Here is a 40,585-nt window from a genome sequence, read left to right as displayed (position 1 = left end):
TCAAGATTACTTAGCTTGGCTAATGTTATCTTAAACCGTTTTACTTGGTTTTTGTTCTGAATTTTCTCAAATCCTAAGGTCTAAACCAAACCTTTTGAATTGTTAGAATTTTCAGGGTTTGTGTATTATTCAGTCTTTAATTCTCAAGGTACTTACAACTTGCGTTGCCAACGCAGAAGGAGGGATTTGAACCCTCGCGCCGCTACTAACGACCTACTCCCTTTCCAGGGGAGCCCCTTCAACCACTTGGGTACTTCTGCTTGGTTGATCTTTTAATCTTTATTCTGTTCAAGACAAATCTCAATGTTTGTCCCAAGCGGAGAGAGTGGGATTCGAACCCACGCGCCCTTTCGGACAAACGGTTTTCAAGACCGCCTCGTTATGACCACTTCGATATCTCTCCAAACGTGCTTTTCTATTTTACAAGATGAAAAGCATTTTGTCAAGAGTTTTTTTTGATTTTTTCAAAAGTTTATTTTCTCTTGTGTGTTGCATCTGCCGTATCAGCGACAGCTCAGTTATAATACCACGCCATTCGACAGATGTCAACCCTTTTTTTACAATTATTTTTCATTTTTTATATTGAGTCAAAATAGCCTCTGCAACAGCCAGGTCTTCTGGGGTTGTAATCTTAATATTGGTATAGCCGCCTTCAGTCATATGCACCTTAACACCCATCTGGTTTTCCACTATCATACTGTCATCCGTAACACGTCTGCAGTCCTGGGACAGCTGCCGCTGAAATGCCTCCACAATAAGGGGAACCGAAAAAACCTGAGGTGTCTGCGCCTGCCAGATTCTGCTGCGATCCGGAGTATCCAGAATCACACCATTTTCATCCGTCTGCTTAATGGTATCCTTAACCGGCATTCCCACTACACAGGCATCCCATTTTTCTGTATCCTTATATACTCTCTCAATTATATCCTCCGTAATAAAAGGCCTGGCCCCGTCATGAATGAAAACATAACCGTCTCCGGCCGAAGCCCCAGCTTCATTCCGCGAATTTTTCCCGCAAAGAAGACAGAGAGCCTTCCATACACTTTCATAGCGTTCCTTTCCTCCCGGAGCAACTGCTGTTACCTTGGTAATCCCATATGGATGAACCAATTTTTCCCAGCAATATTCAATATGGTCTTTATCAGTAATAAGAATAATCTCATCTATAACAGGAGATGCCTGAAAGGCTTCTAACGAATAGACCACAACAGGCTTATCTCCCAATGTCAGATACTGCTTCGCCACTGCAGTTCCCATTCGGCTGCCTCTTCCTGCCGCCAGTACAACTGCTGTACAGAATTTTTTCATCTATCTCTCCCCCAGTTTCAAATTGGGTACGGCATTAAGATCCCAGCCAGATCTGTTTCCTCGAATATATTCATAATAAGCAGCCGCACCGATCATAGCCGCATTATCTGTACAAAAAACAGGAGATGGATGATAAAATGCAATTCCATTCTCTTCACAGGCCTTTTTCATTGCTGCGCGAAGTGCTGTATTTGATGCCACTCCTCCTGCAATAGCAAGCTTGCTATATCCGTATTCCTTTGCCGCATGAATAGCACGGCTTACCAGGGAATCCACTACCGAATTCTGGAAAGATGCCACAAGATCCGGTACACAAATCTCTTCACCCGTCATTTTTGCATGATTGATGTGATTCAAAACAGCCGACTTTAAACCACTGAAGCTAAAATCATAGGGTGAATCTGCCACTTTACCCCTTGGGAATTCAATAGCATGGGGATTTCCTTCTTTTGCTGCCTTATCAATCTTTGGACCACCAGGATACCCCAGTCCCACTGCACGGGCCACTTTATCAAAAGCTTCCCCAGCAGCATCATCTCTGGTATGGCCAATAATTTCAAATTCCCCATAATCCTTTACAACTACAAGATGGGTATGTCCTCCTGACACAATCAGACAGATAAATGGTGGTTCCAGATCTTTATTTTCAATAAAATTGGCCGATACATGGCCTTCAATATGGTGAACACCTATAAGTGGCTTTCGGGCTGCATAAGCAATAGCTTTCGCCTCTGCCACTCCTACCAAAAGAGCCCCCACCAGACCTGGACCATATGTCACTCCAATTGCTGTAATATCATCCAGTGTTGTTTCTGCCTCTGCCAATGCCCGCTCTATCACATAATTAATTGCCTTAATATGTTCTCTGGAGGCAATCTCCGGCACAACACCCCCATATACCGTATGGGTTGCTATCTGAGAGGAAATCACATTGGACAGCACTGTACGCCCGTTTTTTACCACGGAAGCTGCCGTTTCATCGCAGGAACTCTCAATTGCAAGTATCAGTACATCTTCTGTATGATTCACGTTCATTTTTCACTCCTCATCAAATTCCAGTTCCATGGTCCACCCGTCTCTTGCAGCCTTAGCCCGCGGAAAAATCTTGCGAACCTCGTCCATATAATCATCCGGACGGGTAAGAGACGGGCTGTAATGGGTCAGCCAGAGCTGTCCCGGTTTCGCCTCTTTCGCCAGAGCAGCTGCCTCATAAAAGGTCATGTGCTTATATTCTCTGGCTTTGGAAGCCTTTTCCTTTTCTCCGTACATGCCCTCACAGATAAAGAGATCTGAACCGGCGGCGTACTCTGCAATCACAGGAACAGGGCGCGTATCCGTACAGTACGTTACCTTGAGTCCCCTGCGGTCGGGCCCCAGAACCATATCCGGTGTAAGCAGGCGGCCTTCGCACTCAATCTCTTCGCCCTTCTGAAGACGGTTCCAGAATTTCTGTGGGATCTGCTGCTCCTTTGCACGTTCTACATCAAAACGGCCTTTTCTGTGAATGCGAATCGTATACCCATAGCAGAGAACATTGTGGTTAACCTTATATGCATCAATGATATAAGGGCCGGCTGTAAGCTGCTGCCTGTTTTCTGTCAGTTCAATCATCCGAAGCTCAAAGGGAAGCTCTGGAGCTATCATACGCAGTGCATTTACTACTCTTTCCAGTCCTCTGGGGCCAATCAGGGTCAGAGGCTCTGTACGCTCTGCGTTACCCATAGTTAAAAGCAGACCCGGAAGACCACTGATATGATCCGCATGGTAATGTGTAAAGCAGATAGTATCAATGGGTTTAGGGCTCCAGCCCTTTTCTTTTAACGCAACCTGTGTTCCCTCTCCGCAGTCAATAAGAAGATTACTGCCGCCGCATCTGGCCATCATGGATGTAAGCCATCGATAGGGCAGGGGCATCATCCCCCCCGTTCCCAGCAAACATATATCAAGCATATTATTTTCCTCATTTTCTATGTCAAGTCGCACCGTTTCGGAACATTTTCACCGTTCCGCAAAACCGGCTTTTTCAAATCATAACACAGATGCAGCCCAATAATCAAGAGCCCTGAGAAAAACGCCCGTCCGGCTTCCTTTTACAGATATTCTGTCTGTTCCTCTATGGAAACAGGAATCCGAAACCTATTTATCATCTGGTCATAACATTCCTCACACAGATCAAAATGATGAACCTGCCCGTCCTTTTCGGAAAAATAATCCCACACATGGTCTATGGATATGGCTCCCTCTCGTATAATCCCTTGGCTCACTGCCAGTTTCTTCCCGCAGCCGTTACAGATCAGTGTCTCTAACTGTCCATTCTTATTGTACTTTTTCATCAATATACCTCGCCTTTCTCTTTCATGATCCTCGCTTCCTTCTTCCGGCCATAATACGCAAAACGGAGAGGAATGTTCGATTCCTCTCCATTATATACACAGGATTCTGTAATTTTAAGTGGGAATTGCTGTATATTTTCCTCCGCAATTCCAAAAGACCAGTCACAAACTGCGGTTCCACATGATCACTGCATCTTCCTCCGGCTCCTGGTAATACTTTTTGCGGACTGCCTCCTGACAGAAACCGTATTCTTCGTAAAGACGCATGGCTCCTACATTACTTTCTCTGACCTCCAGGGAAACAGAGGATGCGCCCTCTTCCCTTGCGGCTGCTAACATGGCTTCCATCAGTTTCCTGCCGACTCCCTGCCTGCGGTATTCTGAAAACACCGCAATCCTCTGCAGTTCTCCCTCATCTGCCAGGACACGCAGAACGCAGTAGCCCGCGATTTCATTTTCACAGGTACATACAAAATATGTATCCAGAGGACTGTTTAAGCCCTCTGCAAGCAGCTTTTCAGACCAGGGCTGAGAAAAACTGCTCTGCTCCAGTGCCGCTGCCCGTAAAAGGTCTCCGGCTTCCATCCGGCGTACCCTCAGATTCTGATTCATAACGACTCCTTTGCTAGCAGAAATGATATTTTTAATAATCTCCCGGAAGCTTTCCGGCAGCGCCCTCTGGCGACAGTTCAGCCTCCCTCTGGCGTTCTGCCTGTGATTTTCTCAGATAATCGGGATTGAATTCTCCGGCAGACACTAAAAACGCACTATGGTATCCGCAGCCGTCGCCCTCTTCCTTCAGAGCAAGGCTTCCAAGCGCTGCCACACTGGCTGCCCTCTGGCGGTTCATCTGGGCCGGAGCAAATTCAAAGGGAACCTTTACCATTTCCTGTATCATTTCCCTATAGGCCGGAACTCCGTCTCCCAGAAAAATCACACGTTCTCCCCTGCGGTTTAATTCTTCCGCCAGATCTCCCATATCCATAGGCTGCTGTTCCATCTGAACATGAATCCCCTGTTCCATCTGATACAGACCCGTATAGACCTGACGGCGTCTGGCATCCATAATCGGGCAGATCAGGCCAGAGGCTCCCCACATATTATATGCCAGAGCATCGACGGTAGGAACATGGATCAGAGGCTTTTTTAATGCCAGTCCAAGGCCCTTGGCAGTGGCCGCACCAATTCTTAAGCCTGTAAATGAACCCGGTCCTCCTGCCACAGCAATGGCGTCAACGGTATTAAGATCCAGCTCCAGAAGCTTTGCCAGCTCATCCAGCATGGGAAGCAGAGTCTGAGAATGGGTCTTTTTAAAGTTGGCCGTATATTCTCCTGTAAGAATATCATCGGTCACAAGAGCCACGCTGGCTACCAGAGATGAACTTTCGATTCCTAACACTCTCATTCTTTCTCCTCCACACGGATTCGTCTGTAGTCGAATCCTTTTTCCATATCCTTTTCTATGGTCACTTCCGTCACATGTTCCGGCAGGATTTCCCGGATCAGCTCCGACCACTCGATCAGTGTCACTCCCTGACCGTAAAAGCAGTCTTCATAGCCGATCTCATCCATTTCGCTGATATCACCAATCCGATATACGTCAAAATGATACAGCGGCAGACGCCCGTCCTCATACTGCTGCACAATGGTAAATGTAGGGCTGTTTACAGGCCCTGCGATGCCAAGACCGGCTGCAAACCCCTGAGTAAACACAGTTTTTCCCACACCCAGGTCACCGTTTAAGCAGATTACCTGTCCGGCCCGGGCCTGCTCTCCCATTTTCACGCCAAGATCATAGGTTTCCTTTGGATCAAATGTTTCAATTACCATCCTTTACCCCTTTCATGGTGAGAGAAATCCGTTTTTTCTCCAGATCCACTGCCAGAATCTTTACATCAACCACATCTCCTACGCTCACTGCGTCCATAGGGTGACGGATGTAGCGGTCTGTCATCTGTGAAATGTGCACCAGCCCGTCCTGATGGACACCGATATCCACAAAGGCTCCAAAATCAATTACATTGCGTACTGTTCCCTTTAATACCATGCCGGCTTTTAAATCCTTCATTTCCAGAATATCGCTGCGCAGAACCGGCCTTGGCATCTCATCTCTGGGATCTCTGGCCGGTTTTTCCAGCTCGCCCGCAATGTCTCTGAGCGTGATTTCTCCAACTCCCACTTCCTCTGCCATTTTCTTATAGTCACGGATTTTTCGGCTAATACCGGGAATTCCTCCACGCGCCAGCTCCTCTTCCCTGTATCCAAGGCTCTGTAAAATGGCCTTAGCTGCGCCATAGCTTTCCGGATGGACACTGGTACCGTCTAAGGGTTCCGCTCCCCCTGTAATACGCATAAAGCCTGCGCACTGTTCAAAAGCCTTAGGCCCCAGCTTGGCTACCTTTAAAAGCTGCTTTCTGCTCTTAAATGCGCCGTTTTCCTCACGGTACGCCACAATGTTTTTTGCCAGCGTCTTATTGATGCCTGAAACGTATTCCAAAAGGGAGGCAGATGCGGTATTTATGTCCACACCTACCCTGTTTACACAGTCTTCTACCACACCCTCTAAGGCAGCTCCCAGCTTTTTCTGATTCATATCATGCTGATACTGGCCTACGCCAATGGATTTGGGGTCAATCTTTACCAGCTCCGCCAGAGGATCCTGCAGGCGGCGGGCAATGGACACTGCACTTCTCTGGCCCACATCAAATGCCGGAAATTCCTCTGTGGCAAGTTTGCTGGCAGAATATACGGAAGCTCCGGCCTCATTTACGATCACATACTTCACCGGCTCCTTGATTTCCTTTAACAGTTCCACTATTACCTGCTCCGATTCTCTGGAAGCCGTACCGTTTCCTACCGATATCAGGGAAATGTTGTATTTGTGGATCATTTCCTTTAAAATCTTCTTTGATTCCTCTACCTTATTCTGAGGCGCTGTGGGATAGATTACAATGGTATCCAACACCTTTCCCGTGCTGTCTACAACTGCCAGCTTGCAGCCTGTACGGAAGGCCGGATCCCAGCCTAAAACCACACAGCCTGTAATGGGAGGCTGCATCAGAAGCTGCTCTAAATTCTTTCCAAAAACACGGATTGCTCCGTCCTCTGCCTTTTCTGTGATCTCACTGCGGATTTCACGCTCTATGGAAGGTCCTGTCAGACGGTCATAGCTGTCCTTCACCACCGCCTTTAACACCGGAGTGGTATATGGATTATTCTTTACGATCACCTGCTTTTCCAGATATCCCATGATCTGATCCACAGGAGGAATCACCTTTACTGTAAGGATTTTTTCGCTTTCTCCCCGGTTTAACGCCAGAATTCTATGGCCCGCAGCCTTTTTTACAGGCTCCTCATAATTATAATAGGTCTCATAAACGGACTTTACCTTCTCATCCTTTGCACTGGACTGAAGAAGTCCCTTATTCATCGTTATATTACGGATCCAGGTGCGGTACCCTGGATGATCGGAAATCCGCTCCGCCAGAATATCCATGGCACCCTGAATGGCAGCTTCCGGCGATTCCACTCCCTTTTCCTCTGAAACATAGGAAGCCGCTGTCTCTTCAAGAGGTTCCTTCGCCTCCTGTAAAAAAATCAGGTCTGCCAACGGCTCCAGCCCCTTCTCACGGGCAATCATCGCTCTTGTGCGACGCTTTGGCTTATAGGGGCGGTATAAATCCTCCACTGCTACCAGGGTAGCTGCACTGCGGATCTGCTGCTCCAGTCCAGGCGTCATCTTTCCCTGATCTGTAATCGTGGCGATTACCTGGTTTTTGCGGTCTTCCAGTCCCCGCAGATATCTTAAACGTTCATCCAGAGCACGCAGGATCTCATCATTTAAGGAACCTGTGGCCTCCTTGCGGTATCTGGCAATAAACGGAATGGTATTTCCTTCATCGATCAGCTTTACGGCAGCCTCTGCCTGATGGCGGCCGATCTGTAATTCTTCGGCCAGTGTTTTTATAATATCCATTAATTTTCCTCGCTGTCTTTATTCTCTCAGTAACTGTTTTATTATAATTCATCCTGCCTTCTTATGCAAGACTCACCAGGATGTGACACTGGACAGGATGAATTTTTCATGTTAGAATAAGCCATGTTGACTATCACTATCTCAAAGAAAGGCTATTGCATTTAATATCATGAACAATATCTATAAAAAACAAAAGAATGCACCTGCTCCCTCGGAGAAATTTGCCGTATGCTCTCTGATCTGCGGTATCATCGGCGTTGTCTTAAGCCTGTTTTATCTGCCTGTTTCTCTTTTAATCGGCGGTAATTATCCTGCAGGCCTGATCTGCGGCGCAGGCGGCATTGTCCTGGCCCTTATGGCCCGGAATGCAGATCCCAGCCCCCGCAAAACCCTTCCGCCCAAGGCCATTGCCGGAATCCTTTTAAGCGGTTTTGCTATTATGCTGACCTTTTTCTTTTTCTCTCAGCTGATCCAGTTTTATGATCTGCTGCGCGATCCGGTGAAGGGTCCACAGATCAATCAGTTCCTCTACCAGTTCCAGCAGCGCCTTATGGAACAGCTCCAACAGGCACAGCCTCCGGTACACTGATTTTTAAAAATGTTTAAAAAAACTTCTGCCGTTTTCACATTGGCAGAAGTTTTTATTATCTGTATTCAACTCTACATCATAGCCCGGATGGTCTGTTTGATTCCAAAATCCGAGTGTGCCTCTGCAAGCGCATCATAGGCCGCTACAGCCTGTCGGAACGCGCCCTCCTCCATCTCCGGGGTGAGAACGGCAAATTCATCCATTCCGTAAAGCTCGATGACCTCCGTATGGCCGAAAATACGCCTGATATCCTGTTCCTTATTGCGGAAGGAACCTGCCAAACGGACAAAGTAACGAAAACGCATATTCTCCATTGGCTCTATGGTCTGCTTTTCATTTCCCCATCCCATAGGAACATTTTTCTTCAGGTTCTGAGCAGCCTCAATGATATCTGCAATCACTGCGCTGGCTGTAGGGAGCTTTCCCGCTCCGCTGCCGTAAAACATAGACACGCCAAGCATATTTCCGCGGACCATAATACCGTTAAATACGCCTCTTACTCCATATAGAGGATGACTGCTGTTTATCATTACCGGAGCCACATAGGCACTTACCTTTCCGTCTCTGATGCGGCTGGTGCCGAACAGCTTTATGGAAACGCCCATTTTCTCCGCATATTTAAAATCAACATCTGTGATCTTTGTAATTCCTTCTGTGTAGATATCCTGATAATCCACCTCTTTGCCTGCAGCCATGGCTGTAAGAATGGCAATCTTGCGGCAGGTGTCATAGCCTTCTACGTCCGCCTCCGGATTGCGCTCCGCATATCCCAGATTTTGAGCCTCTCTTAAAGCATTTTCAAAAGTATCTCCCTCTTTATCCATCTTTGTAAGAATATAGTTGGTCGTACCGTTTAAAATGCCCGTAATCTCCTCAATGCGTTCTCCCATCAGACAATGATACAGAGGACGGATAATAGGGATTCCGCCTCCCACGCTGGCCTCAAAAAAGAAATTTACCTTCTTTTTTCGCGCAATGGCAAGAAGTTCTGTGCCGTGAGCAGCTACCAGAGCCTTATTGGAAGTAACAACATGCTTTCCTGCCATCAGGCAGGCCTTTACAAACGGATATGCCGGATTTAGACCTCCCATGGTTTCCACCACGATCTGAATCTCCGGATCCTCTTCAATGAGCTTAAACTCATGGATCACCTTATCTGCGATGGGGCTGTCGGGAAACTCCCGCAGATCCAGCACATACTTCAGCTCTATCTCCTGCCCTGCCTGTGCAGCGATCACATCCCGATTCTCTGCCAGAATCTCCGTCACACCGGAGCCAATAGTTCCATATCCCATTACTGCTGTCTTAATCATAATCCTCTGCTCCCTGCCTTTTTATACTTCTCCCTGAAAATACAGGCCTATTCTCTTGCCAATATTTTTACATAATGGATTCCATTTAGATTTTCAAGCTCCTCGATCATACCGGAAACATTTCCCGTATTCTCGCGGATCTCTACACTAAGCGTCAGCGTAGCCACTCCATTTACAGGAATACTCTGATGGATTGTCAGAATATTGGCCCGGTAAACAGCAACCACATGAAGAAGGTCGCTTAAAAGCCCCTGTTCATCATCCATCTGTACCACCAGAGTGATGGTCTTTCCCTTCGTATTATCATAAAAAGGAAAAATATCATCCTTGTACTTGTAGAAGGAGCTGCGGCTGATCCCCACCTTGTCTGTGGCCTCCTGAACTGTAATCGCGCGTTCGCTTTCAAGGAGCTTCTTCGCCTCCACCACCTTTAAAAGTACCTCAGGAACAGCTTTCTGCTTCACCACAAAATACTTGCTTTTGTCTTCCATGTACTCTTGTCTTCCTTCCTTTTTTGTGTCCGCATCAGATGTACATATGTACCCACGTGGAAGATGGTATCATATTTTCCATAGAAATGCAACTGTTTTTCTCCGGAATTTAAATGAAGTCAGAAAAAAGCCGGACTATTGCCCGGCTTTTCCAGTATAATTCTCTGTTTTTAATCTTCTGTGCGTGAATTCCGATCTGGACATCCCAGACTCATCCAGCGCAGGTAAGCACTGATAAAGGGATCCAGTCCACCGTCCAGCACGGCGTCTACGTTGCCCGTTTCCTCTCCGGTGCGCAGATCCTTTACCATGGTATAAGGCTGGAGCACATAGGAACGGATCTGGCTTCCCCAACCGTTGTCCTTTACGTCTCCGCGGATACCTGCAGCCTTAGCTGCCTGCTCCTCCTGGCGCAGCATATACAGCTTTGCCTTTAACATCTGCATAGCCTTATCCTTATTCTGGAACTGGGAACGCTCATTCTGACAGGTTACCACAATTCCGGTGGGATAATGAGTAATACGGATAGCTGAAGATGTTTTATTGATATGCTGTCCGCCGGCACCGCTGGAACGGTAGGTATCGATACGGATATCATCGGGATTGATCTCAATATCAATATCTTCTTTGATATCCGGCATCACATCACAGGATACAAAGGATGTCTGGCGTTTTCCCGCCGCATTGAAGGGAGAAATGCGCACTAGGCGGTGGACTCCGTGCTCGGAACGCAGATAACCGTAGGCATTGTCTCCGCTGATCTGGATGGTAACAGACTTAATGCCCGCCTCATCGCCGTCCAGATAATCCAGAACTTCTAACTTAAATCCCTTTTTCTCTGCCCAGCGGCAGTACATACGGTACAGCATACTGCACCAGTCACAAGACTCTGTGCCTCCGGCTCCCGCATTCAGACGCAGGATCGCGTCATAGCTGTCATACTCGCCAGAAAGAAGGAGCTTCATCCGCATTTTTTCCAGAGTTTCTGTAAAATGATCCAGCATCTCCTGGATATCCGGGATCACAGAAGGGTCATTTTCCTCATACCCCATCTGGATCATAACCTGAATATCCTCATACTCCTGCTCCAGCTCGCGGAAGGTTCCCACCTCATCCTTTAAATTCTTTGCTTCTCTCACCAGTCTGGTGGAACGGTCGGGATCATCCCAGAACCCCGGCTCCTCCATCGACCGGTCTAATTCGTTGATTCGTCTGACCTTGTTATCCAGGTCAAAGTGAATCCCTCACTTCCACTAATGGTTTGTCATACGTTGATAACGTATATTTGAAATTATCTAACTCAACCACAGCTTCACCCGCTTTCTTTTTATATTTTAATGGCAACTATTCAGTTCTCCCATCGGAGGAATAGTTACTTTTGATCATTTATAAATGACTGCGCACTATTTAATGCGTCCGCAGCACTGCTTATACTTCTTGCCGGAGCCGCAGGGACAGGGATCATTCGGATAGATCTTCTGCTCAGCTCTCTTCTGGGGCGCTACAGGAACCGCATCCTTATTGGTACCTGTCACCTTGGCAGCAGGCTCGCGCTCTACCTTCTGCTCTACGCGGATATGGAACAGGATGCGAACGGTCTCCTCCTGAATGGAAGCCATCATAGCTTCATACATTTCATAGCCCTGCATCTTATATTCAACCACCGGATCTCTCTGACCGTATGCCTGAAGGCCGATGCCCTCGCGGAGAGCGTCCATGTCATCCAGATGAGCCATCCACTTATTGTCAATTACCTTTAAAAGGACTACGCGCTCGATCTCACGGATCTGCTCGGCATCCGGATACTCTGCCTCCTTTGTTTCATACAGCTTAATGGCAGCTTCCTTGATGCTGTGCTTTAATTCATTTTTCTTCATGGACTTCTTCTGCTCATCCGTAAGCACCACCGGCTTTAAGGGAATCACAGGGAGAAGAAGGCTGTTTAATTCCTTTAAATCCCACTTATCCGGAGTCTGATCATCTGCAATGGACATATCCACGGCATTTTCTACGATCTCTGTGATCATCTTAAGAATCAGATCGCGCATATTGTCGCCGTCCAGCACCTTACGGCGCTCCTGATAAATAACCTCTCGCTGCTCATTGTTCACCTCATCGAACTTTAAGAGCTGCTCACGGATACCGTAGTTATTGCCCTCGATCTTCATCTGTGCCTTCTCAATGGCATTTGACAGCATCTTGTGCTCAATCTGCTCGCCCTCCGGCACGCCCATGGCCTCAAACATATGCATCAGACGGTCTGAACCGAAGAGACGCAGCAGGTCATCCTCCAGAGACAGATAGAATCTGGACTCACCCGGATCGCCCTGACGGCCGGAACGGCCGCGGAGCTGATTATCAATACGGCGGGACTCATGGCGCTCGGTACCGATGATCTTTAAGCCGCCCAGAGCCTTTGACTCGTCATCCAGCTTAATATCCGTACCACGGCCAGCCATATTCGTAGCAATAGTAACGGAGCCGTGGATACCTGCATCTGCCACGATCTCGGCCTCAAGCTCATGGAATTTAGCGTTAAGGACTTTATGAGGAATGCCTCTCTTTGTGAGCATCTTGCTTAAAAGCTCAGAAGTTTCAATGGTAATGGTACCAACCAATACAGGCTGTCCCTTTTCATGGGCTTTTACCACCTCATCTACAACTGCTTTGTATTTTTCCTTCTTTGTCTTGTATACCGCATCATCCAGATCCTTACGCTGAACGGGACGGTTAGTTGGAATAGCAATGGCATCCATGCCATAGGTATTGCGGAATTCTTTCTCCTCCGTAAGAGCAGTACCGGTCATACCTGCCTTCTTATTGAACTTGTTGAAGAAATTCTGGAAGGTGATGGTAGCCAGTGTACGGCTTTCACGGCGCACATTTACATGCTCCTTTGCCTCGATTGCCTGATGAAGTCCGTCGGAATAGCGGCGGCCCGGCATGATACGTCCTGTAAACTCATCTACGATCAGTACCTCATCGTCCTTTACCACGTAATCCTTATCTCTGAACATCAGGTTATTGGCGCGCAGAGCCAGAATGATATTGTGCTGGATCTCCAGATTTTCCGGATCTGCAAGGTTATCAATGTGGAAATATTCCTCTACCTTTTTCACACCCTGCTCCGTAAGGTTTACTACCTTATCCTTCTCATCAACTACGAAATCGCCGGTCTCCTCAATCTCCTCACCCATAATGGCATCAATCTTGGAAAATTCCTTGGAAACCGTTCCGCGCTCCAGCTGACGGGCCAGTACATCGCAGACCTCATAAAGCTTTGTGGATTTTCCGCTCTGTCCGGAAATGATCAGAGGGGTTCTCGCCTCGTCGATCAGCACAGAGTCCACCTCATCGATAATACAGTAGTCCAGATCGCGGAGCACCAGCTGCTCCTTGTAAATGGCCATATTGTCACGAAGGTAGTCAAATCCCAGCTCGTTATTTGTCACATAGGTAATGTCGCAGGCGTATGCCTCCTTGCGCTGGGCGCTGTTCATGTCATTTAAAACCACGCCTACACTCAGTCCCAGGAAACGATGTACCTGGCCCATCCACTCTGCATCTCGCTTTGCCAGATAGTCATTAACGGTTACGATCTGTACACCTTTTCCGGCCAGCGCATTTAAATAAGCAGGACAGGTGGATACCAGCGTCTTTCCCTCTCCTGTACGCATCTCGGCAATACGGCCCTGATGAAGTACAATACCACCGATGAGCTGTACAGGGAAATGCTCCATATTCAGCGTTCTTCTTGCAGCCTCCCGCACAGTAGCAAATGCCTCCGGCAGAAGATCATCCAGTGTTTCGCCCTTTGCCAGTCTTTCTTTAAAAATCCGGGTCTGGTCGCGCAGCTCTTCGTCTGACTTTGCCATCATCTCAGAACGCAGTCCCTCAATCTTGGCAACGATCGGCCGGATCATCTTAAGTTCTCTTTCACTATGAGTCCCGAACAGTTTCTCAATTACGTTCATGGTCTACTCTCCTAACTTCTTCCTTATATAAAAGTCTATACTCTCCCAAACTGCGGCTGTCGTGCCGGGAAAGCTGCTGTCTGTTTATAATCTGTCTGAAAATACTCTCTATTCCCTGATAAATGCACGCAGTATGCTATGATATAATCCAATATATTGTATCACCAGACGCTGATTTATTCAACTCATTCATAAAAAATTTACATTTCCCGGCAATCAGCCTCCCCGGTACTGCGAAGCATCCTGTTTTTCCCTCCGTTCCTGTACATTCCTGCCCTTTTAACAATATGCACAAACCACACGTTCGTTCCTTCTTCTATCCACATTATCCACAGTTATCCACAAACATTTCCCCCAAAGTTATCCCCACCTCATTTTCCTTTTATTTTCGTTGTTTTTTACTTATGCACCGACTTATCCACATTATCCACAAGTTTATAAGTCCCCGCTTTTACCAATTTTCTTTCCATTTCAGATCCTGTTTTTTTGTACACATCTGATAAATTTACATGTTTTTTACATTTTTTCTGCTTTTCCTCTTGACATTTATAAGCCTGCCCTATTAGTAATTCAATATTCTGCTTATGAATCCCAAAAACAATTTTTATAAAAAATTTATAGTAATTATTAGTCAATTTATCGTATTATGATTGTAATTTCACAACAAATATGTTATAATATGCATATCTCAGAAAAAGGAGTTGATTTTATGCGTTATACCATTACAGGAAGAAACATCGAGGTAACTCCAGGCTTGAAAGCTGCCGTTGAAAAGAAGATCGGCAAGCTGGAACATTTCTTTACTCCCGACACAGAAGTGTTCGTTGCGCTCAGCGCCCAAAAGGATATCCAGAAAATTGAGGTCACTATCCCTGTAAAGGGAAATACCATCCGTGCGGAAGAATCCAGCACTGATATGTATGTATCCATCGATCTGGTAGAGGAGATCATTGAACGCCAGATCCGCAGATATAGGAAGAAACTCATTGACAAAAAGCAGGCGGCCCTGTCCTTCTCTCAGAATTTCATTGAAGAAGAAGAGGAAGTTCCATATGACGATGAGATCCAGATTGTTAAAACAAAGAAATTTGCCGTAAAACCTGTCAATCCCGAAGAAGCCTGCCTCCAGATGGAAATGCTGGGACATAACTTCTATGTTTTCTTAAATTCCGAAACCGATCAGGTAAACGTAGTGTACAAACGTAAAAATGGTACATATGGCCTGATTGAACCAGAGTTTTAAATGCAATAAAAGGCCGATCCTTCCAACGCGGAGGATCGGCCTTTTATTATGCTGCAAGATATTCCTGTCTAATTTTAAAATCTATGGATCAGTCAAAAAAGCTCACTGCCTTGCAGGGGGTTCTGTAGTTAGCAGACGCATAGCAGATACCTGTAGCGGGATTGCTGGAATGGATGATCTTTCCATCTCCCACATAAATCCCCACATGATTGATATAATCGCCGCTTGCATAGAACAAAAGATCTCCCGGCTGCACCTGATCGACCGGAATCGTCTTTCCCTTGCCAGCCTGTTCTCTGGAACTTCTGCCTGTATTGATACCGAAATGAGAAAATACACTCATGACAAAGCCAGAGCAGTCTGCACCGTTTGTAAGGCTTGTACCGCCATAAACATAGGGGTTTCCAAGAAACTGCTTGGCATAGGCAACTACTGCGTTGCGGGAGGCAGATACGACCTTGGAACTGTCCTTTTCTCCCGGACTGTCAGGTTCTTTATTGGAAGACTCCTCAGGTTTTGCAATCGTAGGCGCCGCCACATTCTGCTGAGTTCCCTTTTCCGGATTCGCCTCAATAATCGGGATCCCGGAACCATTTTTAGAAGCAGAAGCAAACTGTGCGGACTTCTGCTCTGTTTTCGCTTCCTCCAACGCCTGAATGGCAGCATCCGCTTCTTTCTGAGCCTGGGCCTTTTCCTCTGCCTGGGCCTTTTCTTCCTCCGAAGAAACAGCTTCCTTAAATTCCACCTCTGTCTCTATGTACTCGCTGGATACATAGCCTTCCAGATCCGTATCCACTGCCACCTTTACAAAGCTTCCCTCCTGTCCCACAACAGAGCATCTGGCGCCTTCTCCCAGAAGAGTTAAGGTCTTTCCATTTAAATCCGGTGTTGCCCGCAGACGGACGGTAGCAGCGCCTTTTATAATTCCATAGGTATGTCCCACTTCCCTTGCCCTGGCAGCTGCAGCCTCGCCGGTAACAAAATACTCTGCCTTGATATAACCGGTAACGGAGCCGGAACGGATCTTATACCATTTTCCGCCCTCACCGTCTACCGTTTCCAGAATCTCGGCGGCACAGTCATTTTGTATCTTTCCCGTGACAGCGCTGGTTGTATTGGCCTCTGTGCGGATATTTACCGATCCGCTTACCTTTGATACCGCAATATTATCATAATTGGGTGCGGCAAGGACGGTAAATGCCCCTGCCAGCGTACACAGGCTGCTGATGATCAGTACCTTCTTCCATTTTTTCATCTGAATACATCCTCCTAGTGCGCCGTAAGATAGCGCTCTGCACTGGTCACCGCGTTTGCTCCGTCTGCTGCAGCTGTGACGATCTGCCTTAACAGTTTGGTTCTCACATCTCCTGCTGCGAAAATGCCGGGAACAGACGTAACTCCGTCCTCTCCCGCCTTAATATAACCGTGATCCATGTCCACCAGACCTTCAAATGCACGGCTTTCCGGTGAAATACCCACAGCAATAAATACACCCTGAAGGGCAAGCTCGCTCTTCTCTCCGGTCTTTACATTGGTTATTTTCAGACATTCTACAGAGCCTTCTCCCTCAATGGAATCGGCTACTGTATCCCAGAGGATCTCTACATTTTCCTGCGCAAACAAACTTTCCTGAAGGCTCTTTGCTGCTCTGAGTTCATTTCTTCTGTGAATGAGATACACCTTGCTGCACATACGCGCCAGAAAAATAGCGTCCTCTACTGCCACATCGCCTCCGCCGATAACTGCTGTTACCTTATTGCGGAAAAAAGCCCCGTCACAGGTTGCGCAGTAAGATACGCCCGCTCCTCCAAGCTCCTCCTCTCCGGGAATCCCAAGTTTTCTGTGAATGGCTCCTGTAGCCAATATCACTGCCCTTGCCTCATAGATGCCGCCAGAGCAGACTACTCTTTTAACCGGGCCATCCTCTACGGAAATCACCTCATCCTCCTTAAACAGAACTCCCAGGCGGTCTGCATGCTCTCTGAACTTCAGTCCCAGATCGTAGCCGCCGATTCCGGGAAGGCCGGGATAATTATCTACTTCATAGGTAGTAAGCACCTGTCCACCGCTTACCATGGCTTTTTCCAAAATCAATGTGTTCAGCCGTGCTCTCTGCGCGTATACAGCTGCTGCCAGCCCTGCGGGGCCGGAGCCGATGATGATCAGATCGTATAATTGAGTCATATTTTCTATTCCTTATCTTATTAATTGGTCTACAGTTGGACATTTTTTTACATATTACCTATTATTATAACACAAATTACAAATCTGTTACAGAAAAAATTTCTTACAATTCCTGTACACGCATCTGATGATGTTAAAATGGCGTTATCCCATTGGAAACTAAAATGGGATACATGGTTTTCCCTGCCAAAATATGATATAATAGGGTAAGATTTGGAAAGGATGGTTTTGCGTATGGCAAGAAAAACAGTACTGGTCACCGGAGCATCCCGTGGCATCGGGAAAGCAATCGCAGTCAAATTTGCAAAAAAGGGATATAATGTAGCCATAAGCTGTGTGCACAGCAAAGAACGTCTTTTGCAGACGCAAAAGGAAATCCAGAGCTATCAGGTGCCCTGTCTGGCCTATATGGGAGATATGGGCGATATGGAATGCTGTGAAGAATGGTTTGAACAGGTAAAAAAACAGTTTGGAGGAGCAGACATTCTGATCAACAATGCCGGTATCGCCTATATCGGTCTCCTTCAGGATATGAGTACAGAGGACTGGGAAAAAATGCTCCATGTCAATCTGACCTCTGTCTTTAACTGCTGTAAACTGGCAATTCCTTATATGGTCCGTCAAAAACAGGGTAAAATAGTAAACATTTCTTCTGTATGGGGTCTTGCAGGGGCTTCCTGCGAAGCTGCGTACTCAGCTACAAAAGGTGGAGTCAACGCACTTACTAAGGCGCTCGCCAAGGAGCTAGCCCCCAGCGGTATCCAGGTCAATGCCGTAGCCTGCGGAGCCATTGACACAGAGATGAACCAGTGGCTGGAAGAAGAGGAGCTGATTTCCCTGGTAGAAGAAATCCCGGCCGGCCGCCTGGGACGGGCAGAAGAGGTAGCTGACCTGGTGTACCATCTCAGCTATAAAGACTCCTATCTTACCGGACAGGTAATCGGTTTGGACGGCGGCTGGATTTAGAAGCCTTACATTTTCTCCTATTTCATTTTCCTTACAAAAGCTTACAAAAGGCTTACATGCATTGACCTTGGAGTTACTCCAGGGTATAAACTCTTGGCATAAGGAATTAATCCTCAGTCCCGATGTGAAATCGGAGATTGTAATCATAAGAAACAGGAGGAATGAATTTTATGAAGAAGCGTTTCGCTATTGTAACTCTGTCTCTTGCCCTTGCAGCAGGCAGCGCCATGACATCTTTTGCAGCAGGTTTTGTAGGAACAAAAGATGGTGTAAAATACCAGTGGGGCGACGGAGCCTACTGCACTAATAACTGGGTACAGTACAAAAACCACTGGTTCTTTTTCGGCAACGATCAGTTGATGCGTACCGGATGGATCCAGAGAGACGGTACCTGGTATTATGCAGCCGATACCGGCGAGCTTCAGGGCGGCATCATGAAAATCAATGGAAATGTATATTACTTTGACAACAACAGCTGTAAAATGCAGACAGGTGTACGCAATTACAACGGCGTAAACCATGAGTTTACTGAAAACGGCACAACTGACGGCGGCCCATACGTTTATACCGAGTGGAACAGCAATGGTACCATCCGCAGAGGAACTAAGTTTGGAGTGCGCTGATCGGCTTAAAATGAATCATATGAATGCAGGAACCGCTGGAGATCGATTTTGATTTCTGGCGGTTTGTTTTATTATATAATCCTGTCTTTGACAGTTGTTAGAAGAAAAAAATCGCTGTATCCCTTGATTTTACGCTGATAAGGAAGTATTCACAACAACTTATCACTAACGCTGACAGACAGGTTTCTGGTACAGTTCCTCTCTCGTTCTTACATATAAGGAAACCCGCCGTCCCTCTTGATGCTTTCATTATTGTGGATTCATCAATCCCACGCATCTGCCCCTTACTTACCCGCCCAAGATAGCGGATCACGCATACCTTGTCGCAGGTGTCGAGCTGTTCTGCCAATACCATAGAAGATTTTGCCAGTCCCTTTGCTTTACAGAGGAAGAAATGCGTTGGCTGCTTTCGCTTCTTCTCAATTTTCGATGTCAGCGGAGCAATCGTGATCGTCGGCGCATAATAATTGCCGACATCATTCTGAAGAACCACAACAGGACGAACACCGCCCTGCTTTGATCCAACCGGAACACCGAGATTGGCAAGATATAAGTCACCTCGCCGATAAAACCAGTTTTCTTTTATTTGCTGTTTTCTCCAATCTCCATACACTGATATGGATAAAGCCTGCCAGGTATCACCCTGATACAGCACCCGGCAGTGCTTTCTGAAAATATGGTTTCTCTGTACTTTTTCTTATCCCCCCAGAGATGTAGGATTTCTCACAGGCGGCAGTGTGCTTCACTGCTCCATTGGAATTTAACCATCCCGCCTTCCTTATGGCCGGACCGCGAATTACGGAAGTATCATTGTCCCTGTCTGGTTTTAACACCACCGCCGGTTGCAATCCGGCATTTGCTTCTGCGAAACCGCTATCGCCCCGAAGGGCTTCATGGCGTGCAGTCGAAGGCTCGACCAAACAGGAATGTATCTGAAGAATGAGTATTCAGTTTTCAAGGGACATCCGGACTTTTGTCCTTACAAAGTAAGTTTAACAAGAATCCTCCGATTTCGTGTTGGCCTTGTAGGCGCACTTTGGTTGTCCTTGCAGGACTACCTGCGGTTCGTTTTGACTTTTCAGTGTTCTATACAGCCGGATTGAGGCAAAAAAATACCCCGTTGGTTTCCCAACGAGTCACATGATTGTTGCTGCTCTCTAACCTGTTTCCAAAGTCATCTAAAACAAAAACGGACAGCGTATCATGTGATTCATTCCACACAATACGCTGGCTATTCGTTTCTCTTACTACTTGTACCGCAGCATACCATTTTTTAGTTCAATAAATTTTCCGTCAAAGATTTCCTGCAACACCTGCCTGCATGGTATCCGTTGCAATCTTCTGACCTCAGACGCTTCCATTACGCGGAAAGTGGTTTGATGATGATCCTGATAAAATGCAATGAGTGATTCAATGTACGGCTCGGCATCGGCAAGTGTCCAGTTTGATTCTTCTTTTAAGCGTGAGAATACTGATACCAGACTGATGCACCTTCTGAACGACCCCCTCGCGTTTCGTTAGGGGGCCTCTGCAATGGCGTTTCACTGCGGCGTAGGGATTCACATACCCCAACGCTTTTGCCACGTCACTTGCACAGAAGAATGTCTTGCCCGCCTCCTGCAACACGCGGATCGAACCAAACCCCTGGTTCTCAAACACCTCCATCATCTGCCTCGACAGTCCGCCATGACTGCCCACATCGGTGTCATGGGTCTTCTGATTGAAATCCGTCATACCTGTTTACCTCCTACTCAAATTTGTCTCGCCGGCTTTCGGGCGAAAAAAATAGAGCCTCGACCCATTCTCGTTTTCAAAGAATGAGCCAAGGTTCTATGTAACAGGATACCTGATATTATTTTTTTGCAGAATTCGTCAAACGACCCTGACACTGTTTTTCATTCCATTTCAGCCGGATTTTTACCAAAAATCCGTCAAGGATATGGGGCTAATTTCCCCTCCAAAATGGCCTTCTGTAAACCCATCAAAATGGGCTAATTTGAAGTCAAATTTCCTCAAATTTCACCATCGGAATCAGGTGATTTCAGGCATAGAAAAAGCCCGGAAAATAGCGTATTTCCGGGCTTTTTTAGCATTTTTAAGTTGTAGATTATCGCTTGCTGAACTGAGGAGCGCGACGTGCAGCCTTTAAGCCGTATTTCTTTCTTTCCTTCATTCTTGGGTCTCTTGTTAAGTAGCCTGCTTTCTTCAGAACAGGTCTGTAATCAGCGTCAGCCTGAAGAAGAGCTCTGGAGATGCCGTGACGGATCGCACCAGCCTGTCCGGTTGTACCGCCGCCGCGAACGTTTACTAATACGTCAAACTTATCAGTAGTCTCTGTAGCTACTAATGGCTGACGAACGATCAGCTTTAAGGTCTCAAGACCAAGATACTCATCGATATCTCTCTTGTTGATAGTGATCTTACCAGTACCTGGTACTAAATATACTCTGGCGATGGATTTCTTTCTTCTGCCTGTTCCGTAAAATTTTGCGCTAGCCATGATACTTTCTTCCTCCAATCCTCATTAAAATGTTAAAACTTCTGGTTTCTGTGCTGCCTGCTCGTGGTTCGGGCCTGCATATACATGAAGCTTTGTGATCATGCTTCTTCCCAGAGGTCCCTTTGGAAGCATACCCTTAACTGCTAACTCTACAACCTTCTCAGGCTTCTTAGCCATCATCTCGCGAAGAGTAGTCTCTCTCATGCCGCCTACATAATCAGAGTGATTGTAGTAGATCTTCTGATCTAACTTCTTGCCTGTAACCTTTACCTTGTCAGCGTTTACAACAATTACGTAATCGCCGCAGTCCATGTGTGGAGTAAAGATCGGCTTGTTCTTTCCTCTTAAAACCTTAGCAATCTCAGATGATAAACGTCCTAATGTATATCCTGTAGCGTCAACTACATACCATTTTCTCTCAATTGTCGCTGGACTAGCCATAAAACTCTTCATTGGTCAACCTCCTGTTAATCTCAACCTGTTATATATGGGGTGCTTGTACCCCTGCTATATGTGATAAATATGGGAAGTATTTATCAATGAAATGCTCCGCTCCGGGGCTTTGGATGAGCATTTACCCTCAATGTCACAGTTTCTTATTATATAATATCTGAATCTTTGTGTCAACCGCTTTTTTGCAGGTTTTCCGCGGTTTTCAGGCTTTTCCTGCGTTTTCTTCATATTCCATCCCAATCAATGTAAGTCCTCTGGCCGGAGCAGTCGGACCTGCCGCAGCCCGGTCTCTGGCGTTTAGGATATCCTCGATCTGATCTGGCGGAATCTGTCCCATTCCCACACTGATAAGTGTTCCCGCAATAATGCGTACCATATTGTAAAGGAAACCGTTTCCACAGATGCGGATAGTGATCATTCCATCCTCTGTACGGCTTAGGCTGATCTCATAGATGGTCCGGACAGTGTCCTTTACCTGGGTTCTTACATTGCAGAAGCTTTTAAAATCATGTTCTCCCACTAACAGGACAGCTGCCTGCTGCATTTTTTCAAGATCCAGATCAAAATAACAGAAATGGGAATACAGGCGTTCTGTTGGAAGCTCTATTTTCCTGTTTAAGATCTTATATTCATATGTCTTTACACAGCTGCATCGTCTGGGATGCCAGTCTGGCGCTACCGTCTCAGAAGACTGAACACGTATATCCTCCGGCAGCCGCTGGTTTAAGGCAAAGCAGATCTTATCCGCAGGCATCCTGTGGCTTGTGTCAAAAACAGCCACATTTCCTCTGGCATGGACGCCAGAGTCGGTCCGGCTGGCTCCGATAACCTGAATGGGTTCGCCCAAAAGCTCTGTCAGTGTTTCATTTAATACCTGTTCAATGGTAACGGCTCCCGGCTGCAGCTGCCAGCCGTGATAAGCGGTTCCGTCATATGCCACCCGAAGGCGGACACGCTTTGTCATAGTATTTTCCTCCTACAGATAGACCCGTGATGCGATCATTACCACAAAATAAAGGGCAAAAATCATGTAAGCGTCATGATCTCTCTGGCTGTACTGCAAGGGCTTCATCTTGGTTCGTCCCTCACCGCCCTGATAGCATCTGGCTTCCATGGCCATGGCCAGATCAGTGGCCCTGCGGAAGGCAGATATAAACAGAGGCACTAACAGCGGCACCATAGCCTTTGCCTTCCGAATTATGTTACCGGTTTCAAAATCAGCGCCTCTGGCCATCTGGGCCTTCATGATCTTATCGGTTTCCTCCACCAAAATAGGGATAAAGCGAAGGGCAATGGACATCATCATGGCAATTTCATGCACTGGGATCTTAAGGGCCTTTAAACAGCCCAGTCCCTTTTCCAGACCATCTGTAAGCTGATTGGGAGTGGTCGTCAGGGTCATCAGAGACGAACCGATCACCAGATAGATCAGACGCACTGCCATAAAGGCTGCCAGCCGCACACCTTCCTTTGTAATCTTGAAAATCCAAAACCGGAAAATCTCTTCTCCCGGTGTCAGAAACAAATTAAAGCTGACGCTGATCAACAGCAGGATCACAATGGCCTTTAGGCCTTTAAGGATAAAGCGGACTGGTACCTGGGTAAGACGGATTATGGCAGCCAGCACAAAAGTGGCAATCAGATATCCCCAGATATTATCTGCAATAAAAAGGGAAGCGATAAACACCATAGTAGCAAACAGCTTTGTTCTTGGATCCAGCCTGTGGACAATGGAATCCGCAGGATAATACTGTCCCAGTGTAAGTTCTCTCAGCATTTTCCTGTCCCCTCTTTCGTTTGATTTCTCCACAGAGTCAAAATGGCTTCTCTGGCCTCCTCCACGGTAGTAATGCTCTCGTCAATGGCAATTCCCTGCGCTTTCAGATCGTGAACAAGATAAGTCACCTGAGGAGCCGCCAGTCCCATTGCTTCCAGCTCCTTATAATGGGAAAATACTTCTCTGGGCGTTCCGTCAAAGACCTTCTTGCCATGGTTCATAACAAGAAGACGATCCGCATACCGGGCTACATCCTCCATACTGTGAGACACCAGAATAATTGTCATATGGCGTTCTCTGTGAAGTCTGGAAATCTGATCCAGAATCTCATCCCTTCCTCTGGGATCCAGACCTGCTGTGGGCTCGTCCAGGATCAGCACCTCCGGCTCCATGGCAAGTACACCGGCAATAGCCACCCGGCGCTTCTGACCGCCGGAGAGTTCAAAGGGTGATCGCTTATAGTAGCTTTCATCCAGTCCTGCCAGGCGCAGAGCCTCCTTTGCCCGGATCAGAGCCTCCTCCTTCGTAAGTCCCTGATTCTGAGGGCCAAAACACACGTCGGTCAGCACGTCGATTTCAAAAAGTTGATGCTCCGGGTACTGAAACACCAGACCTACCCGAGTACGCAGCTTCTTCATATCATAGCCGTCCTCGTAAATATTTTCTCCATTGTAATAGAGAGCGCCTGAACTGGCACGAATCAACCCGTTTAAATGCTGGATCAACGTTGATTTGCCGGAGCCCGTGTGACCGATAATCCCCACAAATTCCCCATCTTTAATTTCAAAGTTTACATCAAAAAGTGCGTGCTGCTCAAAGGCAGTCCCGCCTCCGTATACATAATTTAAGTCAACTGCTTTTATTGACATGGTCTATTCTCCTAACCGTTATCTGACAGCGCTCAAACAGCTCGTAAAACCGTCCGGCGCACCTGTTCGTTATAAAAGGGGTAATAGCTCCTTAACCAGTTCCTCACGGCTCAGTATCCCATCTGATAACGGCATACCCGCTTCTTTTAATTCAAATGCCAGTTCTGTAGCCTGGGGAACATCCAGCCCATACGTCTTTAACTCTCTTACTCTGGAAAATATTTCCTTGGGCTTCCCATCCATCACGATTTTCCCATCGTCCATCACGATAATACGGTCTGCATCAATGGCTTCTTCCATATAATGGGTGATCAAAAGCACAGTGATTCCTTCAGCCTGATTTAACTGGCGGATGGTACGGATTACCTCTTTTCTGCCGTTTGGATCCAGCATGGCCGTAGGCTCATCCAGAATAATGCACCTGGGCCGCATAGCCATGACTCCGGCGATGGCTACCCGCTGCTTCTGGCCACCGGAAAGCTTATTTGGCGACTGCTTCCTGTATGCCGTCATCCCGACAGCCTTTAAGCTCTCATCCACCCGCTTCCAGATCTCATCTGTGGGAACACCGATATTTTCAGGACCAAAGCCCACGTCTTCCTCCACGATATTTCCAATGATCTGATTATCAGGATTTTGAAAGACCATTCCGGCTGTTTTGCGGACATCCCAGATACGATCCTCTTCCTTTGTATCTATCTCTCCTACCCATACAGTTCCCTCTGTAGGCAGCAAAAGACCGTTGATATGCTTTGCCAGAGTGGATTTTCCTGAGCCATTATGACCCAGAATGGCTGTAAATGAGCCTTCTTCGATTTCCAGGTCTACACCGTCAATGGCACGCTTTACTTCCGCAACTTTCTCCTCTTCATCATGTCTGATGTATTCATATATCAGATGGACTGTCTTTATGATTCCCATAGGCTTCCTCCTGCCCTCTAAGCTTGTTACATTTTAGTTTATATCATACCATAAGTCAATACCCGGAACATCAAAAGGAGCGGCCGTTCATTTGCCGCTCCCTTTGAAAAATCCTGTATATAAGCAATATCTTAATGCTGCCATACTCCGTTTGCATCCAATACAAAACCGCTGATGGAGGTACTGACTGCCTTAGAACCATCTCCGGGATAAAAGTAATAGTAGTTTCCCTCAATCTGATACCAGCCCTCTACCATTATGCCGGATGCATTCACAAAATAAGTCTTTCCGTTAATCGTAAGCCAGCTGTTGGTAACCATTGCTCCTTCCGGACCACCGTCATTGGGATTCAAATAGTACCATATATTTCCAGACTGGAGCCAGCCCTTTTTCATATCACCGTTTTCCCCTAAGTAATACCAGTAATTATTTTTCTTCTGCCAGCCGGTAAGCATCCTTCCTGAACTATCAAACAGATACCATTTGTCATTCCATTTCAGCCAGTTATCCTTAATATAATTTCCATCCGGATACTTAAAATACCAGGTATTTCCATCCTGCCGCCAGCCTACGTCTGTAGTGCCTCCGCTCGGTGTGGTACTGCCTCCCGGAACACCATTACTATTATCCTGTCCCGTTCCGTCAGATACCTCATCCTCATCTATATATTTGCTGTCTGATTCCGTCCAGTCGCTTTTCTTTCCATAGCGTTCCTCTGTGTCGGAATTGGGAACAGTGCGGACCTTAAAGGTATAATCACCTTCTTTCGTCATATAGGGATAGAAATTGTAGGAGGTTCCGCTGTATTTTTCCAGCTTCTTTACTACGGTAGAACCTCTGTACAGAATTACATCGTAATGTCCTGAGGTATCATCCGGCTCTTCCCAGGTTGCTTTGCCTTTTCCGCTGCCCCATTCAGCATTTTCAGGAGCTTCGTACGTACCCTTTACGCCCTTAACTCTCAGGACTACCTTTAAATCACTGCCGCTTTTCTTGGCAGAAACATACTCACCTCCGCTGATATTTACATTTCCAGAGCTGTAGCTGCTTCGGAAACGATAGTCATACTCGCCGTTTGAAGAGTAATTTGGCTCCAGCCATACGGTAATCTTGGGCGTATCTCCAATCCCCACATCCTTATCATTACTCCACTCAGCGGAAGCAACATCATATTTGTCCGATGTGGTATAAACTCTGGTGCCGGAATCATCTTTAGACGTACCCAGACTGTCTCCGCTGTTAATCTCATCTCCTGCATCCAGTTCAACTTCGACTTTAAGCGAAATACTGGTGATATATTTATAATCCGATGATGCCTGAGCCGGAAACGGCACCGCCACAGTCAGCGCCGCTGCCGTCAATGCCAGACATACAAAACCCTTAAACCCCTTCATCAACGCAACCTCCTTATAAAAACGCTTTTCTTTTCTTATTATCATTATAGTTCAATCGGCATACCAGCGTCAACTTACGATATTCTGACTATTCTGTCTGAATTCTAACACTCACTGTCACAAACCGTCTTTCCGCGCTCCGAAAAACAAAAAAGGCTGCAGATACCTTTGACCGTATCTGCAGCCGCCTGCATAACTATATTCTGATTAAACTAACTCAAGCAGAACTTCCATAGCAGCGTCGCCCTTACGCTGACCAATCTTTACGATTCTGGTGTAACCACCGTTACGGTCAACATACTTTGGAGCAACTTCATCAAATAACTTTGCAACCAGGTCAACAGACTTGGTGTTCTTCTTCTTTCCCGCAGCCTGAGCAGGAACCTCAGTTACTCCGTAAAGAACCTTTAACATCTGTCTTCTTGCATGAAGTCTGGAAGGCATATCCTTCTTGATCTCCTTCTCTACTTCATCATAAACAGTAACCTTCTTGCCGTCTACAACTTCCTTTACGCGCTTACCGTCTTTGTCCTTGCGGGCAACCTTAGCGGTAACCTTAACAGTTTCGAAGTTATCCTTCTCTCTTACTGCCATTGCGATCAGACCCTCAGCAACCTTGCGGATCTCCTTTGCACGAGTCTCAGTTGTCTTGATGTGACCATGATATAACAGAGCAGTAACCTGGCTTCTGATCATAGCCTTTCTCTGATCGGATGTTCTTCCTAATTTTCTGTATCCTGCCATTATTCATTTCCTCCATATCTGACGGAACACCTGCATCATGCTTCCTTGGACTTACTGATCCCGGCGTTTTCTCCCGTCTCTTTTATTTTATAGTGGCAACCCACGCCATGCTTCTTTGGACTTACTGGCTAAGGTCTATCAAGCTGTCTTATGCTTCGTCGCTGGGATTTAACTGTAAGCCCAGCTCCTTTAACTTGGCAAGCACTTCCTCTAAGGACTTACGGCCCAGGTTACGAACCTTCATCATATCCTCGGATGTGCGGTTGCACAGTTCCTCTACGGTATTGATTCCGGCTCTCTTCAGACAGTTGTAAGAACGAACGGAAAGCTCCAGTTCGTCAATATTCATCTCAAGCACTTTCTCTTTCTCGTTGTCTTCCTTCTCTACCATGATCTCAGCAGTCTTGGCATTTTCAGAAAGATCGATAAACAGATTCAGATGCTCGCTTAATACCTTTGCAGCAAGGCTGACAGCCTCATCGGGAGCCAGTGTGCCGTTGGTATAAATCTCCAGTGTCAGCTTGTCATAGTCAGTCTGCTGGCCCACACGGGTATTGGCAACTGCCATATTGACACGCTCAACAGGAGTATAAATAGAATCAACCGCGATCACGCCGATAGGCAGATCTGCGTTTTTATTCTTATCTGCGCTTACATAGCCACGGCCCTTTGTGATCGTAAGTTCCATATAGAACTTGCTGTCTGCGCCGCCGCTTAAGGTTGCGATTACCTGTTCAGGATTCATGATCTCGATATCAGCATCTGCCTGAATGTCAGCTGCTGTGATCACGCCCTCGCCTTCAAATTCAATGTATGCAACTTTGGGCTCATCGGTATCGCTGTTGTTCTTAATTGCTAAGCTTTTGATGTTCATAATGATCTCAGCTACATCTTCCTTAACTCCGGGGATGGAACTGAACTCATGTAAAACGCCATCGATTTTTACCTGACTCACTGCGGCTCCGGGTAAAGAAGAAAGCATGATCCTTCTTAAGGAATTGCCCAGTGTAGTACCGTAACCTCTCTCAAGTGGTTCAACTACAAACTTGCCGTATCTTTTGTCTTCTGAAATCTCTGCGATTTCAATATTTGGTTTTTCAAAATCGAACACTAATAGCCCCTCCTTTTTGGGTATATGTCAAATATCGAGGGTTTAACGCAGGGGAAAACACCTTAAGCGCACCCCCTGCATACCGGTGCATTCCAGCAAAGTACGCCTGTCCAAAATTTAGACAGGCATACCTTAAATACTTTATATACAAGCGGATTATTTGGAGTACAGCTCGACGATAAGCATCTCGTTAACGGGAACGTCGATCTCATCTCTGGTTGGCAGCTCCTTAACGGTGCCGCGCAGGTTCTCCTGATCAGCCTCGATCCATGCAGGAACCATACGGCCTGCAGTTACTTCCAGGATATCCTTATATCTCTGAGCAGACTTGAACTTCTCTTTGATCTCGATCACATCGCCAGCCTTAACCTGGTAGGATGGGATATTTACGAGCTTGCCGTTTACTAAAACGTGCTTGTGATCAACGATCTGTCTAGCCTCTTTACGGGTACGTCCAAGACCCATACGGAACAGTACGTTATCCAGTCTGCACTCCAGAAGGATCATCAGGTTGGTACCAACCATACCGTTCATCTTGGAAGCCTTTGCATAGTAGTTACGGAAAGGTTTCTCTAATACGCCGTAAATGAACTTTGCCTTCTGCTTTTCTCTTAACTGAAGACCATACTCGCTGATCTTCTTGTTTGCTCTCTTAGATTCTCTGTTAGACTTTTTATCAATTCCTAAATAGATTGGATCCAGTCCGAGGGATCTGCATCTTTTAAGAACAGGAACTCTATCTACTGCCACTTTAATTACCTCCTAGATTAAAATCATCAGACTCTTCTGCGCTTTGGCGGACGGCATCCATTGTGTGGAACCGGAGTTACGTCCTTAATGCTGGTTACTTCCAGACCGCATGCCTGAAGGGCACGGATCGCTGCCTCACGTCCTGAACCAGGACCTTTAACCATAACGTCTACTGACTTTAAGCCATGTACAAGGGCTGCCTTTGTAGCAGTTTCTGCTGCCATCTGAGCTGCATAAGGAGTAGATTTCCTTGAACCTCTAAATCCCAGACCACCGGCACTTGCCCATGATAAAGCGTTACCCTGCGCATCAGTTAATGTAACGATCGTGTTATTAAAAGATGACTGGATATGTGCCTGTCCGCGTTCAACGTTTTTCTTTACACGCTTTTTTGTCACTTTTTTTGCTGTAGTGGACACTTTTTTAGCCATTTTAAACTAACCTACTTTCTCATTGATTATGAATTCGTTCTTCCTGTTTTTAAAACATGTAAATCCGAATTCGGTTACGGTGTTACAAATTATTTCTTCTTGTTTGCTACTGTCTTTCTCGGACCCTTGCAGGTTCTTGCGTTGGTCTTTGTCTTCTGTCCGCGAACCGGCAGGCTCTTTCTGTGACGGATTCCTCTGTAGCATCCGATTTCCTGAAGTCTCTTGATGTTCATAGCGATCTCTCTGCGCAGATCACCTTCCACAGTCTGAGTTTCAGCAATGATGTTAGCCAGCTTCTTTACCTCATCATCGGTTAAATCCTTAACGCGAGTGTCTGGGTTTACGCCAGCGTCTGCTAAGATGCGGTTGGAGCTTGCTCTACCAATTCCGTAGATGTAAGTAAGACCGATCTCAACACGTTTTTCTCTTGGTAAGTCAACACCTGAAATACGAGCCATGTGTGTAGTACACCTCCTAAAAATAATTAACCTTGTCTCTGTTTATGCTTTGGATTTTCGCAAATTACTCTGATACTGCCTTTTCTCTTGATGATCTTGCACTTTTCGCAGATCGGCTTTACGGATGATCTAACCTTCACAGTAATTCTCCTTTCTATAGACCACAAAGTTGCTAAAGCATTATACCAAAGTTTTTTTGGAAATGCAAGCATTTTTAGGCCCAATTTTTGATTTTTCTCAGTGTTTATTTATCTCTCCAGATGATCCTGCCCTTTGACAGATCGTATGGGGACATCTCCAGGGTTACTTTATCGCCCGGAAGAATACGGATATAATTCATGCGGAGCTTTCCGCTGATGTGTGCCAGAACCTGATGGCCGTTTTCCAGCTCTACCTGGAACATGGCGTTTGGAAGCTTCTCAACTACGGTTCCTTCAATTTCGATTACGTCTGCTTTTGACATTTTCTTTCCCTCCTACTGCTTATGCGGCTGCGGATCCACCGGGCAATCTCTTCGTCCTCTACGCGGCTGCCCATGATCAGCTTTTCTCTCAGTCCCTTATCATATTCCTTAAGGGGCTGCAGATGTTTGATGTTCTTGCGCTTTGGCCGGTCCAGCGGGTGCTTTCTGCCGTCTGACAGATAAGCATATTCGCCCTGAACGCGGATTATGATATAAAACTCATTTTTATCATGGCCTGCCAGGCTTTTTACCAGACAGGCCGTTTTCATTTCCGCCATGCTGCACCTCTGTTACAGAGACAGGATCTCTGGTTCGCCGTCCGTAATCAGGATGGTGTTTTCATAATGAGAGGCCAGAGAACCGTCTTCTGTTACAACGGTCCAGCCGTCATCCATCCATGCTACATCATAACGTCCTGCGGTGATCATAGGCTCAATAGCAAGTGTCATACCGGCCGCCAGGCGGATGCCTTTGCGGCGCTGGGCAAAGTTTGGTATCTCAGGCTCCTCATGCATCTCTGTGCCGATTCCGTGGCCAACCAGATCTCTTACTACGCCGAAGCCGAAGCTTTCTGCATATGCCTGAATGGCCTTTGAAATATCATTGAGATGATTGCCGGCTTTTGCAAACTTTATTCCCTCAAAGAAGCTCTGCTGGGTTACTTCAACCAGCTTTCTTGCCTGGGGAGTTACCTCTCCGATCATATGAGTCCTTGCCGCATCCGACTGATACCCTTTCCAGATCACACCTGTATCCAGGCTGACTATGTCGCCCTCATTGAGATAACGGTGTTTGCTGGGAATTCCGTGAACCACCTCATCATTGATGGAAATGCACACGGAAGCAGGATATCCCTCGTAATTCAGGAAGGAAGGGATACATCCATGGCTGCGGATCATCTCTTCACAGATGCGGTCGATCTCCTTGGTGGAAATTCCCGGCTTTACGATCCTGCCAAGCTCCTCATGGACCTTCGCAAGAATCTTTCCTGCCTCCCGCATCAGTTCAATTTCACGCTGAGATTTAATCGTTACCATGATTATGCTCCTAAAATCTTTACGATTGCCTGGAATACGTCTTCCATATCCAGGGTTCCGTCAACTTCAGCCAGAACGCCTTCATTCTTATAATAATCAATCAGAGGCTGTGTCTGGTCATGATATACGCCGAGACGTTTTTTAACTGTTTCCGGCTTGTCGTCGTCTCTGAGTACCAGTTCCTGTCCGCAGGCGTCGCATACATCCTCCTTCTTTGGAGCATTGTATACGATATGGTAGGTAGCTCCGCAGTTTAAGCAGGCACGGCGTCCGGACATACGGTTGATGATGTTCTCATCAGGAACATCCACATTCACTGCAAAATCAATGGCCTCGCCATTCTTTTTCAGAGCCTCTGTCAGACTTTCTGCCTGAGGAATGGTTCTTGGGAATCCGTCCAGTACATAACCGTTTTCACAGTCAGCCTGATGGATACGGTCCAGAAGCATTCCGATGGTAATCTCATCAGGAACCAGACCGCCGGCATCCATATAGGACTTCGCCTTTAAGCCCAGCTCTGTTCCGTTCTTGATATTCGCACGGAAAATATCTCCGGTAGAGATATGGGGTATACCGTACTTTGCTGCAATTTTTTTCGCCTGAGTACCTTTTCCTGCGCCTGGAGCGCCTAACATGATGATCTTCATGAGATTTCTCTCCTCTTTCCTATAACGCAATCAATCCGCCCTTGTGGAATACCACAAAGGCAGATTGACTGATCAAACTGTTATGTTAATCGTTCAAAAATCCCTTATAATAACGCACAAGCATCTGAGATTCTATTGCTTTGATCGTCTCCAGCACAACACCTACAATAATGATCAGGGACGTTCCGGAGAATGAGATCTGACCTACATCAAGAAGGCCAGATGCCAGGATCGGAACTACCGCAACTACTGTAAGGCCTACGGCGCCGATGAAAACAATATAATTCAAAATATGATTCAGATAATCGCTGGTGGGCTTGCCAGGACGGATACCTGGGATAAAGCCGCCCTGCTTCTTCATATTGTTTGCCACCTCAAGAGGATTAAAGGTAATCGACGTATAGAAGTAAGCAAATACGAATAACAGTACGATATAGATCACAAGACCGATGGAATAAATCGGCTGTGATGGTCTGCACCAGGAACCGGAATTAAGCATGGTCAGGATCTTACCGCCAATGGTATTATAATCCACCGGGAAGAACTGTGAGATCACAACCGGGAAGGACATGATCGAGGATGCGAAGATAACGGGCATAACGCCGGCGGTGTTGATCTTCAACGGAATGTTAGAGGCCTGTCCGCCTACCATCTTGCGTCCTACCATTTTCTTTGAATACTGCACCGGGATCCTTCTCTCCGCGTTATTTAAAACAACAACAAAGACAACCATCATCACAATAACCAACGCAATCAGAATCGCTGCACCGGCCATTACTGGGATGGACTGACCGAATATAAAACGATAGTAAAGGCTTTTGATGTCATCGGGAATACTGGACAGGATGTTAAACAGAAGCACGATAGAAATACCGTTTCCTACACCCTTTGATGTAATCTGCTCGCCAATCCACATGAGCAGGGCGCTGCCCGTTGTCATGGTGATGACTGCAATGATCACATTCCATGCATTGAAATCATGAAGAAGGCCCTGGCGTCCAAAGCCTATTGCCATAGCACTGGATTCTAAAAGAGCCAGTGCAACGGTTGTATATCGGGTGTATTCCTGAATTTTCTTTCTTCCTTCTTCACCATCCTTCTGCATCTCTTCCAGCTTTGGAATCGCAATGGTGAGCAGCTGAATGATAATGGAAGAAGTGATGTATGGCGTAATGCTCAGAGCAAAAATGGACATATTCGAGAATGAATCACCCGTCATTGCATTGAAAAAGCCAAATACATCTGCTGTCTGCTTTGCAAACCAGTCCTTAAAGAACGTGGTCTCAATTCCCGGGATGGGAAGCTGGCAGCCAAAACGGATGACTACCAGCATCATAAGGGTATAAAGGATCTTCTCGCGAAGCTCTTTTACCTTGAAAGCGTTTCTAATCGTTTTAAACATTAGATCACCTCGCAGGTTCCACCTAAAGCCTCGATTTTAGATTTTGCACCTTCACTGAATGCATTCACCTTAACGGTCAGCTTTTTGGTTAATTCTCCATTTCCAAGGATCTTAACACCATCTCTCGGGTTCTTAACCACACCAGCCTCCAGCAGGGTCTCTACTGTAACTACGGTATCGTTATCGAATCTCTCAAGAGCGCTTACGTTAATGCCAACAATGTGCTTGGAATTCATATTTGTAAATCCGCGCTTTGGCAGACGTCTGTATAATGGCATCTGTCCACCTTCAAAGCCTGGTCTCGGTGCTCCGGAACGAGCTTTCTGACCCTTGTGGCCCTTACCAGCGGTCTTACCATTGCCTGAACCATGGCCGCGGCCTCTTCTAAAATTGTCGCTGTGCTTTGAACCTGCAGCAGGCTGTAAATTTGATAACTCCATGACTGCACCTCCTTACTTTATCTAGAATTTAGATCTCTTCTACTTTAACTAAGTGTCTTACACACTGGATCATGCCTCTGACAGAGCCGTTGTCCGGCATCTCAACTGTCTTGTGCATCTTGTTCAGTCCAAGTGCCTCAACCGTTGCTCTCTGCTTTGGAATAGCACCGATAGGGGACTTGACTAATGTGATCTTTAATCTCTCTGCCATGTCTCTTTCCTCCTATTAGCCTAAAATTTCTTCAACAGATTTGCCGCGCAGTTTTGCGATCTCCTCAGGAGTCTTTAAAGAAGTTAAACCTGCAACAGTTGCAAGAACTACATTGGTCTTGTTATTGGAACCTAAGGACTTGGTACGGATATTCTTGATACCTGCTAACTCTACAACGGCACGAGCAGGGCCGCCTGCGATGATACCGGTACCTTCAGGAGCTCTCTTTAACAGAACGTTTGCGCTTCCGAACTTGCCGATGAAGTCATGAGGAATACTGTTGTTCTCATCCATTGGGATCTCAACCAGATTCTTAACAGCAGCCTCTTTACCCTTACGGATTGCTTCCGGAACCTCTCCTGCCTTGCCAAGGCCAACGCCTACATGGCCGTTTCCGTCACCAACTACTACCAGAGCGGAAAATCTCATGGTACGTCCACCTTTAACAGTCTTGGATACTCTCTTGATTGCCACTACTCTATCATTCAGCTCCAACTGACTGGCATCAATAATTGTACGCTTCATGCTTGTTCTCCTCTCTATTAGAAATTCAGACCAGCTTCACGAGCTGCATCTGCTAATGCCTGAATTTTGCCCTGATATATAAAGCCGCCTCTATCGAAAACAACTTCCGTGATACCTTTTTCAAGGGCTCTCTTTGCGATCACTGTACCAACGTATGCTGCAGCTGCCTTGTCGTTTGTCTTCTCCAGTTCAGCCTTGATTTCTTTCTCAACTGTGGAAGCAGCAACCAGAGTGTTACCAACCGTATCGTCGATAATTTGAGCATACATATGATTATTACTTCTAAACACTGCCAGACGCGGTCTCTCTGCTGTGCCAGCAAAACGGTTACGCATTCTGTTGTGCTTCTTTACGCGAATTTCGCTTCTTGACTGTTTGTTAACCATTTTTACACTCTCCTTAATTATTTCTTACCAGTCTTACCAACTTTACGTCTGATAACCTCATCAGCGTACTTGATACCCTTGCCCTTGTAAGGCTCAGGTCTTCTCTTGTCTCTGATCTCAGCAGCGTACTGGCCAACTTTTTCTTTACTGATACCTTTAACGATGATCTTGTTCTGTCCTTCAAGAACAGTCTCGATGCCTTCAGGATCTTCCATCTCTACAGGATGAGAATATCCCAGGTTCAGAGTAAGCTTCTTGCCCTGCTTTGCAGCTCTGTAACCAACACCATTTACTTCCAGAACCTTCTCATAACCCTCAGTTACACCGTGGATCATGTTGTTGATCAGAGTTCTGGTCAGACCATGTAAGGATTTCATTCTCTTTAAATCGTTTGGTCTGCTTACGATAATGTGACCTTCCTTCTCCTCGATGGTCATCTCTGGAGCAAGGTCTCTCTCAAGTGTTCCCTTTGGACCCTTTACGGTCACTTTGTTTCCTTCTGCGATCGTAACAGTTACACCTGCCGGGATCACAACTGGCATTCTACCGATACGTGACATGCCTATTACCTCCTACTTAAATTCTCGGAGAGACCTTTGCGGTCTCTCTGTTTTCAGTTACATTGAGCACTTAGCGCCTGTCATGTGGGCGCTTACGTGCGAAAGCACTTCGCAGCACTTAGCGAGGTTTTTAACGAGCTTAGTGCTGTCGAAGTTTCCTTACCAAACGAAAGCCAGAACTTCGCCGCCTACACCAAGTCTGCGTGCTTCCTTATCGGTAATCACGCCCTGGTTGGTGGAGAGGATGGCGATACCAAGACCGCCAAGTACTCTTGGAAGCTCCTCCTTGTTTGCGTATACACGCAGACCAGGCTTGGAGATTCTCTTAATACCGGAAATGATCTTCTCGTTCTTGTCTTTGCCGTACTTTAAGGTGATGCGGATGGTCTGGAAACCGCCGTCCTCTACCATATCGTACTTTGCAATATATCCTTCATTTACCAGAATGTCAGCAATAGCTAATTTCATCTTGGATGAAGGTACATCTACTGTATCGTGCTTTGCAGTATTTGCATTACGGATTCTTGTAAGCATATCTGCAATCGGATCGCTCATTGTCATTGTTGTGTGCCTCCTTTTCTAAATTCTCTAAAGCTTACCAGCTTGCCTTCTTAACACCAGGAATCTGACCCTTATAAGCCAGTTCGCGGAAGCAAATTCTGCAGATGCCGTACTTTCTCAGGTAAGCATGTGGACGGCCGCAGATTCTGCAGCGATTGTACTCTCTGGTAGAGAATTTAGCAGGACGCTGCTGTTTGATCTTCATTGAAGTCTTAGCCATGAAAGTTTCCTCCTAACTATTTTGCAAAAGGCATATTGAATAATGTCAAAAGTTCACGAGCTTCCTCGTCTGTCTTAGCAGTGGTAACGAAGATGATATCCATACCTCTTACCTTGTCAACTTTATCGTATTCAATCTCAGGGAAGATCAGCTGCTCTTTGATACCAAGAGCATAGTTTCCTCTGCCATCAAATGCGTTAGGGTTAACACCTCTGAAGTCACGTACACGAGGCAGTGCCAGGTTGATCAGACGATCCAGGAATTCATACATTCTCTCGCCGCGAAGAGTAACCTTGCAGCCGATTGCCATGCCTTCACGGATCTTGAAGTTTGCAACAGACTTCTTAGCCTTTGTTGTTACAGCCTTCTGACCGGAGATGATCTCCAGATCCCGAACTGCGGAATCCAGAACCTTGGCATTTTCCTTAGCTTCGCCTACGCCCATGTTGATAACAATCTTATCAAGCTTCGGCACCTGCATAACGTTCTTATATCCAAATTTCTTCATCAGAGCGTCTACGAATTCGTTCTGATACTGTTCTTTTAATCTAGCCAACGTTTTTTTCCTCCTCTCCCGAATTAGTCAACAACCTTGCCAGTCTTCTTAGCTACGCGGACTTTCTTTCCGTCTCTAACCTCGAAGCCAACTCTGGTTGCCTTGCCGTCAACTACCAGCATTACATTGGAGATATCGATGGGAGCTTCCTGGTTTACGATGCCGCCCTGTGGGTTGGCCGGAGACTGCTTTGTATGCTTTGTGATCATATTGCAGCCTTCAACTACAACCTTGTTCTTCTTTGTATCAACAGAGAGTACCTTTCCCTGTTTGTCTTTATCTTTGCCTGCGATTACAACTACTAAATCGTCTTTCTTGATTTTCTGCACAGTGGACACCCTCCTTATAATACTTCTGGAGCCAGGGAGACAATCTTCATGAACTGCTTGTCTCTTAATTCTCTGGCTACAGGCCCAAAGATACGAGTTCCTCTTGGAGTCTTGTCATCCTTAATAATTACTGCAGCGTTCTCATCAAACTTGATGTAGGAACCGTCTTTACGACGAGCGCCCTTAACAGAACGAACAACTACAGCCTTTACAACATCGCCCTTCTTTACAACACCGCCTGGTGTTGCATCTTTAACGGAAGCAACGATGATATCGCCGATATTTGCATATCTTCTGGTTGAACCACCCATAACGCGGATGCAGAGAAGTTCCTTTGCACCGGTATTGTCGGCAACCTTAAGTCTTGTTTCCTGCTGAACCATACCTGTTAACTCCTTCCTGAATTATCTTGCTTTCTCGATAATCTCAACAAGTCTCCATCTCTTATCCTTGGACAGTGGTCTTGTTTCCATTACTTTTACAGTATCACCGATGCCGCACTCATTGTTCTCGTCATGAGCCTTCAGCTTAACGGTTTTCTTAACGATCTTACCGATCAGTGGGTGTTTTACGTGGTCCTCGATTGCTACAACGATGGTCTTATCCATCTTGTTGCTTACCACTTTACCGGTACGGGTTTTTCTTAAATTTCTTTCCACGGTAAGTTCTCCTTTCATTAAGCATTAGCCTTCTCAGTGATAACAGTCTGGATCCGTGCAATATTCTTGCGTACTTCCTTGATCCGGGATGTGTTGTCTAACTGATTGGTCGCATTCTGGAATCTTAAATTGAACAGTTCCTTCTTCGCAGCTACTAACTCATCATTCAGCTCATTTGCTGACTTATTCTTTAACTCTTCTACAAATTTATTAGTTTTCACTGTTATCACCGCCTTCTAAATCTGCTTTAGAAACAATCTTACACTTGCATGGCAGCTTGTGCATAGCAAGACGAAGTGCTTCTCTGGCTGTTTCCTCTGGTACACCAGCGATCTCAAATAATACGCGGCCTGGCTTTACAACTGCTACCCAGTACTCCAGAGCGCCCTTACCGGAACCCATACGGGTTTCTGCTGGCTTTGCTGTTACAGGTTTATCGGGGAAGATCTTGATCCAAACCTTACCGCCACGCTTGATGTAACGTGTCATGGCAACTCGGGCTGCCTCGATCTGGTTTGACTTGATCCAACATGGTTCAGTAGCGACTAAACCGTACTCACCGTTAGAGATCGTATTACCTCTTAATGCCTTACCGGCCATAGATCCACGGAACTGTTTACGACGCTTTACTCTCTTAGGCATTAACATTATTTATCGCTCCCTTCCTTGTTTCCTTTAGTAGGAAGTACCTCGCCTTTGTAGATCCATACCTTAACGCCAATCTTGCCGTAGGTGGTATCTGCTTCTGCGAAACCATAGTCAATATCTGCTCTTAATGTCTGAAGCGGGATAGTACCCTCGCTGTAGAACTCTGTACGTGCCATATCAGCGCCGCCCAGACGGCCTGCAACAGCAGTCTTAATACCCTTAACGCCAGCCTTCATGGTTCTGCCCATGGTGGACTTCATAGCACGACGGAAGGAAACACGGTTCTCCAGCTGCTGTGCAATAGACTCTGCAACCAGCTGAGCATCTCTGTCCGGTCTCTTGATCTCTTTGATGTCTACAAACAGCTTCTTAGAAGTCATCTTCTGAACTTCTGCCTTCAACTTCTCAATCTCAGAACCGCCCTTACCGATAACTACGCCTGGCTTAGCAGTGTAGATGATAACCTTTACACGGTCAGATGCGCGCTCAATTTCGATCTTGGAAACACCGGAATTCTTTAATCTGTTCTTTAAGAACTTTCTGATATCATAGTCTTCAACCAGGCAGTCTGCAAAATCAGCTTCTGCATACCATCTGGAATCCCAGTCTTTAATAACACCGACTCTTAAGCCGTGTGGATTAACTTTCTGTCCCATATTTGCCTCCTATCTTTCATTGAGAACTACAGTGATGTGGCTCATTCTCTTCTCGATTCTGTAAGCGCGGCCCTGAGCTCTCGGTCTAACTCTCTTCATAGTTGGTCCCTGGTTTGCGTAGCACTCTTCTACGTACAGCTTTGCGGGATCCATGTTGTTATTGTTCTCAGCGTTTGCTGCAGCTGATTCCAGTAACTTCTTAACTAAGCTGGAAGCATATCTGGGATTATATGTTACAATACCAAGTGCGGTCTGTAAATCTTTGCCTCTAATGGCATCTAATACAAAGCAAGCCTTCTGGACAGATACTCTAGCGTAAGACAGTGTTGCGCTGGGTCTGTTGTCCTTCTGAGCATTTCTTTCTCTCTTGATTTGGGATCTATGTCCTTTTGCCATTGGTAAAAACCTCCTTTCAATCTTACCCGTGGATTACTTTCTAACGCCGGACTTCTTCTCGTCTTTACCGTGGCCTCTGTAGGTTCTGGTTGCTACGAACTCACCCAGTTTGTGTCCTACCATATCCTCAGTAACGTATACCGGAACGTGCTTTCTTCCGTCATGAACGGCGATTGTGTGACCAACCATCTGCGGGAAGATTGTTGAACGGCGGGACCAGGTCTTGATTACCTGCTTCTGTCCTGCTGCATTCATAGCGTCTACTTTCTTTAACAGATGCGCATCTGCAAATGGTCCTTTTTTCAGTGAACGAGCCATGTGTTCTTAACCTCCTTAATTATTTGATGGTTTTGCCATCACGTCTTCTTACGATCAACTTGTTAGACTGCTTGTTCTTCTTTCTGGTCTTCAGACCCAGAGCAGGCTTGCCCCATGGTGTGCATGGACCTGGACGGCCGATACCGGTCTTGCCCTCACCACC

At 46.4% G+C, this 40,585-nt stretch carries 54 protein-coding genes, 2 tRNA genes and 1 pseudogene; 4 read left to right on the top strand and 53 right to left on the bottom strand.

Annotated features, from left to right (window positions below):
- Positions 1-171 precede the first annotated feature (171 nt).
- The 10 genes from ACZM6M_RS16165 to ACZM6M_RS16120 all read right to left on the bottom strand — a co-directional run bounded on the left by ACZM6M_RS16165 (position 172) and on the right by ACZM6M_RS16120 (position 7,617).
- Positions 172-260, bottom strand: a tRNA-Ser gene (locus tag ACZM6M_RS16165).
- A gap of 57 nt (positions 261-317) precedes the next feature.
- A tRNA-Ser gene (locus ACZM6M_RS16160) sits at positions 318-403 on the bottom strand.
- 167 nt (positions 404-570) lie between these two features.
- A complete protein-coding gene (gene ispD, locus ACZM6M_RS16155) occupies positions 571-1,308 on the bottom strand; it encodes a 2-C-methyl-D-erythritol 4-phosphate cytidylyltransferase (protein ID WP_337433761.1) in 738 nt (245 codons plus the stop codon).
- Positions 1,309-2,343 carry a tRNA (adenosine(37)-N6)-threonylcarbamoyltransferase complex transferase subunit TsaD gene (tsaD, locus tag ACZM6M_RS16150; RefSeq protein WP_296038986.1) on the bottom strand — a complete coding sequence of 345 codons (1,035 nt, stop codon included), beginning with the start codon at positions 2,341-2,343 and terminating at the stop codon, positions 1,309-1,311.
- Between the two features lie 3 nt (positions 2,344-2,346).
- Positions 2,347-3,258 (bottom strand): ribonuclease Z, encoded by a 912-nt coding sequence (locus ACZM6M_RS16145; protein WP_489490567.1) that lies wholly within the window; start codon positions 3,256-3,258, stop codon positions 2,347-2,349.
- Positions 3,259-3,398: 140 nt separating this feature from the next.
- Positions 3,399-3,641, bottom strand: coding sequence for a hypothetical protein (locus tag ACZM6M_RS16140; RefSeq protein WP_296038988.1), 243 nt, complete (start codon positions 3,639-3,641; stop codon positions 3,399-3,401).
- 162 nt (positions 3,642-3,803) lie between these two features.
- Positions 3,804-4,253, bottom strand: coding sequence for a ribosomal protein S18-alanine N-acetyltransferase (gene rimI / locus ACZM6M_RS16135; protein ID WP_066549965.1), 450 nt, complete (start codon positions 4,251-4,253; stop codon positions 3,804-3,806).
- 31 nt (positions 4,254-4,284) lie between these two features.
- Positions 4,285-5,046, bottom strand: a complete 762-nt coding sequence (tsaB, locus tag ACZM6M_RS16130; protein WP_317439545.1) for a tRNA (adenosine(37)-N6)-threonylcarbamoyltransferase complex dimerization subunit type 1 TsaB — start codon at positions 5,044-5,046, stop codon at positions 4,285-4,287.
- A complete protein-coding gene (tsaE, locus tag ACZM6M_RS16125; protein WP_317439546.1) occupies positions 5,043-5,471 on the bottom strand; it encodes a tRNA (adenosine(37)-N6)-threonylcarbamoyltransferase complex ATPase subunit type 1 TsaE in 429 nt (142 codons plus the stop codon). Before tsaE ends, tsaB begins: the two co-directional genes overlap by 4 nt.
- Positions 5,461-7,617 (bottom strand): Tex family protein, encoded by a 2,157-nt coding sequence (locus ACZM6M_RS16120; RefSeq protein WP_489490566.1) that lies wholly within the window; start codon positions 7,615-7,617, stop codon positions 5,461-5,463. The genes tsaE and ACZM6M_RS16120 overlap by 11 nt, the downstream gene beginning before the upstream one ends.
- Before the next feature lie 169 nt (positions 7,618-7,786).
- On the opposite strand from ACZM6M_RS16120, the gene ACZM6M_RS16115 reads away from it, so the two are divergent.
- A complete protein-coding gene (locus ACZM6M_RS16115; RefSeq protein ID WP_066549977.1) occupies positions 7,787-8,206 on the top strand; it encodes a hypothetical protein in 420 nt (139 codons plus the stop codon).
- Positions 8,207-8,277: 71 nt separating this feature from the next.
- Here ACZM6M_RS16115 and ACZM6M_RS16110 read toward each other — a convergent pair whose 3' ends face one another.
- The 4 genes from ACZM6M_RS16110 to secA all read right to left on the bottom strand — a co-directional run bounded on the left by ACZM6M_RS16110 (position 8,278) and on the right by secA (position 13,984).
- Complete coding sequence (locus tag ACZM6M_RS16110) at positions 8,278-9,519, bottom strand: homoserine dehydrogenase (protein WP_489490565.1); 1,242 nt, start codon at positions 9,517-9,519, stop codon at positions 8,278-8,280.
- 47 nt (positions 9,520-9,566) lie between these two features.
- Positions 9,567-10,010: an ACT domain-containing protein gene (locus ACZM6M_RS16105; protein ID WP_066549988.1), complete on the bottom strand. Its 444-nt coding sequence runs from the start codon at positions 10,008-10,010 to the stop codon at positions 9,567-9,569.
- 170 nt (positions 10,011-10,180) lie between these two features.
- A protein-coding gene (gene prfB / locus ACZM6M_RS16100; protein ID WP_096807437.1) for a peptide chain release factor 2 occupies positions 10,181-11,318 on the bottom strand; the annotation gives its coding sequence in 2 pieces (ribosomal slippage) (positions 10,181-11,242 and positions 11,244-11,318; 1,137 coding nt in all).
- A gap of 95 nt (positions 11,319-11,413) precedes the next feature.
- A complete protein-coding gene (secA, locus tag ACZM6M_RS16095) occupies positions 11,414-13,984 on the bottom strand; it encodes a preprotein translocase subunit SecA (RefSeq protein WP_340275621.1) in 2,571 nt (856 codons plus the stop codon).
- A gap of 709 nt (positions 13,985-14,693) precedes the next feature.
- Between secA and hpf the strand changes: the two genes are divergently transcribed.
- Positions 14,694-15,227: a ribosome hibernation-promoting factor, HPF/YfiA family gene (hpf, locus tag ACZM6M_RS16090; protein ID WP_066549996.1), complete on the top strand. Its 534-nt coding sequence runs from the start codon at positions 14,694-14,696 to the stop codon at positions 15,225-15,227.
- Positions 15,228-15,315: 88 nt separating this feature from the next.
- On the opposite strand, the gene ACZM6M_RS16085 is transcribed toward hpf, so the two are convergent.
- Together ACZM6M_RS16085 and trxB are read right to left on the bottom strand one after the other, a co-directional pair.
- Complete coding sequence (locus ACZM6M_RS16085) at positions 15,316-16,482, bottom strand: C40 family peptidase (protein WP_489490564.1); 1,167 nt, start codon at positions 16,480-16,482, stop codon at positions 15,316-15,318.
- Positions 16,483-16,496: 14 nt separating this feature from the next.
- On the bottom strand, positions 16,497-17,411 hold the full coding sequence (gene trxB, locus ACZM6M_RS16080) for a thioredoxin-disulfide reductase (protein WP_489490563.1): 915 nt from the start codon (positions 17,409-17,411) through the stop codon (positions 16,497-16,499).
- A gap of 234 nt (positions 17,412-17,645) precedes the next feature.
- On the opposite strand from trxB, the gene ymfI reads away from it, so the two are divergent.
- Both ymfI and ACZM6M_RS16070 read left to right on the top strand, forming a co-directional pair.
- Positions 17,646-18,377 (top strand): elongation factor P 5-aminopentanone reductase, encoded by a 732-nt coding sequence (ymfI, locus tag ACZM6M_RS16075; protein WP_489490562.1) that lies wholly within the window; start codon positions 17,646-17,648, stop codon positions 18,375-18,377.
- 170 nt (positions 18,378-18,547) lie between these two features.
- Positions 18,548-19,000, top strand: coding sequence for a hypothetical protein (locus tag ACZM6M_RS16070; RefSeq protein ID WP_296039004.1), 453 nt, complete (start codon positions 18,548-18,550; stop codon positions 18,998-19,000).
- A 97-nt stretch (positions 19,001-19,097) separates the two neighbouring features.
- Here ACZM6M_RS16070 and ACZM6M_RS16065 read toward each other — a convergent pair whose 3' ends face one another.
- From ACZM6M_RS16065 to rplB, 37 genes and pseudogenes are all read right to left on the bottom strand, one after another.
- Complete coding sequence (locus ACZM6M_RS16065) at positions 19,098-19,655, bottom strand: type II toxin-antitoxin system PemK/MazF family toxin (RefSeq protein ID WP_489490561.1); 558 nt, start codon at positions 19,653-19,655, stop codon at positions 19,098-19,100.
- Positions 19,656-20,410: 755 nt separating this feature from the next.
- Positions 20,411-20,734 carry a BRO family protein gene (locus ACZM6M_RS16060; RefSeq protein WP_489490560.1) on the bottom strand — a complete coding sequence of 108 codons (324 nt, stop codon included), beginning with the start codon at positions 20,732-20,734 and terminating at the stop codon, positions 20,411-20,413.
- Positions 20,735-21,107: 373 nt separating this feature from the next.
- Positions 21,108-21,500, bottom strand: coding sequence for a 30S ribosomal protein S9 (gene rpsI / locus ACZM6M_RS16055; RefSeq protein ID WP_066550017.1), 393 nt, complete (start codon positions 21,498-21,500; stop codon positions 21,108-21,110).
- Between the two features lie 24 nt (positions 21,501-21,524).
- Positions 21,525-21,953 (bottom strand): 50S ribosomal protein L13, encoded by a 429-nt coding sequence (rplM, locus tag ACZM6M_RS16050; RefSeq protein WP_066550019.1) that lies wholly within the window; start codon positions 21,951-21,953, stop codon positions 21,525-21,527.
- A gap of 202 nt (positions 21,954-22,155) precedes the next feature.
- Positions 22,156-22,917 carry a tRNA pseudouridine(38-40) synthase TruA gene (gene truA / locus ACZM6M_RS16045; RefSeq protein ID WP_337433757.1) on the bottom strand — a complete coding sequence of 254 codons (762 nt, stop codon included), beginning with the start codon at positions 22,915-22,917 and terminating at the stop codon, positions 22,156-22,158.
- 12 nt (positions 22,918-22,929) lie between these two features.
- The gene (locus ACZM6M_RS16040; protein ID WP_066550024.1) at positions 22,930-23,730 is read right to left on the bottom strand and encodes an energy-coupling factor transporter transmembrane component T family protein; all 801 of its coding nucleotides are present in this window, start codon (positions 23,728-23,730) and stop codon (positions 22,930-22,932) included.
- Positions 23,724-24,599, bottom strand: coding sequence for an energy-coupling factor transporter ATPase (locus ACZM6M_RS16035; protein ID WP_337433756.1), 876 nt, complete (start codon positions 24,597-24,599; stop codon positions 23,724-23,726). The genes ACZM6M_RS16040 and ACZM6M_RS16035 overlap by 7 nt, the downstream gene beginning before the upstream one ends.
- Before the next feature lie 69 nt (positions 24,600-24,668).
- Complete coding sequence (locus ACZM6M_RS16030) at positions 24,669-25,520, bottom strand: energy-coupling factor transporter ATPase (protein ID WP_066550028.1); 852 nt, start codon at positions 25,518-25,520, stop codon at positions 24,669-24,671.
- Positions 25,521-25,651: 131 nt separating this feature from the next.
- Positions 25,652-26,914 (bottom strand): N-acetylmuramoyl-L-alanine amidase family protein, encoded by a 1,263-nt coding sequence (locus tag ACZM6M_RS16025; RefSeq protein ID WP_489490559.1) that lies wholly within the window; start codon positions 26,912-26,914, stop codon positions 25,652-25,654.
- Positions 26,915-27,121: 207 nt separating this feature from the next.
- Positions 27,122-27,658, bottom strand: a complete 537-nt coding sequence (locus ACZM6M_RS16020) for a bL17 family ribosomal protein (RefSeq protein ID WP_066550032.1) — start codon at positions 27,656-27,658, stop codon at positions 27,122-27,124.
- Between the two features lie 148 nt (positions 27,659-27,806).
- Positions 27,807-28,769 (bottom strand): DNA-directed RNA polymerase subunit alpha, encoded by a 963-nt coding sequence (locus ACZM6M_RS16015; protein ID WP_066550034.1) that lies wholly within the window; start codon positions 28,767-28,769, stop codon positions 27,807-27,809.
- 156 nt (positions 28,770-28,925) lie between these two features.
- Positions 28,926-29,519, bottom strand: a complete 594-nt coding sequence (gene rpsD, locus ACZM6M_RS16010) for a 30S ribosomal protein S4 (RefSeq protein ID WP_066550037.1) — start codon at positions 29,517-29,519, stop codon at positions 28,926-28,928.
- 26 nt (positions 29,520-29,545) lie between these two features.
- Entirely contained in the window at positions 29,546-29,950 is a 405-nt protein-coding gene (rpsK, locus tag ACZM6M_RS16005; protein WP_002566488.1) for a 30S ribosomal protein S11, read from the bottom strand.
- An 89-nt stretch (positions 29,951-30,039) separates the two neighbouring features.
- Positions 30,040-30,408, bottom strand: a complete 369-nt coding sequence (rpsM, locus tag ACZM6M_RS16000; RefSeq protein ID WP_066550040.1) for a 30S ribosomal protein S13 — start codon at positions 30,406-30,408, stop codon at positions 30,040-30,042.
- Between the two features lie 26 nt (positions 30,409-30,434).
- On the bottom strand, positions 30,435-30,548 hold the full coding sequence (gene rpmJ / locus ACZM6M_RS15995; protein ID WP_003497809.1) for a 50S ribosomal protein L36: 114 nt from the start codon (positions 30,546-30,548) through the stop codon (positions 30,435-30,437).
- 104 nt (positions 30,549-30,652) lie between these two features.
- Complete coding sequence (infA, locus tag ACZM6M_RS15990; RefSeq protein ID WP_021869270.1) at positions 30,653-30,871, bottom strand: translation initiation factor IF-1; 219 nt, start codon at positions 30,869-30,871, stop codon at positions 30,653-30,655.
- Positions 30,853-31,149 (bottom strand): KOW domain-containing RNA-binding protein, encoded by a 297-nt coding sequence (locus tag ACZM6M_RS15985; protein WP_066550042.1) that lies wholly within the window; start codon positions 31,147-31,149, stop codon positions 30,853-30,855. Before ACZM6M_RS15985 ends, infA begins: the two co-directional genes overlap by 19 nt.
- Before the next feature lie 12 nt (positions 31,150-31,161).
- Entirely contained in the window at positions 31,162-31,908 is a 747-nt protein-coding gene (gene map / locus ACZM6M_RS15980) for a type I methionyl aminopeptidase (protein ID WP_066550045.1), read from the bottom strand.
- Between the two features lie 2 nt (positions 31,909-31,910).
- Complete coding sequence (locus ACZM6M_RS15975) at positions 31,911-32,555, bottom strand: adenylate kinase (RefSeq protein ID WP_483201909.1); 645 nt, start codon at positions 32,553-32,555, stop codon at positions 31,911-31,913.
- 85 nt (positions 32,556-32,640) lie between these two features.
- Positions 32,641-33,957 (bottom strand): preprotein translocase subunit SecY, encoded by a 1,317-nt coding sequence (gene secY / locus ACZM6M_RS15970; RefSeq protein ID WP_178276546.1) that lies wholly within the window; start codon positions 33,955-33,957, stop codon positions 32,641-32,643.
- Positions 33,957-34,397: a 50S ribosomal protein L15 gene (gene rplO, locus ACZM6M_RS15965; protein ID WP_066550054.1), complete on the bottom strand. Its 441-nt coding sequence runs from the start codon at positions 34,395-34,397 to the stop codon at positions 33,957-33,959. Before rplO ends, secY begins: the two co-directional genes overlap by 1 nt.
- A gap of 28 nt (positions 34,398-34,425) precedes the next feature.
- Positions 34,426-34,608: a 50S ribosomal protein L30 gene (gene rpmD, locus ACZM6M_RS15960; protein WP_066550057.1), complete on the bottom strand. Its 183-nt coding sequence runs from the start codon at positions 34,606-34,608 to the stop codon at positions 34,426-34,428.
- Positions 34,609-34,623: 15 nt separating this feature from the next.
- A complete protein-coding gene (gene rpsE / locus ACZM6M_RS15955; RefSeq protein WP_066550060.1) occupies positions 34,624-35,133 on the bottom strand; it encodes a 30S ribosomal protein S5 in 510 nt (169 codons plus the stop codon).
- A 17-nt stretch (positions 35,134-35,150) separates the two neighbouring features.
- Complete coding sequence (gene rplR / locus ACZM6M_RS15950) at positions 35,151-35,519, bottom strand: 50S ribosomal protein L18 (protein ID WP_066550067.1); 369 nt, start codon at positions 35,517-35,519, stop codon at positions 35,151-35,153.
- 17 nt (positions 35,520-35,536) lie between these two features.
- Positions 35,537-36,079, bottom strand: coding sequence for a 50S ribosomal protein L6 (gene rplF, locus ACZM6M_RS15945; protein ID WP_066550070.1), 543 nt, complete (start codon positions 36,077-36,079; stop codon positions 35,537-35,539).
- A 159-nt stretch (positions 36,080-36,238) separates the two neighbouring features.
- Positions 36,239-36,640 carry a 30S ribosomal protein S8 gene (gene rpsH / locus ACZM6M_RS15940; RefSeq protein WP_066550073.1) on the bottom strand — a complete coding sequence of 134 codons (402 nt, stop codon included), beginning with the start codon at positions 36,638-36,640 and terminating at the stop codon, positions 36,239-36,241.
- 34 nt (positions 36,641-36,674) lie between these two features.
- Complete coding sequence (locus ACZM6M_RS15935) at positions 36,675-36,860, bottom strand: type Z 30S ribosomal protein S14 (protein WP_002566501.1); 186 nt, start codon at positions 36,858-36,860, stop codon at positions 36,675-36,677.
- A gap of 16 nt (positions 36,861-36,876) precedes the next feature.
- Complete coding sequence (gene rplE / locus ACZM6M_RS15930; protein ID WP_066550080.1) at positions 36,877-37,416, bottom strand: 50S ribosomal protein L5; 540 nt, start codon at positions 37,414-37,416, stop codon at positions 36,877-36,879.
- 23 nt (positions 37,417-37,439) lie between these two features.
- Entirely contained in the window at positions 37,440-37,745 is a 306-nt protein-coding gene (gene rplX, locus ACZM6M_RS15925; RefSeq protein ID WP_066550081.1) for a 50S ribosomal protein L24, read from the bottom strand.
- Between the two features lie 14 nt (positions 37,746-37,759).
- A complete protein-coding gene (rplN, locus tag ACZM6M_RS15920; protein WP_066550084.1) occupies positions 37,760-38,128 on the bottom strand; it encodes a 50S ribosomal protein L14 in 369 nt (122 codons plus the stop codon).
- Between the two features lie 21 nt (positions 38,129-38,149).
- Positions 38,150-38,404 carry a 30S ribosomal protein S17 gene (gene rpsQ / locus ACZM6M_RS15915; RefSeq protein ID WP_081423019.1) on the bottom strand — a complete coding sequence of 85 codons (255 nt, stop codon included), beginning with the start codon at positions 38,402-38,404 and terminating at the stop codon, positions 38,150-38,152.
- 17 nt (positions 38,405-38,421) lie between these two features.
- On the bottom strand, positions 38,422-38,625 hold the full coding sequence (rpmC, locus tag ACZM6M_RS15910) for a 50S ribosomal protein L29 (protein WP_066550094.1): 204 nt from the start codon (positions 38,623-38,625) through the stop codon (positions 38,422-38,424).
- Positions 38,615-39,052: a 50S ribosomal protein L16 gene (gene rplP / locus ACZM6M_RS15905; RefSeq protein ID WP_066550097.1), complete on the bottom strand. Its 438-nt coding sequence runs from the start codon at positions 39,050-39,052 to the stop codon at positions 38,615-38,617. The genes rpmC and rplP overlap by 11 nt, the downstream gene beginning before the upstream one ends.
- Complete coding sequence (rpsC, locus tag ACZM6M_RS15900) at positions 39,052-39,708, bottom strand: 30S ribosomal protein S3 (protein ID WP_066550100.1); 657 nt, start codon at positions 39,706-39,708, stop codon at positions 39,052-39,054. Before rpsC ends, rplP begins: the two co-directional genes overlap by 1 nt.
- Before the next feature lie 9 nt (positions 39,709-39,717).
- Complete coding sequence (gene rplV / locus ACZM6M_RS15895; RefSeq protein ID WP_066550103.1) at positions 39,718-40,104, bottom strand: 50S ribosomal protein L22; 387 nt, start codon at positions 40,102-40,104, stop codon at positions 39,718-39,720.
- A gap of 33 nt (positions 40,105-40,137) precedes the next feature.
- Positions 40,138-40,422 carry a 30S ribosomal protein S19 gene (rpsS, locus tag ACZM6M_RS15890; protein ID WP_002566510.1) on the bottom strand — a complete coding sequence of 95 codons (285 nt, stop codon included), beginning with the start codon at positions 40,420-40,422 and terminating at the stop codon, positions 40,138-40,140.
- Positions 40,423-40,441: 19 nt separating this feature from the next.
- A pseudogene (gene rplB / locus ACZM6M_RS15885) lies at positions 40,442-40,585 on the bottom strand (50S ribosomal protein L2); the annotation flags it as partial.

The organism is Enterocloster sp., assembly GCF_057861365.1.
This window is presented reverse-complemented; position numbering and strand designations above follow the sequence as displayed.

Coding starts and splice junctions, on each gene's coding strand:
- ACZM6M_RS16115 (WP_066549977.1), top strand. CDS start 7,787: ATGAACAATATCTATAAAAAACAAAAGAATGCACCTGCTCCCTCGGAG.
- rpsI (WP_066550017.1), bottom strand. CDS start 21,500: ATGGCTAGCGCAAAATTTTACGGAACAGGCAGAAGAAAGAAATCCATC.
- rpsH (WP_066550073.1), bottom strand. CDS start 36,640: ATGACAATGAGCGATCCGATTGCAGATATGCTTACAAGAATCCGTAAT.
- secA (WP_340275621.1), bottom strand. CDS start 13,984: ATGAACGTAATTGAGAAACTGTTCGGGACTCATAGTGAAAGAGAACTT.
- ACZM6M_RS15935 (WP_002566501.1), bottom strand. CDS start 36,860: ATGGCTAAGACTTCAATGAAGATCAAACAGCAGCGTCCTGCTAAATTC.
- ACZM6M_RS16020 (WP_066550032.1), bottom strand. CDS start 27,658: ATGGCAGGATACAGAAAATTAGGAAGAACATCCGATCAGAGAAAGGCT.
- truA (WP_337433757.1), bottom strand. CDS start 22,917: ATGACAAAGCGTGTCCGCCTTCGGGTGGCATATGACGGAACCGCTTAT.
- ACZM6M_RS16120 (WP_489490566.1), bottom strand. CDS start 7,617: ATGGATATTATAAAAACACTGGCCGAAGAATTACAGATCGGCCGCCAT.
- ispD (WP_337433761.1), bottom strand. CDS start 1,308: ATGAAAAAATTCTGTACAGCAGTTGTACTGGCGGCAGGAAGAGGCAGC.
- ACZM6M_RS16140 (WP_296038988.1), bottom strand. CDS start 3,641: ATGAAAAAGTACAATAAGAATGGACAGTTAGAGACACTGATCTGTAAC.
- ACZM6M_RS16040 (WP_066550024.1), bottom strand. CDS start 23,730: ATGCTGAGAGAACTTACACTGGGACAGTATTATCCTGCGGATTCCATT.
- ACZM6M_RS16060 (WP_489490560.1), bottom strand. CDS start 20,734: ATGACGGATTTCAATCAGAAGACCCATGACACCGATGTGGGCAGTCAT.
- rplP (WP_066550097.1), bottom strand. CDS start 39,052: ATGTTAATGCCTAAGAGAGTAAAGCGTCGTAAACAGTTCCGTGGATCT.
- ACZM6M_RS15985 (WP_066550042.1), bottom strand. CDS start 31,149: ATGGCGGAAATGAAAACGGCCTGTCTGGTAAAAAGCCTGGCAGGCCAT.
- map (WP_066550045.1), bottom strand. CDS start 31,908: ATGGTAACGATTAAATCTCAGCGTGAAATTGAACTGATGCGGGAGGCA.
- ACZM6M_RS16110 (WP_489490565.1), bottom strand. CDS start 9,519: ATGATTAAGACAGCAGTAATGGGATATGGAACTATTGGCTCCGGTGTG.
- ACZM6M_RS16030 (WP_066550028.1), bottom strand. CDS start 25,520: ATGGGAATCATAAAGACAGTCCATCTGATATATGAATACATCAGACAT.
- tsaE (WP_317439546.1), bottom strand. CDS start 5,471: ATGGTAATTGAAACATTTGATCCAAAGGAAACCTATGATCTTGGCGTG.
- ACZM6M_RS15975 (WP_483201909.1), bottom strand. CDS start 32,555: ATGAAGATCATCATGTTAGGCGCTCCAGGCGCAGGAAAAGGTACTCAG.
- trxB (WP_489490563.1), bottom strand. CDS start 17,411: ATGACTCAATTATACGATCTGATCATCATCGGCTCCGGCCCCGCAGGG.
- rplV (WP_066550103.1), bottom strand. CDS start 40,104: ATGGCAAAAGGACATAGATCCCAAATCAAGAGAGAAAGAAATGCTCAG.
- rpsM (WP_066550040.1), bottom strand. CDS start 30,408: ATGGCTCGTATTTCAGGTGTTGACTTACCAAGAGAAAAACGTGTTGAG.
- rimI (WP_066549965.1), bottom strand. CDS start 4,253: ATGAATCAGAATCTGAGGGTACGCCGGATGGAAGCCGGAGACCTTTTA.
- rpsE (WP_066550060.1), bottom strand. CDS start 35,133: ATGAAGCGTACAATTATTGATGCCAGTCAGTTGGAGCTGAATGATAGA.
- ACZM6M_RS16035 (WP_337433756.1), bottom strand. CDS start 24,599: ATGTCAATAAAAGCAGTTGACTTAAATTATGTATACGGAGGCGGGACT.
- rpsC (WP_066550100.1), bottom strand. CDS start 39,708: ATGGGACAGAAAGTTAATCCACACGGCTTAAGAGTCGGTGTTATTAAA.
- tsaB (WP_317439545.1), bottom strand. CDS start 5,046: ATGAGAGTGTTAGGAATCGAAAGTTCATCTCTGGTAGCCAGCGTGGCT.
- ACZM6M_RS16105 (WP_066549988.1), bottom strand. CDS start 10,010: ATGGAAGACAAAAGCAAGTATTTTGTGGTGAAGCAGAAAGCTGTTCCT.
- ymfI (WP_489490562.1), top strand. CDS start 17,646: ATGGCAAGAAAAACAGTACTGGTCACCGGAGCATCCCGTGGCATCGGG.
- rpsS (WP_002566510.1), bottom strand. CDS start 40,422: ATGGCTCGTTCACTGAAAAAAGGACCATTTGCAGATGCGCATCTGTTA.
- ACZM6M_RS16070 (WP_296039004.1), top strand. CDS start 18,548: ATGAAGAAGCGTTTCGCTATTGTAACTCTGTCTCTTGCCCTTGCAGCA.
- rplF (WP_066550070.1), bottom strand. CDS start 36,079: ATGTCACGTATCGGTAGAATGCCAGTTGTGATCCCGGCAGGTGTAACT.
- rplO (WP_066550054.1), bottom strand. CDS start 34,397: ATGGAGTTATCAAATTTACAGCCTGCTGCAGGTTCAAAGCACAGCGAC.
- rplM (WP_066550019.1), bottom strand. CDS start 21,953: ATGAAGAGTTTTATGGCTAGTCCAGCGACAATTGAGAGAAAATGGTAT.
- rpmD (WP_066550057.1), bottom strand. CDS start 34,608: ATGGCAGAGAGATTAAAGATCACATTAGTCAAGTCCCCTATCGGTGCT.
- ACZM6M_RS16145 (WP_489490567.1), bottom strand. CDS start 3,258: ATGCTTGATATATGTTTGCTGGGAACGGGGGGGATGATGCCCCTGCCC.
- tsaD (WP_296038986.1), bottom strand. CDS start 2,343: ATGAACGTGAATCATACAGAAGATGTACTGATACTTGCAATTGAGAGT.
- rplN (WP_066550084.1), bottom strand. CDS start 38,128: ATGGTTCAGCAGGAAACAAGACTTAAGGTTGCCGACAATACCGGTGCA.
- rplR (WP_066550067.1), bottom strand. CDS start 35,519: ATGGTTAACAAACAGTCAAGAAGCGAAATTCGCGTAAAGAAGCACAAC.
- infA (WP_021869270.1), bottom strand. CDS start 30,871: ATGTCAAAAGCAGACGTAATCGAAATTGAAGGAACCGTAGTTGAGAAG.
- ACZM6M_RS16085 (WP_489490564.1), bottom strand. CDS start 16,482: ATGAAAAAATGGAAGAAGGTACTGATCATCAGCAGCCTGTGTACGCTG.
- secY (WP_178276546.1), bottom strand. CDS start 33,957: ATGTTTAAAACGATTAGAAACGCTTTCAAGGTAAAAGAGCTTCGCGAG.
- ACZM6M_RS16025 (WP_489490559.1), bottom strand. CDS start 26,914: ATGAAGGGGTTTAAGGGTTTTGTATGTCTGGCATTGACGGCAGCGGCG.
- rpsK (WP_002566488.1), bottom strand. CDS start 29,950: ATGGCTAAAAAAGTGTCCACTACAGCAAAAAAAGTGACAAAAAAGCGT.
- hpf (WP_066549996.1), top strand. CDS start 14,694: ATGCGTTATACCATTACAGGAAGAAACATCGAGGTAACTCCAGGCTTG.